Origin of the sequence: Actinomadura rayongensis (assembly GCF_009831215.1) — a bacterium.
Lineage (GTDB): Bacteria > Actinomycetota > Actinomycetes > Streptosporangiales > Streptosporangiaceae > Spirillospora > Spirillospora rayongensis.
Genome location: NZ_WUTW01000001.1, coordinates 793,124 through 848,314, shown reverse-complemented (window position 1 = coordinate 848,314; position 55,191 = coordinate 793,124). Strand labels below are relative to the sequence as shown.

Here is a 55,191-nt window from a genome sequence, read left to right as displayed (position 1 = left end):
GACGCCGCCACCGCGTACAGCGCTAGGGCCAGTGAGCCGCGCGCGTCGTCCGAGGTCAGCGGGCGGCGGCCCGTCTTGTAGTCCACGACGGCCAGTTCGTCGCCGCGCGCGTCCAGCCGGTCGATGCGGCCCGAGACGGCGATGCGGTCGGTGCGGGTCGCGACCGTCCGCTCCACGCCGAGCGGCTCGGCCGCCGGGTCCAGCCCGGACGCGTACCGCTCCACCATCTCGCGGGCGCGGTCGCGCTGCTGCGCGGACTGCTCGGCGTCGCGGAAGCCGTCGGTCAGCCAGCCGCGCGCGAGCAGCGTCCCGGCGGCGGCCGGGGTCCGCTCGGGGAGCGGCAGCCGCCACCAGCCCGCGAGCGCGTTGTGGACGCTGGCCCCCAGGCTGTTGTGCGCCCACGGCGGCCCCTTGGGCGGCGCCGGACGGTCCAGATACGTCATCCGGTACCGGCGCGGGCAGTCCAGCCAGGTGTTGAGCCGGGACGGCGTGCAGGCGTAGAGCCGGCGCGGCATCCCGTCGAAGCCGAGCTGCTCGGCGCTCACCGTGGACTCAGTCGTCCTCGTCGCTGAGCGCGCCCCAGGTGTCCCAGCGCGCGTCCTCTTCGCCGACCGTCGTCTCCTCGCCCTGGCCGGGCAGGACGCGCAGGTCCTTCGGCAGCGGGGTGAGCAGCGCGCCGATCGAGTTGAGCTGCTTGCGCAGGTCGTCGAAGACGCCGCCGACCGAGCCCGGACGGCCCCGGTGCAGCGTGTCGCCGGAGAACAGCACGCCGAGCTGCTCGCTGATCACGCTGACGCTGCCGGGCGTGTGGCCGGGCGTGTGCACGATCTCCAGCTGGACGTCGGCGATCTCGAAGACGCCGCCGTCCTCCAGCCAGATGTCGGGCTCGACGGACCGCAGCGCCTTGGCGTCGTCCTCGTCCTCCTCGGACTTGGCGAGGCGGCCGAAGTAGTCGCGCCACAGCAGCCGGTCGGAGCGGTGCAGGGCGATGGGCGCCCAGTCGTCCTCGTCCTCCTCGCCGGCGGCGGCGACCTCCAGCGCGGTGGCGAGGTGGTGCTCGTTGCCGTCGGTGAGGATGACGGCCATGACCTCGCGGTCGCCCACCTGCTTGAGGACCGCCTCGGCGTCGAAGCCCGGGTCGATCACGATGACCTCGTCGTCGTCGCCGACGAGGTAGGTGTTGTTCTCGACGTCGTGTTCGGTGTCGTCGAGGGCGGTCGTCCCCGACGTCACGACCTGATCAATGCGCGCGTCCACGTCCCGCACCCTACCGCGCGGCGGTGACGGGCGTTACAGCGCCGGACGTCGCGGCGACGAGCGCGGCGTAGGCGGCGGGGTCGGTGGTCTCCGCGCCGAGCCGGTCGCCGGTCATCGCGCCGTGGTCGTCGCTGGAGCCGGTGACGACGAGCCCGAGCGCGCGGGCCTGCGCGCGGAGCGGCTCGCGTTCGGCGGCGTCCTGCTCGGGGTGGTCCACCTCGACGCCGGTCAGGCCCGCCTCGGCCAGTTCCTCGATCAGCTCGTCGCGGTAGTCGTAGCCGTAGCGGCGGGCGCGGGGGTGGGCGAGGACGGTCGCGCCGCCCGCGCCCCGGACGAGCCGGACGGCCGCCGCCGGGTCCAGCGCGTACCGGTCGACGTGGGCGCGGCCCCCCTCGCCGATCCAGTCGGGGGTGAACGCCTCGTCCACGGTGGCGACGGCGCCCGCCGCGACGAGCGCCCGCGCGATGTGCGGCCGTCCGATCGCGGCGCCGCCGGCCTGGGCGAGGACGTCCTCGAACGTCAGGTCCGCGCCGAGGTCGACGAGTTTGTCGACCATTTTCTGGGCCCGGACGATCCGGTCGTCCCGGACGCGGTCCAGCTCGGCGGTGAGCGCGGCGTCGGCCGGGTCGAAGAGGTAGGCGAGCAGGTGGACGACGCGTCCGTCCCGGTGGCACGACAGCTCGGCGCCGCGCACGAGCGTGAGGCCGGGCGGCAGGGCGGCGACCGCCGCGTCCCAGCCGGCGGTCGTGTCGTGGTCGGTGAGCGCGAGGACGTCCAGTCCGGCGGCGGCGGCCCGCGCCACCACCTCGGCGGGCGGGCGGGTGCCGTCGGAGACGTCGCTGTGGCTGTGGAGGTCGATGCGCCGGGGATTCGCCATGCCCCAGTTCTAGACGATCAGCGGGCGACGCGGGAGCTGAGCGGGCCGTAGGGCAGGTCGACGGCGAGGCCGGGCTCGCGGAGGTCGAGCAGGCCCGTCGCCTCCATGAGCAGGACGCCCGCCTCGGCGGGCCACAGCACCGCCCACAGCCAGTCGCCGAGCGCCTCGCCGACGAACGCGGCGCGGCCGGGGCCGGACGGGACGGCCCACAGCGGCACCGCGAGCCCGCAGGACGCGCGCGGCCCGGCGACGGCGAGCTTGGCGTGCGGCGCGGCGCTGTCGAATCCGGCGCCGGGGTCGGGGCCGGGCAGCCCTGCGAGGTGGGCGCCGAGCCCGACGCCGGGCTCCTCGGCGACGAGGACGAGGTCGGCGCGTCCGCGCAGCAGGCCGGGGGCCGACAGGGCGACGGCGACGGCGCGCGTCCCGGAGCCGGCGTCGCCGACGGACGCGAAGCCGGTCACGAGCCAGCCGGCGGGCAGCGGCCACGGCACCCAGACGGGCACACGCGTGTCGAGCAGGACGGCGGCCAGCTCGTCCGGGCCGGGGACGTTCGCGGGCCGCCACGGGAGCACGGCGCCGTGGGTCGCGCAGGTCCGGTCGGCGCGCAGCGCCCCGAAGCAGCGTGGGCATGCCTCCATGACTCCTCACCCTGCGTCGGGGCCGCGCGGACGTCAACGCGTCGACCTGCAAAAACCTGGTCATCGTTGCGCCACAATGAGGTCCATGCGCGTGCGGTGCGTGGGGGCGGTCGTCCGGGACGACGCGGGGCGGATCCTGCTGGTGCGGCGCGGCCGTCCGCCGTCGGCCGGGTCGTGGTCGGTGCCGGGCGGGCGCGTCGAGCCCGGCGAGGACGACGCGGCGGCCGTCGTGCGCGAGCTGCGCGAGGAGACCGGCCTGGATGTCGTGCCGGGCGCGCTGCTCGGCACCGTGGACCGTCCGGGGCCGGGATGCGTCTACGAGATCCACGACTACGCCGCAACCGTCGCGGGCGGGGTGCTGCGGGCGGGGGACGACGCGGACGATGTCCGGTTCGTCCCCATCGCCGAGCTGGCCGGGCTGCCGCTCGTGCCGGGGCTGGTGGCGGCGCTCACGTCCTGGGACGTCCTCTAGGATCTTCGCCGCCCCTCCCCCTGGAGTTCCCCGTGCTGCACGACCTGATCGGCCCGCTGCTGCGGCCCGCGTTCCATCTCGGGACCGTCCCGACGAGCTGGGCGGAGCTGCTCGGCTTCGCGACCGGCGCGGTGAACGTGTGGCTCGTGGTGCGGCAGAACATCGCGAACTGGCCGGTGGGGGCGGCGAACGTGGTCCTGCTCGGCCTGGTGTTCCTGGACGGCGGCCTGTACGCGGACGCCGGACTCCAGGCCGTGTACCTCGTGCTGCAGTTCTACGGCTGGTACGTCTGGCTGTACGCGGGGGACGGACGGGACGCGCTGCCCGTCCGGCGGACGACCCCGATGGAATGGGCGTCGCTCGGTGCGGCGACCGTCGTTGCCACCGGGCTGCTGACGTGGATGCTCGCGCGGTGGACGGACTCGACCGTCCCGTTCTGGGACGCGTTCACCACCGCGCTGTCCCTGGCCGCGACGTACGGGCAGTCCCGCAAGCTGCTGGAGTCGTGGTGGCTGTGGATAACCGCCGACCTGATCTACATCCCGCTCTACTTCTACAAGGACCTCAAGCTGACGTCCGGCCTGTACGTGCTGTTCCTCGCGCTGTGCGTCGCCGGCCTGCTGGCCTGGTCGCGGGACCGGCGGGCGGCGGTCGCCGCGTGAGCCGGTACGCGCACGGGCTCGTCATCGGCAAGTTCTATCCGCCGCACGCGGGCCACCATCACCTCGTCGACCGAGCGGCGGAGCAATGTGCGCGGGTCTCCGTGCTGGTGTGCGCGTCCACGGCGGAGAGCGTCCCCCTTGCGTTGCGGACGGCGTGGTTGCGCGAGCAGCATCCGCAACCGCATGTGGACGTCGTCCCGGTGATGGACGACGTCGAGGTGGATTACGCGTCCGACGCGATCTGGTCGGCGCACGTGGACGCCTTCCGGAGCGGATTGGCAGCGCTCAGCGGCCCGGGCGCGCCGCGTCCGCCGGTGGACGCGGTGTTCAGTTCCGAGGAGTACGGGCCCGAGCTGGCCCGCCGGTTCGGCGCGGCGCACGTGCCCGTCGACCCGCCGCGCGCCCGGTTCCCCGTCAGCGGGACGGCCGTGCGCCGCGACCCGGTGGCGGCGTGGGAGTGGCTGGCGCCGCCCGTCCGGGCGTACCTGGCGCGGCGCGTCGTGGTCGTCGGCGCGGAGTCCACCGGCTCGACCACGCTGGCGCGGGCGCTCGCCGCGCACTACGCCGCGCGCGGGGGGCCGTGGGCCGCGACGCGGTGGGTGCCCGAGTACGGCCGGACGTTCACCGAGGAGAAGCTGGCGGCGGCGCGCCGCGCGTCCGGGAACCCCGGCCTGTGGCTGGACGACCTGGTGTGGGAGTCGGCGGAGTTCACCACGATCGCCGAACGGCACCTGGCGCTGGAGGACGCGGCGGCCCGCGCGGGCTCGCCGCTGCTGGTCTGCGACACCGACGCGTTCGCGACCGCGCTGTGGCACGAGCGCTACCTCGGCGCGCCCGCCCCGGACGTCGAGCGGCTGCACGCCCGCGCCCCGCACCATCTGTGGATCCTGACGTCCGCCGCCGGGGTGCCGTTCGAGCAGGACGGCTGGCGGGACGGCGCCGACGTCCGGCTGTGGATGGACGGCCGGTTCCGGGAGGAGCTGGCGCGGCGCGGGATGCGGCACGTCGTCGTCACCGGCGCGCCGGACGACCGTCTCGCCGCCGCCGTCGCCGCCGTGGACGCGCTGCTCGCCGAAGGTTGGACGTTCAGCCCGCCGCTGTGACCCGCGCGATCTTGAACCGGCGGGCGAGGAGGACGATGAGCCCGGCGTAGATCAGCATCGACGCGACGTCGGCGGCGACGTACGCGCCGGGCACCGCGCCCTGCTCCAGGTTCAGCGTGCCGAGCGCCGCCGGGACGAGGAACGCCATCAGGTTGTTGCAGACGTGCATCGCGATGCCCGCCTCCAGCCCGCCCGTGCGGACGGTCAGCCAGGCGGCGACGGCCCCGAACAGGAAGATGTCGAGGACGCCCCAGCCGGTGTAGCCGTGCGCGGACGCGAACAGCGCCGCGCCGACGACGATGCCGGGCCACGGCGTCCGCAGCACGCGGCTGAAGGCGCGGGCGACGCGCCCGGTGCGGCTCTCCAGCGTCCACGCGCCGACGCTCTGGAGGACCCAGCCCCGGAAGGTGAACTCCTCGGCCGCCGACTGGAGCGGCGCGAACAGCAGGATCACGATCGCGGGGCCGACGAAGCTCCCCCAGCCGACCCACGCGCCGTCGTCGCTCGCGTCGGCGGGGACGACGGTGTCGGCGGCGAGCCCGAGCCCGTACGAAACGGCGCAGAACAGCACGGCCGCGCCGCCGCAGATCGCGAGCCAGCGCCAGCGCAGCCGTCCGGCGACGGACGCGACCGTCCCCGGCCGCCGCCGCTGGAACGCCCACGCCGCGAGCAGCACGACGGGGAGCAGCAGCGCGATGGACAGCAGGTTGAACGCCAGGTCGGTCGTCGGGTCGCCGAAGAACTCGGTGTCGTCGCCGGACATGTCGGGCGTCCCGCCGGTCACGACCGCGTACCCGATGAGGAACGCGATCATCAGCGCGACGGCGAGCAGCAGATAGGCGGCGGCGCCCGCGAACGTCCCGGCGATCGGCCGCCACCAACGGTGCACCGCCGTCCGCGCCATCCGGTGGTAGGGCGTCCCCGGCTCCGGCGCGACGCTCCACACCCGGCGCGGCGGCGGCTGCCCGTACGCGTACCCCGCCGGCCCCGGCGGCCCGTAAACCCCCGGCGGCCCGTACCCGCCCGGCTGACCGTAGCCGCCGGGCGCGCCCTGCGGCCCGTAGCCGCCCGGCTGACCGTACGCGCCGGGCGGGCCGTAACCGCCCGGCTGGCCGTAGCTGCCTGGCTGACCCGGAGGGCCGTAACCGCCCGGGTGGCCGTACGCGCCCGGAGCGCCCGGAGCCCCGGGACCGCCAGGCCAGGCAGGGGCGCCCGGGGCGCCGGGCTGGTCGGGCGAGCCGTTCGCGCCCGGGGCGTCGGGGACGCCCGGGGTGCCTGGGGTGTTGGGCGGGGCGTATTCCTGGGGCCACTGCCAGCCTGGCTGGGGCGGGGCGCCGAAGACGGGCGGTGCGGGGGCGGGGTCGGGGTCGGGGCCCGTCCAGCCGTCCGCGTCGAAGGGCGGGGTGGGACGGGGGCCGTCGGGGTACGCCGCGTCGGGCGGTACCCAGCCGTCGTCCGAAGGTCGCGTCACCGTCTGCCTCCCCGTGCCCCGAACCCGTCGCTACGCAGCGTACGCGGATCCGCCGGCGCTGCGCGTCACGCCGGGGGCGCGAACGTCCGGGTGCGGCGCAGCCCGGCCGCGCGGCCCTTCGCCGCGACGACCAGCGCCATCTTGCGGGACGCCTCGTCGATCATCTCGTCGCCGAGCGTCGCCGCGCCGCGCCCCTCGACCTCGGTGGCGTACGCGTAGGCGTCGAGGATCAGCTCGGCGTGGTCGTAGTCGTCCTGGGACGGCGAGAACACCTCGTTCCCCGCCTCGATCTGCGCCGGGTGCAGCACCCACTTGCCGTCGAACCCGAGCGCCGCCGACCGGCCCGCGACGCGCCGGAACGCGTCCACGTCGCGAATGTTGAAGTACGGCCCGTCCACCGCCTGGAGGTCGTGGGCGCGCGCGGCGAGCAGGATCCGCATGAGGATGTAGTGGTACGCGTCGCCCTCGGTGTAACCGGGCGGCTGCTCCCCCACGGTCAGCGTCCGCATGTTGATGGACGCCATGAAGTCGCCAGGACCGAACACCAGGCTCTCCAGCCGGGGCGAGGACGCGGCGATGGCGTCGATCGCGGTCATGCCCCGGGCGTCCTCGATCTGGGCCTCGATGCCGATCCGGCCGCGCTCCAGGCCGGTCGCCAGCTCGATCTGGGTGAGCAGCCGGTCCAGCCACTGGACGTGCGAGGCGTCCTGCGCCTTCGGCAGGATCAGGCAGTCGAGATGAGCGCCGGCGCCCTCCACGACGTCGATGACGTCCCGGTACGCCCACGGCGTCGCGAGGTCGTTGATCCGGACGGCGCGGACCTTGCCCGTCCAGTCGCCCTCGTTGAGCGCCGCCACGACCAGCTTGCGCGCCTCGGCCTTCGCGGACGGCGCGACCGCGTCCTCCAGGTCCAGGAAGATCTCGTCGGCGGGCAGCCCCTGCGCCTTTTCGACGAACCGGGGATTGCTGCCGGGGACCGCGAGGATCGTGCGCCGTGATCTCATGCGCCGGATCGTAGCGGCGGGTGTGAGACCCTGACGGGCATGGGTGAGGACAACAGCGCGCTGGTGGAGGAGGCGGCCAAGAAGTCGGGCCTGCTGTGGCTGGACCTGCCCGGCCTCCCGCAGCCCCGCGCCGCCTGGCACCTGTGGCACGACGGATCGGCGTACGTCCTGACGGGCGGCGACGGCGAGCAGCCGCTGCCCGGGCTGCCCGAGGCGCCGAGCGTCCGGGTGATCCTCCGCAGCAAGGACAAGGGCGGACGGCTCGTCACGTTCACCGCCCGCGCCGAGACCGTCGAGCCCGGCACCGAGCTGTGGGACGAGGTCGTCCCGCAGCTCGCCAAGGACCGGCTCAACGCCGCGTCCCACGACGGCCAGACCGAGCGCTGGGCGGCCGAGTCGTACGTGATCCGCCTCACCCCGGACGGTCCCGCGGAGGGCCCCGGCGAGCACGACGACGCGTACGCGGCCGTCCGCCCGATCCCGACCCCGGCCGCCACCGCCGGCCCCCCGCCGCGCCTGGTCGGCGGAAAGCGCCGCCGCGCCGACCGCTAGGACCCCACCGGCCGCCGGATGGGCGCAGGTCCCGTGGGTACGCTCGTGCGCATGAGCGGATCTTCGACGCGGGTGTTCATCGCCCGCCTGGCCGGGATCGCGGTGTTCGATCCGGTCGGCGACCAGGTCGGACGGGTCCGCGACGTCGTCGTCTCGCTCCGCCTCGGCCGCCGGATGCCGCGCGTCCTCGGCCTCGTGGTGGAGGTGTCGCCGCGCCGTCCGGTGTTCCTGCCGATCACGCGGGTCACCGTCATCGAGCCGGACGCCGTGGTGTTCGACGGACGGCTCAACATCCGCCGCTTCCGCCAGCACGAGTCCGAGACGCTGGTGCTCGCCGAGATGCTGGACCGGACCGTCCGGCTCCGCTCCGACGGCGAGCGCGTCACCGTCGTGGACGTCGCGATGGAGCCCACCCGCACCCGCGACTGGGTGATCGCGAAGGTCGCCGTGCGCCCGCCGCGCCCGGCAAGGCCGCGCGGGCTGCGCCGCCGGGGCGAGAGCCGCGTCGTGGACTGGGACGACGTCGAAGGCTTCTCGATCGTCGAGTACGGGCAGGGCGCGGCCGGGCTGCTCGCCGCGTTCGAGCGGATGAAGGCCGCCGACCTCGCCAACGTCGTCCACGAGCTGCCCGAGAAGCGGCGCGGCGAGGTCGCCGCCGCGCTGGACGACGAGCGCCTCGCCGACGTCCTGGAGGAGCTGCCCGAGGACGACCGGGTCGAGATCCTCGGCAAGCTGGAGGTGGAGCGGGCCGCCGACGTCCTGGAGGCGATGGGCCCCGACGACGCCACCGACCTGCTGCGCGACCTGCCCGCCGAGCAGCGCGAGAACCTGCTGCTGCTGATGGAGCCGCACGAGGCCGCGCCGCTGCGCCGCCTGCTCACCTACGAGGACGACACGGCGGGCGGCCTGATGACCACCGACCCGGTCGTCCTCGCCCCCGACACGACGGTCGCCGAAGCCCTCGCTCACATTCGCAACCCCGACCTCAACCCCGCCCTCGCCGCCCAGGTGTACGTGTGCCGTCCCCCGGTCGAGACCCCCACCGGGCGCTATCTCGGCACGGTCCACTTCCAGCGGCTGCTGCGCGAACCGCCGCCCACCCTCGTCAGCGGGATCGCCGACACCGAGCTGGAGCCGCTGCGTCCCCGCGAAAGGCTCCAGGACGTCGCGATGTACCTCGCCACCTACAACCTGGTCGCCGGTCCGGTCGTGGACGAGGACGGGCACCTGCTCGGCGCGGTCACGATCGACGACGTCCTCGACAACCTCCTGCCCGCGAACTGGCGCGAGAGCGTGATGGACGCGTCCGCGTTGGAGGGCGCCGACCCCGAGGAGGAGGCGCTGCGCCGCGCCGCCGACGACGAACGCACCGGCCCGACGGAGGACCCATGACGTCGCCACGGCTCGACCAGCCGCGCGAGATCCGCCGCACGCTCGTCCCCCGGCCGCACTACGACCCGGAGTCGTTCGGGCAGGTGTCCGAGCGCATCGCCCGGTTCCTCGGGACGGCCCGGTTCATCGTCTACATGACGGTGTTCATCGCCGTGTGGGGGGCGTGGAACGCTCTCGCGCCGCCGTCCCTGCGCTGGGACCCCTACCCGTTCATCTTCCTGACGCTGATCCTGTCGCTCCAGGCGTCCTACGCGGCCCCGCTGATCCTGCTGGCCCAGAACCGGCAGGACGACCGGGACCGCGTCCAGTACGAGCAGGACCGGGCCCGCAACGAGCGCAGCATCGCCGACACCGAGTACCTGACCCGGGAGATCGCCGGGCTGCGGCTGGCGCTGAACGAGGTCGCGACGCGGGACTTCGTGCGGTCCGAGCTGCAGGCCCTGATCAAGGAGCTGGACAACCGGGACCCGCGGCCCTAGCACCTTCGCGGAGTCCATACCATGGGGTACATGGCCTCCCAGCTAACGACGGAGCAGGTGACCGCGGCGCTCGCGACCGTGAACGACCCTGAGATCCGCAAGCCCATCACCGAGCTCGACATGGTGAAGAGCGTCGACATCGCGCCGGACGGCACGGTCAGCGTCGGCATCTTCCTCACCGTGGCGGGCTGTCCGATGAAGGACACCCTGACCCGCAACGTCACGGAGGCCGTGAGTCGTCTGGACGGCGTGACCTCGGTCGCCGTCGAGCTGGACGTCATGAACGAGGAGCAGCGCAAGGCGCTCCAGACCAAGCTGCGCGGCGGGGAGCCCGCCAAGGAGATCCCGTTCGCCAAGCCGAACTCGCTGACCAAGGTCTACGCGGTCGCGAGCGGCAAGGGCGGCGTCGGCAAGTCGTCGGTCACGGTGAACCTGGCGGCGGCGCTGGCCGCGCAGGGCCGCAAGGTGGGCGTCGTGGACGCCGACATCTACGGCCACTCGGTGCCGCGCATGCTCGGCGTCGAGCACGCGCCCACCAAGGTCGAGGACATGATCATGCCCCCGACCGCGCACGACGTGAAGGTCATCTCGGTCGGGATGTTCACCGCCGGGAACCAGCCGGTCGTGTGGCGCGGGCCGATGCTGCACCGCGCGCTCCAGCAGTTCCTCGCGGACGTGTACTGGGGCGACCTGGACATCCTGCTCATGGACCTGCCGCCCGGCACCGGCGACATCGCGATCTCGGTGGCGCAGCTCCTGCCGTCCGCCGAGATCCTGGTCGTGACGACGCCGCAGCAGGCCGCCGCCGAGGTCGCCGAGCGCGCCGGGGCCATCGCCGCGCAGACGCACCAGCAGGTCGTCGGCGTGATCGAGAACATGTCGTACCTGACCTGCGCGCACTGCGGCGAGCGGCAGGAGATCTTCGGCTCGGGCGGCGGGCAGGCGGTCGCGGACGCGCTCGCCACGACGCTCGGCACCCGCGTCCCGCTGCTCGGGCAGGTCCCGATCGACGCGCGGCTGCGCGAGGGCGGCGACAGCGGCACCCCGCTCGTCCTCGGCGACCCCGACGCCGAGGCCGCCAAGGAGCTGCGCAAGATCGCCGACACGCTCGGCGGCCGGTCGCGCGGGCTGGCCGGCATGTCCCTGGGGATCTCGCCCAAGGGTCGCTGACCCACCGCGAAGGCCCCGGTCCCCGGACCGGGGCCTTCGGCGTTCCCGGGGTCAGCCGGCGGTGATCGTCCTCAGCTCGGCGAACGCTTCCCGGATCCCGGCGGCCAGGGGCTCCTCGTCCGGCCCGTGGATCCAGCGGTCGTAGGCGACCCTGAACGCGGCGAGGCCCGCCTCGGCGGCGAGCGCGGCGGCGAGGCCGGGGACGCCCCGGTCGCGCAGCGCCCCGGCCAGCGCGTCGCCGAGGGCCGCCAGCTTGATCAGTTCACGTTCCCGCAGCTCGGGATGGGCGTCGATGACGGCCTGCCGCTGCCGCGCCGCCGCCCGCCGCTCCTCCAGGAGCCGGCCGACGGCCTCGACCGCCGCCGACGTCGCCGTGATCGGCGCGGCGGACGCGGGGGTTTCGGCGGCCGTGCGCACGAGCAGGTCTTTGAGTGGTTCGGTGCCACCGAACAGCACCTCGCGCTTGTCGGCGAAGTGCCGGAAGAAGGTGCGCTCGGTGAGCCCGGCGCGGGCGGCGATCTCGGCGACGGTCGTCCGCTCGAAGCCGCGCTCGGCGTACAGCTCCAGCGCCGCCCGTTCCAGCCGGCCGCGCGCGTCCGGCACCCATCGCCCCATGCCGGGCATCGTAGTCGATGACAGCCACTGACATGCGCGTGGTAGCGTCGAAGACAGTGACTGACATCAACTCCATCGAGAAGGGTCACACCATGCGCGTTCTCGTCACCGGCGCGACCGGCTGGATCGGTTCCGCCCTCGTCCCCGAACTGCTCGGCGCGGGCCATCAGGTCGTCGGCCTGGCCCGCTCGGACGCCTCCGCCGCCGCGCTCGCCGAGGCGGGGGCCGAGGTCCGCCGCGGCTCGCTGGACGACCTCGACGTCCTCGGCGAGGCCGCGGCCGACTCCGACGGCGTCGTCCACCTCGCGTTCAAGCACGACGTCGCCTTCGCCCAGGGCGACTTCCTCGCCGCCACCGCGGCGGACCGCCGCGCCGTCGAGACGATCGGCGCGGCGCTGGCGGGCTCGGACCGGCCGTTCGCCATCGCGTCCGGCACGACCGGCGTCGCCGCGCCCGGCCGGGTCGCCACCGAGGCGGACGGCCTCGGAACGTTCCCCCTGGTGCCCGAGGGCCCGCGCGCCCGCCAGGCCACCGCGCTCTACACGCTGTCGCTGGCGGGGACGGGCGTGCGGTCGTCCGTCGTCCGGCTCGCCCCGACGACGCACGGCGACGGCGACCACGGCTTCCTGGCGACGCTGATCGCCGTCGCCCGGGAGAAGGGCTTCGCCGGCTACGTCGGCGACGGCGCCAACCGCTGGCCCGCCGGCCACCGCCTGGACGCGGCGCGCCTGTTCCGGCTGGCGCTGGAGAAGGCCCCGGCGGGCTCGGTGCTGCACGCGAACGCCGACGAGGGCGTGCCGCTCCGGGAGATCGCCGAGGTCATCGGCCGCCACCTCGGCGTCCCTGCCCGGTCGGTGTCACCCGAGGACGCGCCCGCGCACTTCGGCTGGCTGGCCGCGTTCGTCGGGTCGGACGTCCCGGCGTCCAGCGCGGCGACCCGGAAGCTCCTCGGCTGGGAGCCGACCCAGCCCGGCCTGCTGGAGGACCTGGACAAGGGCCACTACTTCGGCGCCTGACCGTCCGGCTCAGGTGGCCTCGGGGTCGAAGGGCGGGCGCTCGCCGTTCTCCAGGCCGCCGTGCGCGACGGGGTCCTCGAAGGGGGCCTCGTCGCGCAGGAAGTCCAGCGGGTCGTCCTCGAAGAGGTGCTTGCGGACGAACGTCTTCGGGTTCAGGTCCGCGACGTCGAAGTCCTTGAACTCCGGGCCGAGGCCCTTCTGCAGCTCGGCCTTGGCGTTGTCGGCCATCATGCGGAACTGGCGGAGCGTCCGGCCGAGCTGCTGGGCGGCGCCCGGCAGCTTGTCCCCGAAGATCACCAGGGCCAGGACGACGAGCACCACCATCTCGCCGAGTCCGACGTCGAACACCCCGACCTCCCCACACTGAGCAGCCCCGGCGCGGCCGGGGTCACCTCAGCGTAGCCGCCGTCCCGAGCGCGCCGGACCGGCCCCCGGCGCCCCGTCCGGCACACGGCGGGCACCGAACGTGAACGTTCGTCGGAAGTTTCCCTTCGCGTCGCCCGGGGGCCGGTGGCTCGGACGATATGGATCGTTTCAATGCTTTTTGCGGCGATCCAGCCGCTGTGGACGAGTTTTCCAAAGGTGATCGTCTTGGCTTCTTCGTTTTCCCGTCGTGACGTGCTGCGCTCCGGCGCGGCCGGAGGCATCGGCATCGCCGTCGCCGGCAGCCTGGCGGCCCTCGCCGACCCCGCGATGGCGCAGGTCACGCGGCACACGGCGGGCTACGGCCCCGTCGTCCCGGACCCGAAGGGTCTGCTGGCGCTCCCGAAGGGCTTCTCCTACAAGGTCGTCGCCGAGGCGGGCGTGACGAAGCTGGAGTCCGGCCAGGCCACGCCGAGCGACGCCGACGGCACCGCGTTCTTCGCCCACGGCCACCGCTACGCGCTCGTCAACAACCACGAGATCAGCGGCGGCGAGCCGTTCAAGGTCCCGGCGCTGGACGGCCTGACCTACGACCCGGGCGCGGGCGGGGGCACCACCACGATCGACGTCGCCAAGGACGGCTCGCGCGTCCGCGAGTACGTCTCGCTGGCCGGGACGCACAACAACTGCGCCGGCGGCCGTACCCCGTGGGGCACCTGGCTGACCTGCGAGGAGACCGAGCAGCGCGCGGGCGGCGCGTTCGCCAAGGACCACGGCTACGTCTTCGAGGTCGACCCGTTCGACCGGGACGCCAACCAGAGCCCCGTCCCGCTGAAGTTCCTCGGCCGCTACTCGCACGAGGCCGTCGCCGTCGACCCGCGCACCGGCGCGATCTTCCTCACCGAGGACGCGGGCGGCCCCAACGGCCTCTACTACCGCTGGACCCCGCCGCGCGGCTACCGCGCCGGCAAGGGCGCGCTGCGCAAGCTGGCGCTCGGCCAGGGCGGCGACACCGCGGGCCGTCTCCAGGCGATGAGCTGCTTCAAGGGCACCACGCACATCACGGACCTCGCGCAGGCCACGCAGCCCGGCACCCGCTACCGCGTGACGTGGGTGGACGTCCCCGACCGCGACGCGAAGACCACGTCGGTCCGCAAGCAGTTCACCGACGACCAGATCACCCGCAGCCGCAAGCTGGAGGGCGCCTACTGGGGCGACGGCGGCGCGTACTTCGTCGCCAGCTTCGCGCGCCACAGCGACGGCAGCGTCAACGAGCACGACGGCCAGGTGTGGTTCTACGACCCGCGCACCGAGACCGTCACGCTCAAGACGATCTTCGGCGTGAACCCCGACCCCGACCGGGACGCCGGCAACTACGACGGCCCCGACAACATCACCGTCTCCCCGCACGGCGGCCTGATCCTCGCCGAGGACGGCGAGGGCGTCAGCCACCTGTTCGGCGTGACGGACGGCGGCACGGCGTACACGGTGGCCCGCAACGACCTCAACGACAGCGAGTTCACCGGCCCGACGTTCAGCCTGGACGGCCGCATCCTGTTCGCCAACATCCAGACGCCCGGCATCGTCCTCGCCATCACCGGCCCCTGGGGACACCAGCGCCGCTGACCAGCCCCCCGCCCCACGACGACGGGCGCGGATCCCCAGGTGGGTGGGGATCCGCGCCCGTCAGACGTTCGCGCGGGTCAGCCGGCGGCCAGGGTCAGTTCGACCGTGTTCTCCTTGCCGTTCCGGACGTAGGTGACCTTGATCTTGTCGCCCGGGGCCTTGCTGCGGATCAGGGCGATGAGGTCGGACGCGTCCTCGATCGGCTGGGAGTCGACCTTGGTGATCACGTCGCCGGGCTTGAGGCCCGCCTTGTCCGCCGGGCCGCCCGGGGTGATCGGCTGCTGGCCCTGGACCGGCTGCTCCATGATCTTGGCGCCGTCCTGCGAGCGCGGGTCCGGCAGGACGCCCATCTTCGCCTGCTTGACGCTGCCGTTGTTGATGATCTCCTGGGCGACGCGCCGCGCCTGGTTGATCGGGATCGCGAAGCCGAGGCCGATGCTGCCGCTCTGGCTCTGGCCCTGGAGCGACTGGCTGCCGAGCGTCGCGATCGCCGTGTTCATCCCGATCACGCGGCCCTTGGTGTCGACCAGCGGGCCGCCCGAGTTGCCGGGGTTGATCGCCGCGTCGGTCTGGATCGCGTTGAGGTAGGTCGCGTCGCCGCCGTTCTCGCTCTGCGTCGGGACGGCGCGGTTCAGCGAGCTGACGATCCCGGTCGTCACCGAGCCCTGGAGGCCGAGCGGGGACCCGATCGCGATCACCGGGTCGCCGACCGCGATCTGGTCGGAGTTGCCGAGCGCGAGCGCGGGCAGGTCGTGCTGGCCCTCGGGCTTGAGGACGGCGACGTCCGAACTCGGGTCGGTGCCCTTGACGGTCGCGGGCAGCGTCTTCTTGTCGTTGAAGACGATCTGGATCTGGCCGCCCTGCCCGGCGCCCGCCGCCACGTGGTTGTTGGTGACGATGTAGCCGCCGTTGACGATGAAGCCCGTCCCGGCGCCCTCTTCGGTGGCGCTCTTGACGCGGATCATGACGACGCTCGGCAGCACGCGCCGCGCGATGCCCGCGACCGAGTCCGGCGGGCGGCTGACCGCGCCGCCGCCCCCGCCGCCGTCACCGCCGAGGCTGACGGTGCCCTGGTCGTCGTCGGAGGCCAGCACCGCGACACCGGCGCCGACGCCCGCCGACACCAGCGCCACGACCGCCACGATGATCGCGATCAGGCCGAGGCCGGGACCGCGCAGCGCGGACGGCGGGGGCGGCGGCACCGGCGCCCAGTTCGGGCCGGTGCCGGGCGGCGGCGGCTGCTGGCCGTATCCGGCCATCGGACGCGGGCCGAGCGGCGGCTGCCCGTTCAGCGGCGGCTGCGGCGGGACCTGCTGCTGCGGGCCGCCGTGCCAGCCGTAGGGGTTGGCGGGCGCGTCGTGCGGGACGAACCCGGGCCGCTGCCGCGGGTGCGGCGGCGCGTCCGGGCCGGCCGGGGAGCCCCACGGGCGGGGCTGCTCGGGCGGCGGGCCCGCCGGCATCGCGACCGGAGCGTCGGCCGGGCCGTCCGGCGGCGTGAAGCCGCCCGCGACGTGCCGGTCGCCGGGCTCGGGAGCGGCGGGGGGCTCCTCGGGGTCGTCCACCGGGACGGGCTGCTCCTGGTCGATCATCGTGGCGCGGGGAGCCTCCGGCCGCGCGGCGGGTGCCTCGTCGTCCTGGCGCGCCGCTCCGGCCCCGGCGACGGGGCTCTCGTCGTCCGACGGCGACCGGTTCTCTTCCGTCATCCCCAACTCTCCTACCGAGCACCGTTTCTGATCAGTTGCCCCCATCGTGGCGACGAAGGCATGTGACGGGCGTAAAACCCGTCAGTCGAGCGGATCGAGCCATGAGCCTAGCCTGCGCGCACCCCGGTTCAGCCGGGTGCCGACCGCGTCCCCGCGGGGCCGCAGCCCGGCCGCGACGGAGACGGCGGTGGACGCCGGGGCCTCCGTCACGACGGTGAGGACATACCCAGCACCGGACGTGATCGCCCAATGATGCAGGAGATCGTCATCACGGACGAACAGCCTTTGGCCGAAGCGATGCCATCCCGAGAGGGAACCGGGCGCGAGGCGGCCCGGCTGGACGAACACCGACAGCGCCGCGAGGCCGTCGGAGAACCCGAGATGGACGGCCCCGTCGGCGGCGCGGCGGGCGTCGAACAGCCAGAACCTACCGGGCAGCGTCTCGGGCAGCGGCCAGCCCCGGTCGCGGAGCGCGGCGCGGGCGGCGGGGCCGAGCCGGTCCGGCCAGACGCCGGTGGGGAGGCGCGCGGCGAGCTGCGGGCCCTGCGACCCGATCGTCAGGCGGCTGAACCCGGACTCCACGACGCGGCGGCCGTGGACGTCGAACAGGTCGCGGCGCAGGAGCAGGCCGGTGGCGGCGTCGAGCCAGAACCGTCCGGCGACCCGGCCGCTTTCGCGGTGCGCCTCGACCAGGTGGGCGGCGCGGCCGAGCAGGCGCGTGCCGGTGCCGCAGCGGACGGTGTAGTTGCGCAGCAGCGCGGCCAGCACGGGCCCGGACGGCGGGTCGGCGGCGACCCCGTCCGGGCTGAGGACGGACCCGTAGGCGGTGCCCGTGCCGGGCGTGTGGACGACGTTGGACATCGCGCGCGCGGTCCCGACCGTCAGGTAGCGGCGGCCCCGGTAGGGCACGCGGCGGGCGGCGTCGGCGGCGGCGCGCAGCAGCCGGACGGCCCCGGCGTCGTCGGCCGGGGCGCGGCTCTCGGGGCGCTCCCCGAACGGCCCGCCGGTCAGCGCGACGGCGGCGGCGAGGCCGCCCGCGAGCAGGGCGCAGCCGCGTCCGTACGGCGCGCGCAGCCGCGCGCGCCTCACGGCCTGGTCGGGAGGGGTACGGCCGTCTGGAGCGTGCTCGGGTCGGTCAGGGGGTCGGAGACGGGCGACTCGCCCGACAGCAGCGAGTGCTCGACCGCGAACCGGTCGAAGGCGGGGCTGACCTGCGGGGCGTTCTGCCGTCCGCCCGCGATGTAGGCGCCGCCGCCGAGCCCGAGGAACAGGGTGGCCGCGCCGACGGCGACGACGGTGCGCCGCGTGTTCCGCCGGTCGGCGGGGGTTCCGGGCCGTCCGCCGGGCCGTCCGTCGCCGCGCCTGTTGTCACTGCGCCTGTTGTCACGGGGGCGGGTGTCGCGGGGCCGGACCGGACGCGCGGGGCGCGGGGCGCGGACGGGTCCGCACGCGGGCGCCGGTTCGGCCAGCCCGTTGAGCCGGGCCAGGAAGTCCCCGGACGGAGCGTCCCCCGCGTCCGGCGCCGCGAGGCCGCGCAGCCGGTTCTTCAGGCCGCGCAGCACCTCGGCCTCGGCGCGGCAGTCCGCGCAGCGGGCGAGGTGCGCGTGGGCGCGCTCGCGCTCCTCGGCGTCCAGTTCACCGTCGACCAGCGCGGTCAGACGTTCCCCCAGACAGCTCACGTGGCTCCTAGTCGATCGGGCAGGCGGATCGGGCAGATCGGTCGGGGCGCGGGTCAGTGCGCGGCGGCCTCGATGTCCGGCGCGGTGGCCGATGCGGTGGCCGGTACGGCAGCCGGTGCGGCACGGCGCGGCGCGCGGTGCTCCAGCGCGGCGCGGAGCTGCGCCCGCCCGCGGTGGATGCGGCTGCGCACGGTGCCGAGCTTGACGCCGAGCGTCGCGGAGATCTCCTCGTAGGAGAGCCCCTCGATGTCGCACAGGACGACGGCGGCCCGGTACTCGGGCGCGAGCGCGTCCAGCGCGGCCTGCACGTCGGCGTCGAAGTTGCTGTCGTCGAACGCCTGCGCCGGGGTCGGCTCGCGGCCCTGGAGGCGCTCGGCGGCGTCCTCGGCGAGGCCCTCGAAGCGGATCCGCTGCCGACGGCGCGCGCCGTCGAGGAACAGGTTCGTCGTGATGCGGTGCAGCCAGCCCTCGAACGTGCCGGGCGTGTAGTTCGACAGCGACCGGAATACGCGGACGAAGACCTCCTGCGTGAGGTCCTCGGCGTCGTGCTGGTTGCCGGTGAGGCGGTAGGCCAGCCGGTACACCCGCGCCGAGTGCTCGCGGACGACCTCGTCCCAGGACGGCGGCGCCCACTCGGCCTCGGGGGCGTTCTCGCGGGCGGACTGCCGGGGGGCCACGCCCACGGCGCCCTTGAAACTCAGTGCTGCCACTCCCATGATGCCGGGTGTTCCTCTCTGATGACCAACACCGTCGTCTGGAACGACACGGTCGCGCCTGGGCTGGGGCGTTTCCTGCTGTCGCACCGCCGGGCGTCTGGAAGATCGTCCGGCGACGTCATCACCCGCTCCAACGCGCGGTACCGGCGTTTGGTTCCCGGTCAGCGATATGGTCTTTCCAGCATGAGCCAGGCGGGGTCCCGCGAGGAGGCAGCCATCGACGCCCTTTCCGCCACGCTGGCCTACGTGGAGGACTTCCCGGCCGAGGACGAGGCGCTGCTCGCCGCCCGCCGCCGCGGCGCGGAGGTCGGCGCGGTCCCGATCGGCCCCGCCGGGGGCGCCGCGCTGCGGTTCCTGGCCGCGCTGATCGGCGCCCGGACGGTCGTCGAGGTCGGTTCCGGCTGCGGCGTCTCGGGGATCTGGCTGCTGCGCGGCATGGCCAAGGACGCCGTCCTGACCAGCGTCGACGTCGACCACGAGCACCAGCGGCTCGCCAAGCTGGCCTACCGGGAGGCGGGGCTCGGCACGGCCCGCACCCGGATGATCGTCGGACGGGCGCTGGACGTCCTGCCCCGGCTCACCGACAACGCCTACGACATGGTCTTCTGCGACGCCGTCAAGCAGGAGTACCCCGAGTACCTGGAGGCGGCGCTGCGGCTGCTGCGTCCGGGCGGGGTGGTGGCGTTCGACAACGCGCTGTGGCACCACCGTGTGGCGGACCCCACGTGCCGCGACAGCGACACCCGCGCGATACGCGAGGTGGTCCAGGCCGTCCGGGAGGACGAACGCCTGGTGCCGCTGCTGCTCCCGGTCGGCGACGGGCTGCTCTGCGCGGTCAAGAGGCGCTAGGGAGGTCGGTCGGGGTTGGTTGGTCGGGGGTGAGCCCGGGAGGTCGGTCGGGGTTGGTTGGTCGGGGGTGAGCACAGCATGGAGCCGTTCGCCGTACGGGCGCGGCCGACGTGGCGGGCCGCCGCGCAGGCGGTGTCCTGCCTGATCCTGCTGCTGGCGTCGGCGGGGTTCATCACCGGCGGGGTGCTGCGCGGGTTCGGGCTCGGCGGCGCGGTGTTCGCGGTCCTCGGCGCGCTCGGCATCGTGCTGTTCGGCGCGGGGCTGGCGGTGGCGCTCGGGCGGATGCTGTCGCGCCGTCCGGTCCTCGTGGTGGACGACGCGGGCGTGCGTCGTCCGGCGCGCTGGCCGCTGCCCGCCGCGCGCGGCGCGACGCTGGAATGGTCGCGGGTCCAGGCCGTCGGGGCGCTGCGGCGCGGCGTGGACGGCACCCGCAAGGGACGGCAGGACTTCCTCGTGTTCCTGCCGACGGAGGCCATGGTGGACATGGTCCGCACGGCCGAGCGCAACCGGCTGGTCGTGCTGACGCTCCCGGACGTCCCGGCCGACCGGCTCCCCGACGGCGCCGCCGAGGCGCTGCGCTGGTGCGTGCCCGTCGGCCCGCGCTGGGACGCGACGCTCCCCGACGTCGTCAAGGAGATCCGCCGCCGCCACGCGGTGCCCGTCGTGGACCGCCGGACGAAGTAGCTCAGCCCGTCCAGTGAGCCGTGAAGATCTCCGGTCCGGCGGGCTCGGCGGACCCGTCCATCGGCTCGACGGTGACGCCGATGCCGGTGGCGCGGCCGAGGCCGTGGATCATCGCGGGCTTGTCGGCGACGCGCATCCGCCCGGCCGGACGGGGCGCGCCGTCGCCCATGAGCCACACGGCGTAGGTGCGTCCGGCGGGGGCCTTGTCCAGGCCGCTGAGCATGACGACGGCCGCGTCCCGGTCGCGGGACACCACGACCATGCCGTGCCCGCCCGTCGTGACCGATCCGGCGACCGTCCGGGCGTCCGGCGCGGACATCATGTCGGCCATCATGTGCGAACTGGCCTCGGCGTGCTCCGCGCGCCGGTCGGCCTGGTACCAGCCGACGCCGAGCCCGGTCGCGAGGACGAGGCACGCCGCCGCCGCGAGCGCCGGGACGATCCGCCGCAGCCGCCGCGCGCGGGCGGCGGGCAGGCGCGGCGGGGCCTGCCGGGTGCGGGCGGCCTCGGCGAGGACGCGGTCGCGCAGCGCGGGGGGCGCCGGACGCGCGGCGGCGGCGCCGAGCCGCGCGGCGGTCGCCGCCAGCTCCCCGACCTCGGCGGCGCACACGGCGCACCCGTCGAGGTGGCGTTCGAAGTCGCGGCGCTCGTCGGGTCCGAGCGCGTCCAGAGCGTACGGGCCGGCGAGCCCGTGGACGGCGTCGGTCATGATCCCGCTCCCAGGCAGTCGCGCAGCCGGATCAGGCCGTCGCGCATTCTCGTCTTCACGGTACCGAGGGACGTCCCGAGCAGTTCGGCGACCTCGCGGTACGTATGCCCGCCGTAGTAGGCGAGCGTGACGGACTCGCGCTGGATCTCGGTGAGCCCGTCCAGGCAGCGGCGGACGCGTTCGCGCTCCAGCCGTCCTTCGACCTCCTCGCTGACGGCGTCGAACGCGGGGCCGTCCGCGCGGTGGGCGCGTTCCTCCCGGTCGGCGGCGGCCTGCGCGGAGCGGACGCGGTCCACGGCGCGGCGGTGCGCCAGCGTCATGATCCACGCCAGGGCGCCGCCCCGCTCGGCGTCGTAGCGGGCGGCGGTGCGCCACACCTCGACCAGCACCTCCTGCGCGACCTCCTCGGCCTGCGCGGGGTCGCGCACGACCCGCAGGACGAGCCCGTAGACCGGCCCGGAGACGAGGTCGTAGAGCTGCGCGAAGGCGTCCTCGTCCCCGCGCGCGGTGCGCGCGAGGAGCGCGGCCGGGTCCCCCGCGCCGCCGGGGCGGCGCGGGGACGCGGCGGGCGACGGTCTCACTTGCCGCCGGGCTCCATGCTGTGGCCCTCCATCGGCTCGTGGCTCTTCATCGGGTCCCCGCTCTTCATGGGCTCGTGGCTCTTCATGGGGTCACCGCTCTTCATCGGGGTCATCGAGTGGTCCGTCATCGGCGAATGGCTCATCGACGGGCTGCCCGAAGGGCTCACGGTGCCGCCCGTCTTCGCGTCGCCGTCGTCGCTGCCGCAGGCCGTGAGGCTGACGGACAGGCCGAGGACCAGCGCGACGATGCCGTACTTCATTGTGTCTCCTAGTTTCGGTGAACGGTGACGGTGGTCTGGTGCCAGCCCGTCGCCCCGTTGGGGAACGGGTCGGCGTTATCTCCGGACTGGACGGCTCCGGTGCCGTCCACGGCGCGGGCCTCGATGCGGTGCCGTCCGGGGACGGCGTCCCATTCGAGGACCCACTGCCGCCAGGTATCGGTGTTCGGGACGGGCGCGAGCTGCGCCGTCCGCCAGGGGCCGTCGTCCACGCGGACCTGGACGGCCGAGATCCCCCGGTGCTGCGCCCACGCGACGCCCGCGACGACGATCCGGCCCGCCTTCACGTCGGCGGACGGACGCGGCAGGTCGATCCGCGCCATCGTCCGGACGGTCCCGTGGTCGGCCCAGCCGCGCTCGGTCCAGTACGCCCGGTCGTCGGTGAACCGGGACACCTTGAGGTCCACGACCCACTTGGTCGCCGAGACGTAGCCGTACAGGCCGGGGACGACCATGCGGGCGGGGAAGCCGTGCCCGACGGGCAGCGGCGCGCCGTTCATCGCGACGGCGAGCAGCGCGTCCCGGCCGTCCATGAGCGCGTCGAGCGGGGTGCTGACGGTGAACCCGTCGGCGGACCGGCTGAACACCTGGTCCGCGCCGGACCTCACCCGCGCCTCGCGCAGCAGGTCGGCCAGGGACGCGCCGAGCCAGCGCGCGTTGCCCGCGTACTCGCCGCCGACCTCGTTGGAGACGCAGGTCAGCGTGACGTCCGCTTCGAGCAGCGGGCGCCGCAGCAGCTCGTCGAAGGTGATCTCCAGCGGACGGTCCACGAGGCCGTGGACCCGCAGTTTCCAGTCGGCCGGGTCGACCTGCGGCACGACGAGCGCGGTGTCCACGCGGTAGAAGTCCCGGTTCGGGGTGGTGAACGGGGTGAGCCCGCGGATCCGCAGGTCGGCGGCCTTGGGCAGCGGCGGCGCGGGCCGGGCGGGGGCGGGCAGCCGGGTCGCGGCGCGCGCCTTGGCGACGCTCTTGCGGCCCGCGAGCGACCGTCCGAGCAGCGTGCTCCCGGCCGCGAGCGCGGCGGCGCCGCCCGCGAGCGCGAGGAAGGACCGGCGGTCCCCCGGCGCCGCGCGCGCGGCGGCCGGGAGCAGGACGGCGACGACTCCGGCGGCCGTCGCCGCGCCGAGCAGGACCGGCAGCGCGTCCACCGGCCCGGCGTCCGGCCGCGTCAGCGCGGCGGCGGCCCCCGCGACCGCCAGCGTGCCGAGCAGCGCGCCGGCGAGCCGGGGACGCGTCCGCGCGAGCAGCCCGAGCAGCGCCGCGACGATCCCGGCGCCGACGAGCATCGAGCCGAGCAGCACCTGCTTGTCGTGCGTCCCGAACTGCCGGATGGCCCAGTGCTTGAGCCATTCGGGCGTCCGGTCGATCCCGGCGCCGCCGAGCGCGATGAGCGGCGCGGACTGCGGCCGGACGAACGCGGCGGCGAGCTGCGCGGCGCCGAGCCCGGCGGCCCCGGCGACGAGTCCCGCCGTCAGCGCGGCGACGCGGCTTCCCTGGTGGGTCATGCAGGGGATTCGGAGCCGCGCGGCTCCCGGATTGGTCGGCTCCGCGTCACGTTTCGGTCACGTTAGAATCCGGCGGCGGACGAGGGGAGCACGGATGGCACGGCGGCGCGGCGGCACCGGCACGCGGCCTCGCGGCGGCGGGAAGGCCGCGGGCGGCATCTTCGGGAAGATGGCCGAGCGGTCGTTCCGCGCGCCGAAGGGCGCGAAGCGGGGCGGCGGCGGACCGGGCCGGCCGAAGCGCAAGGGCGGGCAGGAGACGCCGCAGCGGCGGCGGCAGGGCGGCCGGGAGACGGCGCGCGACCGGCAGAGCCGGACGACGACGAAGGACCCGATCGACGTCGTCACCGGCGAGGTCCTGTTCACGCAGACCGACGTGACGCTGCCCGGAGCGCTCCCGTTCGAGGTGGAACGCTCCCACCTGTCCCGGTACCGCGACGGCGGGCTGTTCGGCGTCTCGTGGGCGTCCACGCTGGACCAGCGGCTCGAACCGGACGCCGACGGCGTGACGTTCCTGGCCGCCGATGGAATGATCCTGCGTTATCCGCAGGCGCTGCTGCCGAACATCGAGTTCCGCCCGGCGGAGGGCCCGCAGTGGCCGCTGACGCTCACGTCGTCCGGCGGATACACGCTGACCGATCCGCGCACGGGCCGCACGCTGCACTTCCCCGCGCCGGGCGCGGAGCACGGCTGGTCGGCGCTGCCGCTGACGGCCGTCACCGACCGCAACGGCAACCGGGTGGACCTGGTCCGCGCGGACGGCGTCCTCACCGAGATCCGGCACTCGGGCGGCTATGCCATCGCCGTCGATACCGCGCCGGTGGACGCCGACCGTCCGGACGACCGGCGCATCACCGCGCTGCGCCTGATCTGCGGGCCGGAGGAGATCACGCTCGCCCGCTACCGCTACGACGCGGCCGGGCTGCTCGCCGAGGTGATCGACGAGTCCGGCCTGCCGCTGCGGTTCGCCTACGACGACGAGCACCGCCTCACCCGCTGGGACGACCGCCTCGGCCACCACTACCGCTACGAGTACGACGGCGACCGCGCGGTCGCCGCGTCCGGCACGGGCGGGTTCCTGGACGTCCGGCTGGCCTACTCCCCCGGCGAGACCGTCGTCACCGACGCGCTCGGGCACGCCACGACGTACCGGTACGACGAGGCGCTGCGCGTCGTCGCCGAGACGGGCCCGCGCGGCGGGACGATCCGGTCGGAGTGGGACGGCCTGGACCGCCTCACCGCGCGCACCGACGCGCTCGGCCGCACGACCCGGTTCGGCTACGACGACCGCGGCAACCTCACGTCGGTGACCCGGCCGGACGGCGCGACGATGACCGCCGTCTACAACGACCTGAACCTGCCGGTCGAGGTGACCGAACCGGGCGGCGCGGTGTGGCGGCGCGCGTACGACGAGCGCGGCAATGTCGTCGCGGTGACCGATCCGGCCGGTGCCACGACGCGGGCCGAACGTGACGAGCGCGGCAATGTGGCGCGCCTGACCGATCCGCTGGGCAACGTGACGCTCGTCCGCTGCGACGCGGCGGGCCTGCCCGTCGCGGTGACCGGCCCGGACGGCGCCGAACGCCGCACGTCCTACGACCCGCTCGGCCGCCCGGAGACCGAGACCGACCCGCTCGGCCGCGAGACCCGCTACGGCTGGACGCGGGCGCACGGCGCGGCGTGGCGGCGCGGCCCGGACGGCGCGACCGAGCGGTGGACGTACGACGCCGAGGGCAATGTCACCGGCTACACCGACGCCGAGGGCCGCACGACCGTCACCGAGTACGGCCCGTTCGGCACACCGGTCGCGCAGACCGACCCGTCCGGGGCGCGCACGACGTTCGCCTACGACGCCGAGCTGCGGATCACCGAGGTCACCGCGCCGGACGGCCGGACCTGGCGGTACACGCGCGACGCGGCGGGCGACATCGTGGCCGAGACGGACTTCAACGGCCGCACGGTCACGTCCGAGTACGACGTCGCCGGTCAGCTCACGGCCCGGACGAACGCGCTCGGGGAGACGATCCGGTTCGTCCGGAACGCGCTCGGCGACGTGGTCGAGGAGCACGCGCCCGAGGGCGTCGCGACGTTCGCCTACGACCCGGCGGGCTACCTCGTCCGCGCGGCGAACGCCGACGCCGACGTCCGGTTCGAGCGGGACGCGCTCGGCCGCGTGGTGGCCGAGACCTGCGACGGGCACGCCGTCCGCAGCGCCTACGACCCGGCCGGACGGCGGATCGCGCGGCAGCTGCCGGGCGGGTCGCGCAGCGCGTGGACGTTCGACGCGGCGGGCCGTCCCGTCCGGCTCGACGCGGCGGGCGGCGCGCTGCGCTTCCACTACGACGCGGCGGGCCGCGAGGTGCGCCGCGACCTCGGCGCGGGCGCGATCCTCACCCAGCAGTGGGACGACGGCGGCTGGCTCGCCGCGCAGACGCTCTGGGGCGCCAACGGCCCGGCCGAACCGCGCCTGCTCCAGCACCGGGCCTACACGCGGCGGCCCACGGGCACGGTCGGCGCCGTCCACGACCGCCTCACCGGCGACCGGAGCTTCGCGCTCGACGCGCTGGACCGCGTCACGGCCGTCCAGGGCCGCGCCGGAACCGAGCGCTACGCCTACGACGGCCTCGGCAACATCGCCCGCGCCGAGATCCCCGGCGGCGACGGCGGCGAGCGCGAGCACGCCGGGACGCTGCTGCGCCGCGCCGGGAGCGTCCGCTACGAGCACGACGCGCACGGCCGCGTCACGCTCCGCCAGCGCGCCCGCCTCTCCGGCAAGCCGCTGACCTGGCGGTTCACCTGGGACTCCGCCGACCGGCTCACCGGCGTCACCACCCCGGACGGCCGCCGCTGGCGCTACCGCTACGACGCGCTCGGCCGCCGCGTCCGCAAGGAGCGCCTCACCCCGGACGGGGCCGGCGTCGAGGAGCGCACCGACTTCGTCTGGGACGGCCTGGTCGTCGCCGAGCAGGTCCGCCAGGTCTGGTCGCCCGAGCACGGGGCCTATCTGCGCTCCGGGACGGTCTGGGAGCACGACCCGGCGAGCTTCGCGCCGCTCGCCCAGACCGACCGGAGCCCGGCCCGCGACGCGCCGCAGCAGTGGGTGGACAAGCGGTTCCGCGCGATCGTCGCCGACGCCGTCGGGACGCCCGCCGAACTCGTCGACCCCGCCGGGGCCGTCGCCGGGGCGCCGCGCACGACGCTGTGGGGCGCGGGCGCGTCCGGCGGCGACGACTGCCCGCTCCGCTTCCCCGGCCAGTACCACGACGCCGAGAGCGGGCTGAACTACAACCACCACCGCTACTACGACCCCGAGGGCGGGAACTACCTCAGCGCCGACCCGCTCGGCCTCGCCGCCGCGCTGAACCCGCACGCCTACGTCCCGAACCCGCTGACCTGGCTCGACCCGCTCGGCCTCAAGGGCGGGCAGGACGGCGGCGAGGAGAAGGTCACGGTGTACCACTACACCGACAAGAAGGGGTACAACGGCATCAGCAGCTCGGACCCGTACCACGTGCGCGAGGGCGCGTCCAAGCACGGCCCCGGGCCGTTCTGGACGACCAAGAGCCCGGCCGACCTCACCGAGCCCGGCGCGTTCAAGAGCAAGCTCGGCATCACGAGGGAGAAGTCGGAGTACGTGATGGAGGCGCAGGTGCCGAAGTCCGCGCTGGTGCCCATCGAGGGCGGGCGCGGCGCGCACATCTTCAAGACGCCGGGCGGCATCCACGTCCCCCGGTCCGACTCCCGCTACTTCGGCCCGACCTCGGGATGGACGCCCGCATGATCACCGGACACGACACCGTGCTGTTCGTCCCCGGGCCGGTCGCCGAGCGCGTCCGCGCGTTCGCGGCCGGGCTCGCCGCCCGCTGGCCGGACCTGCGGGTCGCCGTGGAGGAGGTCGCGGCCGACGGCACCGAGCTGGGCGTCGGGCCGTTCCGCCCCCTGCGCGACGCCGACCCGCTGCCGGAGAGCGCCGGGAACGTCCTGTTCGCCCGGGACGAGGCCATGATCGCCGCCTGGGACGAGGACGGCTACGCCCCCGGCCCGGACGGCGAGGGCCCGCTGATGGTCATGTACCAGCCGTGCCCCGCGCCGTCCCTGCGCGTCACCGCCCTGGACGACCCCTACGCGCGCGGCTTCCGCTTCGTCCCGCACGACGCCGTCCTGGTCGGCGCCGGGCTGACGCTCGTCACGCTGGTCGCGCCGGACGGCCCGTTCGGCGCGGCGCTGCTGGACGAGCTGACCGCCCGGCTCGCTAGATCTTCTTGACGTACTCGCCGACCCACGCCACCTGCCGGTAGCCCATCGCCTCGTTGACCGCGATCATGTGCCGGTTCGCGGCGGCGTTGTAGGTGATGATCGCGCGGCGTCCCGCGAGGTCGTCGGCGGCGGCGTGCATGTTCGCGAGCTTCATCGCCAGCCCGAGGCCGTGGCCCCGGTGCTCGCGCAGCACGAGCGTGTCCCACTGGAACGCGTCGGCCGAGCCCTCGGGCAGCACGAGGTCGGTGTGCCCGGCGAGCGTCCCGTCCGGCGCGACCGCGACGGTGATCCAGAAGTCGCGGCCCTGCCGCTCCCGCCGGTCCTGCTCGGACCGCACCCGCTCGGCGTCCCAGAACTGGTCCTCCAGCCCGGCGTCGCCCTGCGGGGCCTCCGAGACGATCAGCCGCCGCAGCGCCGCGTACTGCTCCAGCCGGTCGTCCGGGACGCGGCCGTGCCAGCTCTCCAGCCGGTACGCCGGGTCGCCCGACGGCGCGGGCAGCTCGGCGGGCAGCGGCAGCTCCCGGACGGCGTCGCGCATGTCGAAGATGTAGCCGCGCTTCTCCAGGAACGCGACCGGCGCCGGGTGGTCGTCGTCCAGCGGCGAGGTGGCCTCCATGAACACGGTCGAGCGGCCGGCACGGCGGGCGATGTCCTCCAGCGCGTCCAGCACGGCCGTCGCGTGGCCCTCGCGGCGGCGGCCCGGGACCGTCCACACCTCCGCGTAGGCGAACTCCCGGTTGTCGCGCTGGGGCAGGGTGACGCTGCCGCCGCCGACGGGCCGTCCGTCGTCGTCGCGGGCGAACAGCGCCGTATACGGTTCGTAGGGATCGGGTTGGAGATGGACGCGTTTCTCCCGTGCCGTCCACAGCGGGACGAGCGTCCCCGCGTAGGCGGCGGCGTAGGCCGCGTAGAACTCCGCGTACTGCCGGTCGTCGGACGGGTCCACCGTTTCTAGCCTGGTCATGGCGGCTCACCCTAAGAAACCCGGTGCCCGGAACGCACCAGGTTTTCCGGTCAGGCGGCCAGGTAGGACAGCAGCAGCCGCACCGCGTAACCGGTCGCGCCCTTGCTGATCTCCCCGTCGTCGGAGCCGGACCGTCCGGGCCCCGCGACGTCCAGGTGCGCCCAGGTCCGGCCGCCGGTGAACTCGCGCAGGAACAGCGCGGCCGTGGTCGCGCCCGCGCCGTAGCCGGGACGGCCGATGTTGGCGACGTCGGCGACGTCGGACTCGATCGCGGGCCGGTACTCCTCGTCCAGCGGCAGCCGCCACAGCGGCTCGCCCGCCGCGTCCCCGGCCGCGACCAGGGCGTCCGCCAGCGCGTCGTCGCTGGCGAACAGAGCCCCGTACTTCAGGCCGAGCGCGACCTTCGCCGCGCCGGTGAGCGTCGCGACGTCGATCAGGGCGTCCGGGTCCAGCTCGGCGTCGGCGTAGGCGAGCGCGTCGGCGAGGACGAGCCGTCCCTCGGCGTCGGTGTTCAGCACCTCCGACGTCGTCCCGCCGAAGTGCGTGATCACGTCGCTCGGGCGCATCGCCGACCCGGACGGCATGTTCTCGGCGATCGCGAGCAGGCCCGTCACGCGCGTCCGGACGCCGAGGTCGCGCAGCGCGCTCAGCACGCCCAGCACGACCGCGCTGCCCGCCATGTCCGTCTTCATCGTGGTCATCGCCGGGCCGGGCTTGAGCGACAGCCCGCCGGTGTCGAACGTGATGCCCTTGCCGACGAGCACGACGTGCCGGTCGGCGTCGCCCGGGTCGTAGGTCAGCTCGACCAGGCGCGGCGGGCGCGCCGAGCCCCCGCCGACCGCGAGCAGGCCACCGAAACCGCCTTCGGCCAGCTCCTTCTCGTCCCGGACCCGGACCGTCAGGCCGGACTCGGCGCCGATCTCGGTCGCGCGGGCCGCCAGCCACGACGGCCCCTTCTCGCCCGACGGCGTGTTCGCGAGGTCGCGGGCGAGGGCCGTCGCGCGGGCGCGGACGGTGCCGAGCGCGATCGCGTCCGCCGCCGCCTCCGGACCCGCCTCGGTCAGCACGAAGATCGTCCCGGCGGCGGGCCGGGACGGCGGCTTGCCGATCGAGAACCCGTACGAGGCCAGCAGCGCGCCCTCGACGAACGCCGCCAGATCGCCCGCCGGGACCCCGGCCGCCAGCGACGCCCGGCCCCGCGCGCGGCGGGCCAGCGCCGCGCCCGCCCGGCGCAGGTCCGCGGGGGTCGCCGCGCCGACGCCGTAGAGCAGCAGTTCACGGACGCGGTCGCCGATCCGGACGGGCGTCGCGACGATCTCGCCCGGCTCGCCCTTGGCCTGGTGCAGCGTCAGCAGCTCGTCCAGCGTGAACGGCAGGGACGCGGCGATCTCGGCGTCCGGCGCGGCGGCCCCGGCCGGGACGGGCACGGCGAACAGGTCCGCGTCGGCCTGCGACAGCAGCCCGCCCCGGGCCTCGACCCGCGTCTCGATGGGCATCGGTGAACTCCCTGTGCTGGAAGGTGGAGCCGGACATGACGAGGGCCCCGGCCGGAACACGCCGCCGGGGCCGTCACCGCGCGCTGTGCCGGGCCGTCAGCCCACGACCTGCGCGAGCGCCTCGCCCAGGTCCTTGGCCTCGTCGGCGGAGAGCTCGACGACGAGGCGCCCGCCGCCCTCCAGGGGGACGCGCATGACGATCCCGCGGCCCTCCTTGGTCACTTCGAGCGGACCGTCTCCCGTCCGCGGCTTCATCGCCGCCATGCGTGCATCCCCTTCCTGCCTAGGGCCGCGGGTCCTCGGGGCACCGTAGGCCGCGTGGCCGCCTGTCTCGCATCCGCGTCTTCAGTAAGCCCATTATCTCGTCTTCCGGGCGCGAAGTGGTAACGATCAGCCGCCAGATAGGAAGACTGCCCACATGCGGGGGCCTTCGCCGCTGTTCGTTCAGTGCGGCGATCATCTTCACCGGCATGCCGGAACCCGCACGGTTTCGGGAAAAGGCGGCGCGGAATCGCCGCGCGCCCGCGCGAAAGGGCCGCGCGGCCGTATCGCCGCCCGGCCGGGCCGGGTTCCGCCCCGTCCGGATGCGCCGGGCCGCGGTGACCGAAACCCGCCGCCCTGGCGGGCCGACCGCAGGTGGGACGCACCGCGGGCGCCGCCCGAGCCCTGATCTCCGCCGTCCCGCCGGCCTCTCCCCTGTCTCCGTGCACACCCGAACCCCCGCGCGAACGTCCGGCGCGGACGGCCGCCGACGGGCGCGGGCGGGTCGGCGGCCGGGCGCCGGGGCGGGGCCGGTCCGGCGGGAACGGACGGCCGGACGGGCTCGTCCGTCCGGACGCCGGGGCGCGCGGCGGGACGGCCGGACGAAGCGGCGCGTGTCGCATGAGCCTCCCGAGGTTCCCGTGGCGGTCTCCCCCTGCCCGGCCGGCGCCGCCGGGAACCGTCGCTCAGCGGTACGCGCCGCGCCGGTGGCAACCGGTCAGGTGGTCGTCGACCAGCCCGCACGCCTGCATCAGCGCGTAGGCGGTCGTCGGGCCGACGAACCGGAACCCGTTCTTCTTCAGCTCCTTGGCCATGGCCGTGGACGCCGGAGTGATCGCCGGGACGTCCGCCGTGGTCTTCGGCGCGGGCGCGTCCGGGTCGGCGAAGCGCCACAGGAACGCGCCGAGCCCGCCGGGCAGGTCCAGCGCGGCGCGGGCGTTGGCGATCGTCGCCTGGATCTTGGCGCGGTTCCGGACGATCCCCGCGTCCGCCATCAGCCGGGCCTCGTCGGCGGGCCCGAACGCGGCCACCCGCTCGGGATCGAACCCCGCGAAAGCGGCCCGGAAACCCGCGCGCTTGCGGAGAATCGTCAACCAGGAAAGCCCGGACTGGAAAGCCTCCAGGCACATCCGCTCGTACAATCCCCGGTCGTCGCGAACCGGCCGACCCCACTCCTCATCGTGGTATGCCACATAATCCGGCGCGGACAATCCCCACGGACACCGCGCCAACCCGTCCAGACCCACGACCGCGATACTCACCGCCCCGTTCTACCGCACGCCCCCGACAGAACCGGCCCGGCGCGGCGCGGCGGGGCCGTCGCCGCGCCGCGCCGGGCCGTCAGGGATCGGGGATTTCAGGGGGATCGAGCAGGTCGGGCGGCGCGGTCACCGCTCCAGGACGGACGTCACGACGATCGGGTGGTCGCCGTCGTGGCGTTCGGCGACCCGCCAGCCGAGGCTCGTGTAGGCGTCGCGGTACTCCTCGTCCCGCCAGATCCGCACGCCGGTCAGCTCGTGGTAGATCTCGAAGGTCGGCGCGAACCAGGGCTGCTCGTGCCAGCCCTCGCCGGACGACAGCATGACGTCGCCGACGACGAGGCGGCGCAGGTTCGGGAACCAGTCCGTCCACGCGCCGAGGACGGCCGCGATGCCGCCGCCGTCGCTGGCGAGCTGGTGGAGCAGGAAGAACGTCATCGCGGTGGTGACGTTCTCCCGCAGGTCGTCGTCCAGCCAGGGCGGCGGGCCGTCGCCGGGCTGGACGGACCCGGCGAGCAGCCGGAACCGCCCGGCGAGGTCCCCGGCCGCCAGGCGGGCGCGGGCGTCGGCGATGACGCCCGCCTCGATGTCCACCCCGGCCAGCCGCTCGTCCGGGGCGAGCGCGCCGATGGCCTGGAGCCGTCCGCCGTCGGCACAGCCGAGGTCCAGCGTGGTGCCGGGCACGGGGTCGGCGGCGATGCGCGCGGCGATGGCGGCGATCGTGGCGGGGCTGCGCCGCGCGATGTCGGTGCAGCCGCGCGCGACGGCCGCCGGATCGGTGCGGGCGGGGATGACGTCGTCGGTGGCGGCCCGCTCGCCGAGGACGCGGAACGTCGGCTCCCAGCCGCGGACCGCGACGCGCACGAAGCCCCGGTTGAAGGCGATCTCGACGCCGTCGGGGGTCAGCCGGAAGCTGCCGTCCGGGGCGGCGGCGAGCCAGCCGACGCGCTCCAGCGCGCGGGCCAGGGACCGCTGGAGCCGGGTCGCGGGGACGACGGAGCCCGCGCCGTTCAGCAGCCGCGCCCACCAGCCGAGGTCGTCGGCGGCGACGACGAGCTGCGCGGCGGTCGGGCCCTCCAGCAGGTCGGGCAGGCGCAGCCGGGCTCCGGTGGTGGACTGGGTCGTGGTCTCGGTGGTCATGTCGCGTTCCTTCCGTTGTCGTGCGGGAGTGCGGCGAGCGCCTGCAGCTCGATGAGGAGCCCGGCGACGGGGAGTCCGCAGACGAGCGTCGTGCGGGCCGGGGCGCGCGCCCCGAAATGCGCGGCGAAGCAGTCGTTCCAGGCGGCGAACAGGGACCGGTCGGCGAGGAAGCACTCGACGCGGAGCAGGTCCCCTGCCCCCGCCTCGGCGAGGACCGCGTCCAGGCGGGCGAGCGTCCAGCGCGCCTGCCCGGCGAAGTCGTCGTGCAGGGGACGCAGGGTCGCGGGGTCGAGCGCGGCGATCCCGGCGGTGGCGACGACGCCGCCGCCCGTCGTGTACGCGGCGAAGCGGGGCGCGGTCACCGGTCGCACCGCGCCACCAGGTCCGGGGTGAACGACGCGACGTCCGGCACCCCGGCGAGGATCATCAGCGTGCGCAGTTCCTCGGCGAGCAGTTCGAACACGCGGCGGACGCCGGTCTCGCCGCCGGCGGCCAGCCCGTAGGCGGCGAGCCGGCCGATGACGACGGCGTCCGCGCCGAGCGCGAGCGCGACGAACACGTCCGCGCCGGACCGGACCCCGCTGTCGAACAGGACCGGCACGCGTCCGCCGACCTCCGCGACGACCTCGGGCAGCGCGTCCAGCGCGGCGGGCGCGGGGTCGGTCTGTCGGCCGCCGTGGTTGGAGACCACCAGCGCGGACGCGCCCGCCGCCAGCGCGTGCCCGGCCGCCTCGGCGGTGAGGACGCCCTTGGCGATCCACGGCAGCCCGCACCGGCCGGTGGCGGCGGCGAGCCAGTCCCAGTCCCAGGCGGGGCTGTCGTGGCTGACGAGCCGGCCGAACATCTCGGCGACGTCCGGCGTGCCCTCGCCGACGAGGTTCCCGGCGAAGTACGTCAGGTCGGGCGCGAACCGGTTGACGCGGTTGCGCACCCGGAACCCCGCCGTCGGGCAGTCAACGGTGACGCACAGCGCCGCGTATCCGGCGTCGCGGATGCGCTCGGCCACCACGTCGAAGTGGTCGAACGGGTGGATCTGCGCGATGCGGGCGGCGTCCGGCGCGGTCTCGGCGACCCGCTCGTAGGAGAACGTGCCCGCCTCCGGGACGATCGCGACCGCCCCGGAGGCGGCGGCGGCGCGAGCGACGGCGAGGTGCCCCTGCTCGTGGAACAGCGCGTCGCCGCCGAACGGGGCGGTGAGCACGGGCAGCTCCAGCGGCAGGCCGAGGAGCGTGGTCGCGGTGCTCGGCGCGCTGACCCCGCTCATCGGCCGGGGCCGCACGCCCCAGCGTCCGAACGCCGTCCGGTTGGCGCGCAGCGTGACCTCCTCGCCCGCGCCGCCCTCCAGGAAGTCGGCGACGTCGGGCGCGAGGGCCTGGAGGGCGGCGTCGCGGATCTCGGAGATCACCGCGAACTCCACGTCCTGCGGGTACATCGCGGCGAGCGGTTCCATGTCGGCCAGGTCGGACATTCAGGCCTCACTTCCGGCGGGGGCGGGTTCGGCGGGCGGCCGGACGACGGCGGGGACGGCGAGCCGGGAGCGGCGGCGTCCGTAGGCGGCGTACACGACGACGCCCGCGACGAGCCACACCGCGAAGCGGAGCCAGGTGAGCCCCGCGAGGGTGGTGGCGAGCAGGACGCACCCGGCGAGGGCGAGCACCGGCACGACCGGGACGAACGGCGTCCGGAACGGCCGCTCGCGCCCGGGATCGACGACCCGCAGCAGCAGCACCCCGGCGCTGACGACCGCGAACGCGAACAGCCCGCCGATGTTGACCAGCTCGGCGACGATGTCGATCGGGACGAACCCGGCGATCAACGCGGCGACGACGCCGAGCAGCACCGTGATCCGCAGCGGCGCGCCCGTCCGCGTGGTGCGGGCCAGCGCGGGCGGCAGCAGCCGGTCCCGGCAGATGGCGAACACCAGCCGCGACTGCCCGTAGACGATCATCAGCAGGCCCTTGGTCAGCGCGACCGCCGACCCGGCGAGCACGACGTCCCCGATCCAGCCCGCGTCGAACGCCTTGAACGCCGTCGCGACCGGGGCCGGGTCGTTCAGCGACGCGTACGGCGCGACGCCGGTCAGGACGGCGGCGACCAGCACGTACAGCACGGTCGCGATGCCGACCGTCGCGATGATCGCGAACGGCAGGTCGCGGCGCGGGCGGCGGCTCTCCTCCGCCGAGGTCGCGACGACGTCGAACCCGAGGAAGGCGAAGAACGCCAGCGCCGCGCCGGACACGATCCCGTGCGCGCCGAACGGGGTGAACGGCGTCCAGTTGCCGGGATGGACGTGCGCGCCGCCCACGACGACGACCGTGGCGAGGACCCCGAGGGTCACCAGGACGAGGACCGTGGTGACCTGGGCCGTCAGCCGGACGCCGCCGACCAGCACGGCGACGACCGCCGCGATGACGAGGACGGCGGGCAGGTCCACGACGCCGCCCGCCTGGGGCGCGGCGCTGATCGCCGTGGGCAGCGTCACGCCGAACAGCGAGTCCAGCAGCGCCCGGACGGTCCCCGACCAGCCGATCGACACGGCCGCCCCGGCGACGACGAGTTCCAGCAGCAGGTTCCAGCCGACGAGGAACGCGGGCAGTTCCCCCACCGTCGCGTAGGTGTAGGTGTAGGCGCTGCCCGACACCGGCACCATCGCGGCCAGCTCGCTGTAGCAGAGCGCGACGAGCAGGCAGATCACGCCGGCCAGCAGGAACGACAGCGTGATCGCGGGACCGGCCTTGGTCGCGGCGGCGACGCCGGTCATGACGAAGATGCCCGACCCGACGATCGTCGCGACGCCCATCGCGGTGAGGTCGCGGCGGCCGAGGCGGCGGTGCAGCCCGCCCCGCTCGCCCGCGGCGACGGCGGCCTCGGCGGGCAGCACCCGCCGGCGCTCCGGCGCTCTCACCGGCCCGCCCCATCCATGCGGAACGGCAGGGCCGCGTCGGCGCGCGCGGCGAACAGGACGCGGTGCATGGGCGCGTCCAGCAGGGCGACGCGGCGCAGCCCGGCCCCGGCGAGCCACAGGTCGTAGTCGGCGAGCGCGTGCGCCCCGCCGCCGCCCGTCGCGAGCATCGACGCGGCGAACAGCAGCGCGAACCGGTCCTGCGGGCTGTCGAGCGGCCCTTCGCGATCCACGATGTGGTCGACGACGCACAGCACGCCGTCGGGGGCGAGCGCGGCGGCGGAGCGGGCCAGCAGCCGCCGGGCGGCGGCGGGGTGCTGGAGGTGGAAGATGTTGACGAACAGCGCGAGGTCCACGCCGGACGGCCAGGGGTCGGACATGAAGTCGCAGGCGGTCGCGGTGAACCGGTCGGCCACGCCGAGCAGGCCGGCCTGCCGGTCCGCGATCGGGACGATCCGCGCGGCCTCCAGCCCCGTGCTCGTCGCGCCGGGGAACGCCTGGAGCAGCAGGTGGCTGTAGATGCCGGTGCCGCAGCCGACGTCCAGGACCGTCCGGCCCGGCCGCGCGTCCCAGCCGGCGTCGCGCAGCCATCCGGCGAGCAGTTCGGCGATCGGCGGGGCCCAGAAGTTGATCCCGCCGGTGAGCTGTTCGTAGTCGACGTCGGAGATCTGGTTGGCCTGGTCGTCGCCGTGCGCGTCGACCGGGCCGCGCCGGACGGCGTCGGCGAGGCCGCGCCAGGCGTCCCACGCGACGGTCCGGTCGTAGAAGATCTTGCCGGCGAGGCTGTAGAGGCCGTCGGCGAGCAGGCAGGCGGCGATGTCGGCGGGCATGGCGAACCGGCCGTGGTCGCCGCGCTCCAGCACGCCGTAGACGACGAGCGCGTCGCACAGCACGCGGGTCGCGCGCGGGTCGGCGCCGAGGTCGGCGGCCAGCTCGGGGACGGTGGCGGGCCCGGTGGCGAGGCGCTCGAACAGGCCGAGGTCGTGCCCGGCCTCGATGACGCCGGTGGACCACATCGCGATCAGCGCCTCGTAGACGCGGTGGGCGGTGGCGGACTGCCGGGCGGCGGGCGTCCCGGTCGCGAACGGACGGGGGTCGACGAGCGGGGCGGGCCGGGTGGAGAGCGGGGTCAGGGGCTGGGTCATGGCGGGACGTCCTCTCATCGGGAGGACCCGGCCGCGGCGGGCGGAGCGGGTCCGGCGATCGGGAAGGAACGACATGGGAAGAACTTCCCAAGTTGCGCACGATCATCGGCAGCGCCCTGGAACGGGTCAAGACGAGAGGTGAGAACTTATTCTCGTTGTAACAGTGAATGTGAGAAGTTATTCTCTGCGTAACACCGTCCGAGGGGGCTCATGATCACCGCACCGCTGCGCCGCGACACCGCCCGCACGCGGGACCGCCTCCTGGACGCGGCGGGCGAACTGCTCGCCGACCGCGGCACCGCGTTCAGCCTCCCCGACCTCGCGCGGGCGAGCGGCGTCGCGACGGCCACGGTGTACCGGCACTTCGCGTCCGTCCACGACGTGCACCGCGAGTTCCACACCCGCCTCATCGGCGAGCTGGTCGCCGAGCTGAACGACGTCTCCGACCGCCACCACGGGCTGGACCGGCTGCGCCTGATCGGCGAGCGCTGGGTGCGCCTCGCCGTCCAGTGGGGCCGCGCGTCCACCCGCATCCGGCGGCCCGAGGGGTTCCTGGAGCGCGTCGCGGCCGGGGACCCGCCGACGTCGGCGCTGCACGCCGGGCTCGCCCCGGTCGTGCGGGAGCTGGTGGACGCCGGGACGATCCCCGCCCAGGACCTCGACTACGCGATCCTGCTGTGGATCACCGTGTTCGACGAGCGCGTCATCGCCGACCTCACCGCGGGCCCCGGCTGGACGCCCGAGCGCATCGCGACCACGCTCACCGCGTCCCTGCTCGGAGCCTGGCAGAACGCCGGTTAGCCCGCCGGTTCGGGCGCGGTCCCGCCCGCCGGCCCGGGGAACAGCCGCCGCGCCACGACGGCCAACAGCACCGCGCCGGCCGCGAACAGCACGGCGGCCCAGCGGAACGCGTCGTCCAGCCCGATCCGGCCGACGAGCAGGCCCATCCCGAGCGCCGTCACCGCCGCCCCGAGATAGGCGCCCGCGTTGTACCGGGACGCCGCGACACCGTGCCGCGCCGGGGCCGACAGCGTCAGCGCGACCGCGAAGCCGCCCCGGAACGCCAGGCCCTGCCCGGCCCCGGTGAGCAGCGCGCCCACGACGAGCACGGCCGTCGAGCGCCACGGACCCGACAGCGCCGTCAGCGCGAGCCCCGCCGCCATCAGCGCGGGCGCGACGGTGAACTCGGTGCGCGGCGGACGGCGGCCCGCGGCGACCGAGCCGAAGCACGCCGCGACGAGGAACACCACGACCGGCGACGCGACCACCACGAGGTTCGTGGCGTGCAGCAGCAGGACGGCGTAGCTCGGCACCAGCGCGACGACGAGCCCCGCCGTCACCCACGCGGCGACGCCCGCCGCGCATGCCGACCAGAACCGGGCCAGCTCGCCGGGCCGGACGACGGCGCCGCCCGCCGACCGTCCGGCGTCGGCGCGCCGCGGCTCCCCGAGCGCCCGCACGGCCGACAGCGCGGCGGCGCAGGCCAGCGCGAGGACGGCGTGCGCGACGTAGGCCAGCGTCCGGGGCCACGGGAGGTACTGCGCGAGGACGGCCGTGAACGCCGTCCCCGCCGCCGAGCCGAGCAGCGCGCACAGCGCGGGCAGCGACCCGTTCCGCAGGGTGCCGTGCTCGCGGAGCAGCACCGCGACCGCGCCCGTCGCGACGCCGACCGCGACGCCGTGCAGCACCCGTCCGGCCGCGAGCGCGGCGACCGACGGCGGGACGGCGAGGAACGCGTCCCCGGCCGCCGCGAGCACCAGGCCGCCCGCGACCAGCGCGCGCGGCGAGAACCGGCGCGCGAACCACACGGCCGACAGCAGGACGGCGACCAGCGCGACGAGGTACACGCCGACGAGCGCGGTCAGGCCGAAGGCGCTGAGCCCGAGCGCCGTCCGGTAGTACGGGAACAGCGGGGTCGGCAGATTGGGCCCCGCCATGACGATCGTGAACGCCGCGATGACCAGGACGACCCGAACGCGCACGCGCACCCCCGATGCGAGAAGTTCCTCTCATCTTGGTCCGTGCACCGCGAAGCGGACAAGCGAAATCGAGAAGGACTTCTCGTCTCGGCGGGGTCAGTCGTCCAGCGCGTAGGGCGGATCGTCGTCCCGCAGGCGCGTCCGCAGCTCGGTCACCTGGCCCTGGAGCGACGCCAGCCGCGCGTCCCGCTCCGACAGCGCCGCCGCGTACCGGTCGAGGGCCTGCTCGGTCGCGGCCGGGTGGTAGCCGAACACCGAGCGCGGCAGCCGGGTCGCGGCGACCTCGGCGCCGGTGACCGGGTAGTCCTCCGGGTAGGGCAGCCGGGCGTAGTCGGGCTGCGGCGGCGCCAGCTCCCCGCCCCGCCCGGCGGCGAGCACGACGACCGCTCCCAGCACGACCGCGCAGGCCAGGACGATGACCACGATCACTGCGACGCTCCGATCTGTCGGCTCCTGCACCGACGATCGTGCCACACGCCGCCGGCCGCCCTGTGCGACGATCGAGGGCATGGAACCGCACGACGACCGCCTGCTCCCGTCCGGGGCGCCGGCGCCCGCGGGCGCGGCGGACGCGGGCGAGCGCCCGCCCGCCGGGCTCGTCCGGGAACTCGTGGCGGCGGGCGCGCCCGTCGTCGTCACGCCAGCGCCGGACGGGCCCGAACTGCTCGCCGAGGTCGCGGTGTACGCCTGGCTCGGCGTCCGGTACTTCCGGGTGCCCGATCCGGGGGCGCAGGACGTCCGGGACGTCCTGGACATGGTCGCGTCCGTGCGCGGCACCCGGCCGCCCGCCTACACCGTGCGCGGCCTGGCCTGACCGATCAGGGCTCGGCCTCGGCGTAGTCCTCGGGGGTCGGCTCGATCCGGACGGGCGACCGCTCCAGCAGGTCGAACGCCTCGTCCAGCGACGCCGTCCAGCCGATCGCGTCGAAGATCTTCGGCCGGGCGAAACCCTCGTCGGTGAGCCGGACCATCAGCTCGCGCAGCGGGTCGTAGACGCCGGTCGGGTCGAGGATGACGAGCTGCTTCTCGTGCATCCCGAGCGTGCGGGCCGTCCAGATCTCGAACAGCTCCTCCAGCGTCCCGATGCCGCCGGGCAGGACGAGGAACGCGTCGCTGCGCCGGTCCATCTCGCCCTTGCGGCTGCGCATGTCCGGCGTGACGATCAGCTCCTCGCTGGCCTGGTCGGCGATCTCGTACGCCAGCAGGCCCTCGGGGATGACGCCGACCGTCCGCGCGCCGCCGTCGCGGGCGCCGCGCGCGACCGCGCCCATGCACGAGACGGTGCCGCCGCCGCTGACGAGGCTGTGCCCGCGCCGCGCGATCTCGGCCCCGACCTGCGCGGCCAGCTCCACATGCCGCGGATCGATCTTGCTGCTGGACGCGCAGAACACGCAGATCGCAAGCCCCATCGAGTCCCCTTCCTCTCGCCCCCTGAAATATCACGCGGCACGAATCCGGGCCAGCGACCGGACTTTTGGACACGGGCGGTGAAGGCGCTCTCACTCAGAGGTGACCGAAGTACTCCTGGACCGGGCGGGCCGCCCCTGGTTAATTAGTTGTCTGTGTCATACACGTTTATGCTAGAAAAGGCCGTCTCGCCGCACGCCCCCGACCGGCCCCGGACCCCCTGACCGTCCGGCCGTCCGGGCCGCCGTGCGCGGCTCCCTCCCCGCTCGACCCATCCGCCCTGCCCGCCGGTCCCGGCGGCGCATCGAGAGGACCCGACCATGACGACCGACACCGCCCCGCCGGCGGAACCCGTCCAACCCGGCATCGGCGCGGCGCCGACCGCGCCCGAGCGCACCGGGTACTCCCACCGCCAGATCCTCGTGATCCTGTCCGGGCTGCTGCTCGGCATGTTCCTCGCCGCCCTGGACCAGACCGTCGTGTCCACGGCGATCTACCGCATCGGCGAGAGCCTGGACGGCCTCACCGCGCAGGCGTGGGTGACGACGGCGTTCCTCATCACGTCCACGATCGCGACGCCGCTCTACGGCAAGCTGTCCGACCAGTACGGACGCAAGCCGTTCTTCCTCTTCGCGATCTCGGTGTTCATCCTCGGGTCGGCGCTCTGCACGCTCTCGACCTCGATGTACATGCTCGCGGCGTTCCGCGCGTTCCAGGGCATCGGCGCGGGCGGCCTGATGTCGCTCGCCCTGGCGATCACCGGCGACATCATCCCGCCGCGCCAGCGCGCCAAGTACCAGGGCTACTTCATGGCGGTGTTCGGCACGTCCAGCGTGCTCGGCCCCGTCGTCGGCGGCGCGCTCGCCGGCCAGGACCAGCTGCTCGGCGTCGCGGGCTGGCGCTGGATCTTCCTGCTGAACGTCCCGGTCGGGATCGCCGCGCTCATCGTCGTCGCCAAGGTCCTGCACCTGGAGCACGCGGCGCGGGCGCACCGGATCGACTACGCGGGCGCGGCGTCGCTGATCGTCGCGCTGGTCCCGCTGCTGCTGGTCGCCGAGCGCGGCCGGGAGTGGGGCTGGGCGGCCACCGGCTCGCTCGTCTGCTACGGCCTCGGCGTCGCCGGGATCGTCGCGTTCCTGCTCGCCGAGCACCGCGCGGGCGACGACGCGCTGCTCCCGTTCCGGCTGTTCCGGAACCGGACGTTCGCGCTCGGCGTCACGCAGTCGGCGATCCTCGGCATCGGGATGTTCGGCGGCATCACGCTGATCCCGCTCTACCTCCAGCTCGTCAAGGGCTACTCCCCCACCAAGGCGGGGCTGCTCACGCTGCCGCTGATGCTCGGGATCATCGTCCTGTCGATGACGGCGGGCCAGATCACCGCGCGGACGGGCCGGTACAAGATCTTCCCGGTCATCGGGTCGGCGCTGTTCGTCGTCGGGATGCTGCTGCTGTCGCGGCTGGAGGCCGACACCGGCATGGCGTACGTGAACGTCGGGATGTTCGTCGTCGGCGCGGGCCTCGGGCTGAACATGCAGACGATCGTCCTCGCGATGCAGAACTCCGTCGCGCCGCGCGACATCGGGGTGGCGACGTCGTCCACGACGTTCTTCCGGCAGATGGGCGGCACGCTCGGCGTCGCGGTGTTCCTGTCGATCGTCTACTCGACGGTCGCCGACCGCATCTCGACGGCGTTCGCCGACGCGCGGGGCACGGCCGCGTTCCAGGCCGCCGCCCGCGCCCACCCGGACCAGGCGGCGACGCTGAAGGCCGCCACGTCCGGGAACTCCGGCGTCTTCAACGACATGTCGTTCCTCGGCCGCCTGGACCCCGCGCTCGCCCACCCGTTCCGGGTCGGGTTCACCGGCGCGCTGACCGTGGCGTTCCTCGTCGGCGCGATCGTGCTGGTGCTGGCGCTCGTCCTGTCGGTCCTCGTCAAGGAGACGCCGCTGCGCACCACCGGCGCGGCGTTCGCCAAGGACAAGGACGCCTGACGCGGCGGCGGGCCGGGAGCGGGCGGCTCCCGGCCCACCGCGTCGTTCAGGCCCCGATGGGCTGGAGGCGTTCCGGCTCGTCCGCGCCGGACGGCCCCTCCACCGAGACGCGCGGCAGGATCCGGTCCAGCCAGCCCGGCAGCCACCAGTTCGCGCGGCCGAACAGGTGCATCACGGCCGGGACGAGCACCGTCCGTAGGATGAACGCGTCCAGCGCGACGGCCGCCGCGAGCCCGATCCCGAACTCGCCGATGACGCGCTGCCCGCCGAACGCGAACGCGGTGAACACCGCGATCATGATCGTGGCGGCGGCGGTGATGACGCGTCCGGTCTCGGCCTGGCCGACCGCGATGGCCCGCCGGTTGTCGCGCGTGTGGACCCATTCCTCGTGCATCCGGCTGACGAGGAACACCTGGTAGTCCATCGACAGGCCGAACAGGATCGACAGCATGATCACCGGCAGGAACGCCTCGACCGGCCCGGCCGCGCCGAGCCCGAGCGGGTCCGATCCCCAGCCGTACTGGAAGAACGCGACGACCACCCCGAACGACGCCGCCGCCGCGATGACGTTCATGACGGCGGCCGTGAGCGGCACGAGCACGCTGCGGAACGCGACGAGCAGCAGCACGAACCCGAGCGCGACGATCACGCCGAGGAACAGCGGCAGCTTGCCGGTGATCACCTCGGCGAAGTCGTCGAAGATCGCGGTCGGGCCGCCGACGTAGACCTGGAGCGTCGTCCCGCGCTCGGCGGCGGGGATCTCGTGGTCGCGCAGATGGCCGATGAGGTCGGCGGTCTCCTTGGACTGCGGCGACGTCTTCGGCACCACCTGGACGATCCCGAGCGCCGCGCCCGGCCGGGCGGGCAGCACGTTCACCGCCGCGACGTGCGCGTTCCCCTCCAGCTTGGCCGCGAGGCCCTCCAGCGCGGTCCGGTCGGACGGCGCCGGGGTCTCCGCGACGAGCTGGAGCGGTCCGTTGAAGCCGGGGCCGAACCCGTCGGCGAGCATGTCGTACGCCTTGCGGGTGGTGGACGACGCCGGGTCGTTGCCCGCGTCCGACGAACCCAGCCGCAGCGACAGCACCGGCAACGACAGCACGGCGATGAGCGCGACCGCGAGGACCGACAGCACGACCGGCCGCCGCTCCACGACCCCGGCCCAGCGCGCCCACACACCGCGTCCGGTCGCGTGCCCGGCCGGACGGCGCCGCTCGCGGCGGCTCAGCACCCGCCGTCCGAGCAGGCCGAGCAGCGCGGGCAGCAGCGTCACCGACGCGAGGACCGTGCACACGACCGTCGTCGCCGACGCCACCGCCATGCCGTTGAGGAAGCTCATCCCGAGCACGAACAGCCCGAGCAGCGCGATCACGACGGTGCCGCCCGCGAACAGCACGGCCCGTCCTGACGTCTCGACGGCGTTGACGACGGACGCCCGCACGTCCATGCCCGCCTTGAGGTTCGCGCGGTGCCGCGTGACGATGAACAGCGCGTAGTCGATGCCGACGCCGAGCCCGATGAGCGCGCCGAGGATCGGCCCGATCTCGCCGATGTCCAGCACGTGCGTGAGCAGCGTGACGGTCATCAGCCCGGTGCCGACGCCCGCGATCGCGATCCCGATCGGCAGCAGCATCGCCATCAGCGACCCGAACGCGATGAACAGCACGACGGCGGCGGCGACGATGCCGACGATCTCGCTGCTGCCCGGCGAGCCGCGCTCGACCGCGCTGACGGCGTTGCCGCCCGCCTCGACGCGCAGGCCGTCGGCGCGCGCGGCCCGCGCGGCGTCCACGAACTTCTGGACGGCCTCCTTGTCGAGGTTTTGCTCCTGCCGCGTGAACGTGAAGGACGCGTAGGCGACGTGCCCGTCCGCGCTGATCTGGCGGGCGCCCTGCCGGGTGTAGGGGCTGGTCATGGTCGCGACGCCGTCCATCCGGGCGAGGCCGGCGAGCGCGGTCTTCATGTGGTTCGCGACGGCGGGCGCGCGGACGTCGCCGTCCGCCTGCCACACGACGGAGGCCGACGCGCCCGACTGCGCGGGCATCGACCGCAGCAGCAGGTTCATGGCCTTGGTGGACTCGGTGCCGGGGAGCGAGAAGCTGTCGTTGGTCTTGGTACCGGCCAGTTGGGAGGCGGTGCCGAGGCCCACGAGCGCCGCGACCCACAGCAGCACCACGAGGACCCGGTGCCGGAGGCACCAGCGGGCGAGGGCGGACACGAAGGCGTCTCCTTTGTCAGGACATGCGGGAGTTCCCTTCCAGCTTCGGGGGACGTACAGGGGCGAACGGTCCACCTGACGCACGGTCTTCGCACTACCGCGAGCGCGGTAGCCGCCTACGCCGGAGGGACGGAACCGGGCCGGACGAGCCCCGTCTCGTAGGCGATCATCACGAGCTGCGCCCGGTCGTGCGCGCCGAGCTTGGTCTGCGTCCGGTTGACGTGGGTCTTGGCGGTGGCCGGGCTGATCCCGAGCCGTCCGGCGATGTCGTCGTTGGACAGGCCCGCCGCGACGAGCACGAGGATCTCCCGCTCCCGGTCGGTGAGCGCGCCGAGCCGCTTTCCGGCCGCCGCGCCGTCCTCGGCCGGGCCGCGCAGGAACCGGCCGATCAGCGCGCGGGTCGCGGCCGGGGACAGCAGCGAGTCGCCGCGCGCCACCAGCCGGATCGCCTGCTGGAGCTCGACGGGCTCGACGCCCTTGCCGAGGAACCCGCTGGCGCCCGAGCGCAGCGCGGCGAACACGTACTCGTCGATCTCGAAGGTCGTGAGGACCAGGACGCGGACGCGGGGGAACGCGGTCGTGATGCGGCGGGTCGCGGTGATGCCGTCGGCGCCGGGCATGCGGACGTCCATCAGCACGACGTCGGCGTCCCGGGCGAGGTCGACGGCCGCCAGCCCGTCCGCCGCCTCCCCGACGACCTCCAGGTCCGGCGCGGAGTCCACGAGGACGCGGAAGCCCGCCCGGACGAGCGCCTGGTCGTCGGCCAGCAGGACGCGGACGGTCACCGGCCGCTCCCGGGGTGCGGCAGCGTCGCGGCGACCCGGAACCGGCCCGCCGCGCGCCCGGCGGAGAACGTCCCGCCGAGGGCGTGGGCGCGCTCGCGCATCCCGACCATGCCGTGGCCCGGCTCGCCCGGTTCTCCCGGCTCGGACGGGCTGGTGACGGTGAGGCGGAGTTCGTCCGTCCGGTAGTCGAGCCGCAGGTCCGCGTACGGCCGGGCGGCGTGCTTGCCCACGTTCGTCAGCGCCTCCTGGACGATCCGGAACGCCGTCAGGTCCACCGCCGACGGCAGGTCGGCGGGCACGCCGGTGACGCTCTGGTCCACGACCATCCCGGCGGCGGTGAAGCTCGCGACGAGGTCGGGCAGCCGCGCGAGGCCGGGCGACGGCTCCTCGGGCGCGTCCGGGGCCTCGGCGGTGTCGGGCTGGCGGAGCAGGCCGATCGTGGCGCGGACCTCGTCCAGCGACGCGCGCGCGGCCCGCCGGATGTGCGCCAGCGACTCGCGGGCCTGCGCCGGGTCGCTCTCCAGGACGTGCGCGGCGACCCCGGCCTGCACGTTGATCAGCGACACGTGGTGGGCGAGGACGTCGTGCAGCTCGCGGGCGATGCGCAGCCGCTCGTCGATGACCCGCCGCCGCGCCTCCTCCTCGCGCGTCTCCTCCGCGCGCCGCGCCCGCTCCTTGATCGCGCCGACGTACGCGCGGCCGTGCCGGACGGCGTCGCCGATCGCGGCGGCCAGCGCGCTCTGGGCGAGCAGCGCGAGGATCTCCGGGCCGAGCCACCACGGGTTGCCGAAGATCGCGCTCGTCCCGGCGAGCACGGCGGACACGGCCGCCGCCGCGATGCACCCGGCCCGCCGTCCCCGGTAGAGCGCGATCGTGTAGAGCGCGATCATCGTCGTGACCATGAGCGGGCTCTTGAGGCCGCCGTTGGCCAGGTAGCAGGCCATGCCGGACGTCGTGACGGCGAGCGTCAGCACCGGCCACACGCGCCGCACGACCAGCGCCGCGCAGATCACCGTGCCGAGCAGCACGCCGTGCACGGTCAGCCTGCCCGCCTCGGGCATGACGAGGGGCCGGACGAGCGTCAGCGCGAGGACCGCCCCGGCGAGCAGCGCGTCGGCCGCCAGCGGACGCGCCCGCAGCGCCGCCTTCAGCCGGAGCAGCCCGGACGGCTCCACCACCCCAGGCACGGACATACTGGAAAGGTACCCGCGAGCCCCCCGTACCGGAGACCGGACGAGGGGCTCGCGCGCCGTCACGCCCGGGGTGTCACCTCCTTGACGAGCCGCGATGTCCACGGGCACCAGAAGGCGCCGGGCAGGAACGCGCCGCCCGCCTCGTCCAGGTGGTCCTCGACGTAGGGCATCGGGGCGTCGCAGACCTCGATCGCCACGTTGAAGAACCGGACCGTCGCCGGGTCGTAGTGGAAGCTCCAGCGCGGGTTGTACGGCGTGGACCGCTTGACGATCCGTCCCATGAGGTGCGGCTGGTCGGTCGTCTCCCCCGCCAGCAGGGCGCGGGCGTGGGCGATCTGTCCGGGGTCGGTCAGCTCGACGACTCCCGTCTCCCGCGTGTGGTCGGTGAACTCGAAGTACGCGACGCCCTCCGCGCGGTGCTGCGCGGCCTGCGCGGCGGGCGCCCCCGTCACGGCGAGCGCGGCCAGCGCCCCGAGGGCCCCGAGCTTGGTGATCATGTGTCGCATGCTGTGCCTCCCCGTTCGTCCGACGGTCGTGATCACGACCGCCTGAGACGCACTGTAATCACACGACCACAGATTGCTCTGGGTAACCCCATGTATCTGACAGGCTCGCAACCCGTAACCGGCCCCATCGGCCCGGTTCTGTCACCGGCGCCTCGTAGAGTGCGGGACATGGACGAGAGCGACGTCTTCGCGACCCTCCGCGACATCTGCCTGGCCCTGCCCGAGGCGGAGGAGAAGCCCTTCGGCGGCCACACCGCGCCGTCCTTCCGCGTGCGCGACAAACTCTTCGCGATGACCAGCGAGGACGGCACCCGCCTCACCCTGAAGGCGGGCCCCGGCGTCCAGCAGGCCCTGGTGAACGAGGACCCGACCCGCTTCCACGTCCCGCCCTACGTCGGCCCGAAGGGCTGGATCGGCGTCGCCCTGGACGTCCCGCAGGACTGGGACGAACTGGCCGAACTCATCGAGGACAGCTACCGCCTGGTGGCCCCCAAGCGCCTCTCCGCCCGGCTGGACGCCTGACGGTCAGTCGACCTTGTCGATGAGGGACTGGCACGCCGTCACGCACTTGCGGCAGACGTCGGCGCAGACGCGGCAGTGCTCGTGCATCGCGGCGTGCTGGTCGCACTCGTCGCGGGCCGCGATGCACGCCTGGACGCATGCCATGAGCTGCACGCGCGTGACGTTGGAGTCGTAGCCGGTGTTCCGCGACAGGATGCGCGCGGTGACCTCGCAGATGTCCGCGCAGTCCAGGTTGGAGCGGATGCACACCGTCAGGTCCAGGACGCTGTCCTCGGCCAGGCAGGCGTCCGCGCACGCCGTGCACGCCTGGGCGCACTCGCCCAGCAGTTCCACCGTCGCGGCGAGCGCCGCGCGGTCGATGTGGACGGCGGCCGGGTAGTCGTCGATCATCTCGCGAACCGGCATGGTCTCCTCCTCAAGGTCCGTGCCGGACAGGATCGCGCGGCCCCTACCCGGCCGCGCGCGGACTAACGGCGACCCGTCCCGACCCTGGACGATCTTTGAACCGGCATTCGGTTGACGGCCTCTGAGCTGGGCATTCACCCCTCGAACGGCCCGCATCGGCCAGTCGGCGCGTTTCGGTGCACAGCAGCGGGTGAGACGTCCCCGGGGCCAGGGAGGGAGACCGGAATGCCCGCAGGCGTTCCCCGCGCGGTGGCGCGGCGGTGAGCGGCGGATGGCTGGCGGCCGGCACGGCGCGGGCGCTGGACGACCGCCTCGGCGCGGCCCGCTTCGCCGCGACCAACCTCCGCAAGGTCTTCCCCAAGCACTGGTCGTTCCTGCTCGGCGAGATCGCCCTGTACGCGTTCGTGGTCCTGCTGCTGACCGGGACGTTCCTCACCTTCTTCTTCCGGCCGACGAACGCCGAGGTCGTCTACGACGGCTCGTACACGGCGCTGCGCGGCATCACGATGAGCGAGGCGTACGCGTCCACGCTGCACGTCTCGTTCGACGTGCGCGGCGGCCTGCTGATGCGCCAGATCCACCACTGGGCGGCGGTGGTGTTCGTCGCGGCGATCTGCGCGCACCTGCTGCGGATCTTCTTCACCGGCGCGTTCCGCAAGCCGCGCGAGATCAACTGGCTGATCGGCGTCACGCTGTTCACGCTGGCGCTCGCGGAGGGCTTCGCGGGCTACTCGCTGCCCGACGACCTGCTGTCGGGGACGGGCCTGCGGACGATGGACGGCATCGTCCTGTCCATCCCGGTCGTCGGGACGTACCTGGCGTTCTTCGTCTTCGGCGGCCAGTTCCCCGGCGAGGACATCATCCCGCGTCTGTTCGCGCTGCACATCCAGCTCGTCCCCGGCCTGATCCTCGCGCTGGTCACCGCGCACCTGATGATCCTGTGGCACCAGACCCACACGCAGTGGCCGGGCAAGGGCCGCGTCGAGGGCAAGGTGGACGGCGAGCCGACGTTCCCGCACTTCGCCGCGCAGAGCGCCGCCTACTTCCTGTTCACGTTCGGCGTCCTCGCGCTGCTCGCGACGCTGTTCCAGATCAACCCGGTGTGGCTGTACGGGCCGTACGACCCGAGCCAGGACTCCACCGCCGCGCAGCCCGACTGGTACGTCGGGTTCCTGGAGGGCGCGCTGCGCATCACCCCGCGCCTCAGCACGACGCTGTGGGGTCACACGATCTCGTGGAACATTTTCGTCCCGGCCGTCGTGCTGCCCGGCGTGTTCCTGACGCTCATCGCGCTCTACCCGTTCTTCGAGCGCTGGGCCACCGGCGACGCCCGCTACCACCACCTGCTGGACCGTCCGCGCAACGCCGCGACCCGGACGGCCATCGGCGCGGCCGTCATCGCCTGGTACGGCAACCTGTGGGCGGCGGGCGGCAACGACGTCCTCGCGTACACGTTCGGGATCCCGCTGGAGGACACGACGTGGTTCTTCCGCTGCGGCTTCTTCGTGTTCCCCGCGCTCGCGTTCGTCGTCACGCGGCGGATCTGCCTGAGCCTCCAGCGCCGGGACGCCGAGATCGCGCGGTCGGGCGTCGAGAGCGGACGCGTCTGGGTCAGCCCGCGCGGCGGCTACCACGAGGAACATGAACCGGCGTCGCCCGATGAGCGGGCACTGACGGGCGTCCGGCAGCCGCGCGAGCTGGTCGCCGAGCGCCCGCACCACCTCGTCCCGCTGCCGACGCCCGGACGGATCAAGGCGCAGCTCCGCACCCGCGCGAACCGCTTCTACCTGGACTACAACAGCGAGGTCGCCGGCGGCGGCCAGGGCGACCACGACGGGCGGACGGACGGCTCATGACCGCGATCGACGACCCGAGGCCCGACACCACCGCCGAGGACGCCCTCGCCCGCCACCGCATGGGCACGCGGATCGGCGACATTCTCGCCACGACCGACCACAAGGTCGTCGGCTACCTGTACCTGACGACGTCGTTCACCATGTTCCTCATCGCCGGCGTGATGGCGATGTTCATGCGCGCGGAACTGCTGAAGCCCGGGCTGCAAATCGTCTCGAACCAGGAGTACAACCAGCTTTTCACGATGCACGGCACGATCATGCTGCTGCTGTTCGCGACGCCGCTGTTCTCCGGTTTCGCGAACGTCATCGTCCCGCTCCAGATCGGCGCGCCGGACGTGGCGTTCCCGCGTCTCAACGCCGTCAGCTATTACCTGTACCTGTTCGGCGCGCTGATGGTGCTCGGCGGCTTCTTCACCCCGGACGGCCCGGCCGCGTTCGGCTGGTTCGCCTACACGCCCCTTTCGGACGTGACGTATTCGCCCGGCCACGGCGGCGACCTGTGGGCGATGGGACTGGTGCTCTCGGGCCTCAGCACGACGCTCACGGCCGTCAACCTCACGACCACGATCGCCGTGATGCGCGCCCCCGGCATGACGATGTTCCGGATGCCGATCTTCACCTGGAACGCGCTGCTCACCAGCCTGATGGCGATGATCGCGTTCCCGGTGCTGACGGCCGCGCTGCTCGCGCTGGAGGGCGACCGGCGGCTCGGGATGCACGTCTACGACGCGAGCCACGGCGGGGCGCTGATGTGGCAGCACCTGTTCTGGTTCTTCGGCCATCCCGAGGTCTACATCGTCGCGCTGCCGTTCTTCGGGATCGTCACCGAGATCATCCCGGTGTTCTCCAGGAAACCGCTGTTCGGCTATATCGGGATGGTGATGGCGACGATCTCCATCACCGGGCTGTCGATGACGGTCTGGGCGCACCACATGTTCGCCACCGGACGCGTCGTGCTGCCGTTCTTCTCGTTCATGTCGTTCCTCATCGCGATCCCGACCGGCATCAAGTTCTTCAACTGGGTCGGGACGATGTGGCGGGGCCAGCTCACGTTCGAGCCGCCGATGCTGTTCGCCGTCGGGTTCCTCGTGACGTTCCTGTTCGGCGGGCTGACCGGCGTGATCCTCGCCTCTCCCCCGCTGGACTTCCAGGTCACCGACTCCTACTTCGTCGTCGCGCACTTCCACTACGTCCTGTTCGGGACGGTCGTGTTCGCGATGTTCGGCGGCTTCTACTTCTGGTGGCCGAAGATGACCGGGAAGAAGCTGAACAACACCTGGGGACGCATCCACTTCTGGACGCTGTTCGCGGGCTTCCACACGACGTTCCTCGTCCAGCACTGGCTGGGCGCCGAGGGGATGCCGCGCCGGTACGCGGACTACGCCGACCAGTTCACGACGCTGAACTTCATCTCGTCCGTCGGGTCGTTCGTGCTCGGCGCCTCCACGTTCGCGTTCCTGTGGAACGTCCTCAGCACCCACCGCCGGGCCGGAAAGGTCGCCGTGGACGACCCGTGGGGCACCGGGGGCTCCCTGGAATGGGCGACGACGTGCCCGCCGCCCCGGCACAACTTCACCGAACTGCCGCGGATCCGCTCGGTCCGTCCGGCGTTCGACCTCCACTGGCCCCAGTACGCGCCGGACGAGAAAGGTCACTGAATGGGTGTGCGCACATGGATCCGGGACTGGCCGGTCTACCGGCAGATCACCGGTGACGACCCGCTCGGCCGGGGCGCCGCCGCGATGTCCCCGACCACGAAGAACCTGAAACCGCGGACCGACACGGCCGACAAGGTCGTGAAGTCCGTCTGCCCCTATTGCGCGGTCGGCTGCGCGCAGAACGTCTATGTGAAGGACGACCGCGTCGTTCAGATCGAGGGCGATCCCGACTCCCCGGTGAGCCGGGGCCGGCTGTGCCCGAAAGGCTCGGCGTCGCTGCAGTTGACGACCGGCGACGCCCGCCGCCACGAGGTCCTCTACCGCCGTCCGCACGGCACGGAATGGGAGCGGCTGGACCTGGACACGGCGCTGGACATGGTCGTGGACCGCGTCCTGAAAACGCGCCGCGAAGGATGGCAGGACGAGGTCGACGGCACGGCCGTGAACCGCACGCTCGGCATCGCCAGCCTCGGCGGCGCGACGCTGGACAACGAAGAGAACTACCTCATCAAGAAGCTGTTCACCGCGCTCGGGATCGTCCAGATCGAGAACCAGGCGCGGGTGTGCCACAGCTCGACGGTCGCGGGGCTCGGCACGTCCTTCGGGCGCGGCGGCGCGACGACGTTCATGCAGGATCTCCAGAACTCCGACTGCATCGTCATCGAGGGATCGAATTTCGCCGAGTGCCATCCGGTCGGCTTCCAGTGGGTCATGGAGGCCAAGGCGCGCGGGGCGGAGGTCATCCACGTCGACCCCCGGTTCACGCGGACGAGCGCCCTCGCCGACCTGCACGTTCCCCTGCGCGCGGGCACCGACATCGCGTTCCTCGGCGGCCTCATCAACCACGTCCTCCAGAACGGCGCGGACTTCCGCGACTACGTCCTGGAGTACACCAACGCCAGCACGATCGTCGGCGAGGACTTCCGCGACACCGAGGATCTCGACGGCGTCTTCTCCGGCCTGGACGAGGAGAAACGCCATTACGACGTGACGACCTGGCAGTACGAGGGCGGCCAGGTGCAGGCCGCGTCCGGGGAGCGCGACGAGCTGTACCGGGAACGCGTCAAACGCGGCGGCCCCGCCGCCCCGGCGGGCAGCGCGGAATCGCACGGCTCGGGCGGCGCGGCGATCACCGGGGAACCGCGCCGCGACCCGACGCTGGAGCACCCGCGCTGCGTCTTCCAGGTCCTCAAGCGCCATTACGCCCGGTACACGCCGGAGATGGTGGAGAAGACCTGCGGAATCCCGCGCGACACGTTCCTGGAAGTGTGCCGGGCGCTGGTCGAGAACTCCGGACGCGACCGGACGAGCGCGTTCGTCTACGCCGTCGGCTGGACGCAGCACAGCACCGGCGCGCAGTTCATCCGGGCGGCGTCCGTGCTGCAGCTCCTGCTCGGCAACATCGGCCGTCCGGGCGGCGGGATCCAGGCGCTGCGGGGGCACGCCTCGATCCAGGGGTCCAGCGACATCCCGACGCTGTTCAACCTGCTGCCCGGCTACATCCCGATGCCGCACGCCCATTCCCACGAGACGCTGGACGATTTCGTCCAGGCCACCAAGACCGAGCACGGCTACTGGTCGAACATGCGCGCCTACGTGGTGAGCCTGCTCAAGGCGTATTTCGGGGAGAACGCCACCGAGGAGAACGACTACCTCTTCGGCCACATCCCGCGCCTGACCGGCTCGCACAGCACGTACGAGACCGTCATGGCGCAGCTGGACGGCGTCTGCAAGGGCTATTTCCTGCTCGGCGAGAACCCGGCGGTCGGGTCGGCGAACGGGCGGATGCAGCGCCTCGCGATGGCGAACCTCGACTGGCTCGTCGTGCGGGACTTCTCGCTCATCGAGTCCGCGACGTGGTGGAAGGACGGCCCCGAGATCGAGACCGGGGAACTGCGCACCGAGGACATCGCGACCGAGGTGTTCTTCTTCCCCGCCGCCGCCCACACCGAGAAGGCGGGCTCGTTCACCAACACCAACCGCTGGCTCCAGTGGCATTTCCAGGCCGTCGAGCCGAAGGGCGACGCGCGCAGCGACCTGTGGTTCATGTACCACCTCGGGAAAAGGCTGCGCGAGCGCGTCGCGACGTCCACCGACCGGCGGGACAGGCCGCTCCAGGACCTCACCTGGGACTACCCGACCGAAGGGACGATCGCGGAACCGAACGCCGAGGCCGTCCTCGCCGAGATCAGCGGCAGGCACGTGGGCGGCCGTCCGCTGTCGGGCTACCTGGAGCTGAAGGACGACGGCTCGACCGCCTGCGGCTGCTGGATCTACAGCGGCGTCTACGCCGACGGCGTCAACCAGGCCGCGCGCCGCACGCCGCACACCGAGCAGGACTGGACGGCGCACGAGTGGGCGTGGGCGTGGCCGCTGAACCGCCGCATCCTGTACAACCGCGCGTCCGCCGCGCCGGACGGCGAGCCGTGGAGCGACCGCAAGGCCCTGATCTGGTGGGACGCCGGGAAGAAGAAATGGACGGGCCACGACGTTCCCGACTTCGTCCCCGACCGGGACCCGTCCTACCGTCCGCCGAAGGACGCGCAGGGCGTCGACGCGATCTCCGGGGTCGACCCGTTCATCATGCAGGCCGACGGGAAGGGCTGGCTCTACGTCCCCGCGGGCCTGGTGGACGGCCCGATGCCGACGCACTACGAACCGCAGGACTCGCCGATCCCCAACCCGCTGTACCCGAACCAGCAGCGCAGCCCGGTCCGGCAGGTGTTCTCCCGGCCGGACAACCGCTACCACCCGAGCGGCGACGAGCCGGGCGCGGACGTGTTCCCGTACGTCATGACGACCTACCGCCTCACCGAGCACTTCACGGCGGGCGGGATGTCGCGCTGGTCCCCGTATCTGGCCGAACTCCAGCCCGCGTTCTTCTGCGAGGTCTCCCCCGAGCTGGCCGAAGAACGCGGCCTCGCCCACAACGGATGGGCGCACCTGGTCACGGCGCGCGGCGTCGTGGAGGCCAAGGTGCTCGTCACCGAACGGATGACGCCGCTGCGGATCGGGGACAAGGTCGTGCACCAGATCGGCGTCCCGTATCACTGGGGTCCGAACGGTTATACGACGGGCGACTCGGCCAACGACCTGTCATCCATCGCGCTGGATCCCAACGTTCACATCCAAGAGGTGAAGGCATTGAGCGCCGACATCCGTCCGGGACGCCGCCCGCGCGGCCCGGCCGTCCCGCGCTTCCTCGCCGACTACCGCGAGCGCGCGGGCATCACCGACGAAACGGGCATGGAGGTACGCGGATGACCTCGCTGATCGGACGCAACCTGCTCGCCGGCGCCGAGCCCGACCCGGCCGGGGACGCGGGCCACCGCGACCACCCGCCCCGGATGGGCTTCTTCACCGACACGTCGGTGTGCATCGGCTGCAAGGCGTGCGAGGTGGCCTGCAAGGAGTGGAACGCCGTTCCGGAGGACGGCCTCGAACTCACCGGCATGTCCTACGACAACACGCAGGGCCTCAGCGCGGACACCTGGCGGCACGTCGCGTTCATCGAGCAGCGCAAGCCCGTCGGGAACGCCGAGGCGGGCGAGCGCGGCGACCTGCGCTGGCTGATGGCGTCGGACGTGTGCAAGCACTGCACGCACGCCGCGTGCCTGGACGTCTGCCCGACCGGCGCGCTGTTCCGCACCGAGTTCGGCACGGTGGTCGTGCAGGAGGACGTGTGCAACGGCTGCGGATATTGCGTCCCCGCCTGCCCGTACGGCGTCATCGACCAGCGCAAGGAGGACGGGCGCGTCTGGAAGTGCACGCTCTGTTACGACCGGATCGGTGCGGGCCAGGAACCGGCGTGCGCGAAGGCATGCCCCACCGACTCCATCCAGTACGGCCCGC

54 protein-coding genes (2 of these 54 only partly in view) are annotated in these 55,191 nt (G+C 73.9%); 21 read left to right on the top strand and 33 right to left on the bottom strand.

All coding sequences use genetic code 11. The features are described 5' to 3' along the window. The 4 genes in view from GQ466_RS04080 to GQ466_RS04065 are tightly spaced (at most 17 nt apart) and all read right to left on the bottom strand, a layout consistent with a single transcriptional unit that may run on beyond the window. Window positions 1-545, bottom strand: partial view of a RecB family exonuclease gene (locus GQ466_RS04080; RefSeq protein WP_337193309.1) — the 5' portion only. The gene continues 328 nt to the left of window position 1, outside the view; only the first 545 of its 873 coding nucleotides appear in the window; its start codon is at window positions 543-545; its stop codon lies beyond the left edge, outside the window. Between the two features lie 7 nt (window positions 546-552). Continuing rightward, window positions 553-1,257: an MBL fold metallo-hydrolase gene (locus tag GQ466_RS04075; RefSeq protein WP_161101398.1), complete on the bottom strand. Its 705-nt coding sequence runs from the start codon at window positions 1,255-1,257 to the stop codon at window positions 553-555. 10 nt (window positions 1,258-1,267) lie between these two features. Next, the gene (locus tag GQ466_RS04070; protein WP_161101397.1) at window positions 1,268-2,134 is read right to left on the bottom strand and encodes a PHP domain-containing protein; all 867 of its coding nucleotides are present in this window, start codon (window positions 2,132-2,134) and stop codon (window positions 1,268-1,270) included. Between the two features lie 17 nt (window positions 2,135-2,151). Further along, window positions 2,152-2,772: a DUF6758 family protein gene (locus GQ466_RS04065; RefSeq protein ID WP_161101396.1), complete on the bottom strand. Its 621-nt coding sequence runs from the start codon at window positions 2,770-2,772 to the stop codon at window positions 2,152-2,154. Between the two features lie 85 nt (window positions 2,773-2,857). Between GQ466_RS04065 and GQ466_RS04060 the strand changes: the two genes are divergently transcribed. Genes GQ466_RS04060 through GQ466_RS04050 form a run of 3 tightly spaced genes read left to right on the top strand, consistent with a single transcriptional unit; the run spans window position 2,858 to window position 5,009 of the window. Next, a complete protein-coding gene (locus tag GQ466_RS04060; protein ID WP_161101395.1) occupies window positions 2,858-3,244 on the top strand; it encodes an NUDIX hydrolase in 387 nt (128 codons plus the stop codon). A gap of 32 nt (window positions 3,245-3,276) precedes the next feature. Then, on the top strand, window positions 3,277-3,906 hold the full coding sequence (gene pnuC, locus GQ466_RS04055; RefSeq protein WP_161101394.1) for a nicotinamide riboside transporter PnuC: 630 nt from the start codon (window positions 3,277-3,279) through the stop codon (window positions 3,904-3,906). Beyond that, a complete protein-coding gene (locus GQ466_RS04050; protein WP_161101393.1) occupies window positions 3,903-5,009 on the top strand; it encodes an AAA family ATPase in 1,107 nt (368 codons plus the stop codon). The genes pnuC and GQ466_RS04050 overlap by 4 nt, the downstream gene beginning before the upstream one ends. Here the strand turns inward: GQ466_RS04050 and GQ466_RS32630 are convergent. After that, window positions 4,993-6,480, bottom strand: a complete 1,488-nt coding sequence (locus tag GQ466_RS32630) for a CPBP family glutamic-type intramembrane protease (protein WP_161101392.1) — start codon at window positions 6,478-6,480, stop codon at window positions 4,993-4,995. The genes GQ466_RS04050 and GQ466_RS32630 overlap by 17 nt on opposite strands. Before the next feature lie 65 nt (window positions 6,481-6,545). Beyond that, a complete protein-coding gene (locus tag GQ466_RS04040; protein WP_161101391.1) occupies window positions 6,546-7,484 on the bottom strand; it encodes an HpcH/HpaI aldolase/citrate lyase family protein in 939 nt (312 codons plus the stop codon). Window positions 7,485-7,523: 39 nt separating this feature from the next. Here GQ466_RS04040 and GQ466_RS04035 point away from each other — a divergent pair, with 39 nt between their 5' ends. The 4 genes from GQ466_RS04035 to GQ466_RS04020 are packed head-to-tail and all read left to right on the top strand — an operon-like array spanning window position 7,524 to window position 11,077. After that, window positions 7,524-8,036 carry a hypothetical protein gene (locus GQ466_RS04035; RefSeq protein ID WP_161101390.1) on the top strand — a complete coding sequence of 171 codons (513 nt, stop codon included), beginning with the start codon at window positions 7,524-7,526 and terminating at the stop codon, window positions 8,034-8,036. Window positions 8,037-8,087: 51 nt separating this feature from the next. After that, window positions 8,088-9,428 carry a magnesium transporter MgtE N-terminal domain-containing protein gene (locus tag GQ466_RS04030; protein WP_161101389.1) on the top strand — a complete coding sequence of 447 codons (1,341 nt, stop codon included), beginning with the start codon at window positions 8,088-8,090 and terminating at the stop codon, window positions 9,426-9,428. Continuing rightward, complete coding sequence (locus tag GQ466_RS04025; protein WP_161101388.1) at window positions 9,425-9,907, top strand: DUF1003 domain-containing protein; 483 nt, start codon at window positions 9,425-9,427, stop codon at window positions 9,905-9,907. The genes GQ466_RS04030 and GQ466_RS04025 overlap by 4 nt, the downstream gene beginning before the upstream one ends. A 30-nt stretch (window positions 9,908-9,937) precedes the next feature. Further along, entirely contained in the window at window positions 9,938-11,077 is a 1,140-nt protein-coding gene (locus GQ466_RS04020) for an Mrp/NBP35 family ATP-binding protein (protein WP_161101387.1), read from the top strand. A 51-nt stretch (window positions 11,078-11,128) separates the two neighbouring features. On the opposite strand, the gene GQ466_RS04015 is transcribed toward GQ466_RS04020, so the two are convergent. Next, window positions 11,129-11,692 carry a TetR family transcriptional regulator gene (locus GQ466_RS04015; protein WP_161101386.1) on the bottom strand — a complete coding sequence of 188 codons (564 nt, stop codon included), beginning with the start codon at window positions 11,690-11,692 and terminating at the stop codon, window positions 11,129-11,131. Between the two features lie 56 nt (window positions 11,693-11,748). Between GQ466_RS04015 and GQ466_RS04010 the strand changes: the two genes are divergently transcribed. Next, window positions 11,749-12,708 (top strand): SDR family oxidoreductase, encoded by a 960-nt coding sequence (locus GQ466_RS04010; RefSeq protein ID WP_337193308.1) that lies wholly within the window; start codon window positions 11,749-11,751, stop codon window positions 12,706-12,708. Window positions 12,709-12,717: 9 nt separating this feature from the next. Here GQ466_RS04010 and GQ466_RS04005 read toward each other — a convergent pair whose 3' ends face one another. Further along, entirely contained in the window at window positions 12,718-13,056 is a 339-nt protein-coding gene (locus GQ466_RS04005; protein WP_161101385.1) for a sec-independent translocase, read from the bottom strand. 243 nt (window positions 13,057-13,299) lie between these two features. Between GQ466_RS04005 and GQ466_RS04000 the strand changes: the two genes are divergently transcribed. Continuing rightward, window positions 13,300-14,697, top strand: coding sequence for an alkaline phosphatase PhoX (locus GQ466_RS04000; protein WP_237417590.1), 1,398 nt, complete (start codon window positions 13,300-13,302; stop codon window positions 14,695-14,697). Between the two features lie 77 nt (window positions 14,698-14,774). Here the strand turns inward: GQ466_RS04000 and GQ466_RS03995 are convergent, their stop codons facing one another. The 4 genes from GQ466_RS03995 to sigE form a co-directional block, all read right to left on the bottom strand. Next, the gene (locus GQ466_RS03995; RefSeq protein WP_161101383.1) at window positions 14,775-16,400 is read right to left on the bottom strand and encodes a trypsin-like peptidase domain-containing protein; all 1,626 of its coding nucleotides are present in this window, start codon (window positions 16,398-16,400) and stop codon (window positions 14,775-14,777) included. Window positions 16,401-16,481: 81 nt separating this feature from the next. Beyond that, window positions 16,482-17,489 carry a sigma-E factor regulatory protein RseB domain-containing protein gene (locus tag GQ466_RS03990; RefSeq protein ID WP_161101382.1) on the bottom strand — a complete coding sequence of 336 codons (1,008 nt, stop codon included), beginning with the start codon at window positions 17,487-17,489 and terminating at the stop codon, window positions 16,482-16,484. Next, complete coding sequence (locus GQ466_RS30590; RefSeq protein ID WP_337193307.1) at window positions 17,486-18,079, bottom strand: anti-sigma factor family protein; 594 nt, start codon at window positions 18,077-18,079, stop codon at window positions 17,486-17,488. Before GQ466_RS30590 ends, GQ466_RS03990 begins: the two co-directional genes overlap by 4 nt. A 53-nt stretch (window positions 18,080-18,132) precedes the next feature. Then, a complete protein-coding gene (gene sigE, locus GQ466_RS03980; RefSeq protein ID WP_237417588.1) occupies window positions 18,133-18,795 on the bottom strand; it encodes an RNA polymerase sigma factor SigE in 663 nt (220 codons plus the stop codon). A 183-nt stretch (window positions 18,796-18,978) separates the two neighbouring features. Between sigE and GQ466_RS03975 the strand changes: the two genes are divergently transcribed. Further along, window positions 18,979-19,644 carry an O-methyltransferase gene (locus GQ466_RS03975; RefSeq protein ID WP_161101381.1) on the top strand — a complete coding sequence of 222 codons (666 nt, stop codon included), beginning with the start codon at window positions 18,979-18,981 and terminating at the stop codon, window positions 19,642-19,644. A gap of 78 nt (window positions 19,645-19,722) precedes the next feature. Then, the gene (locus GQ466_RS03970) at window positions 19,723-20,328 is read left to right on the top strand and encodes a hypothetical protein (RefSeq protein WP_161101380.1); all 606 of its coding nucleotides are present in this window, start codon (window positions 19,723-19,725) and stop codon (window positions 20,326-20,328) included. A gap of 1 nt (window position 20,329) precedes the next feature. Here GQ466_RS03970 and GQ466_RS03965 read toward each other — a convergent pair whose 3' ends face one another. Genes GQ466_RS03965 through GQ466_RS03950 form a run of 4 tightly spaced genes read right to left on the bottom strand, consistent with a single transcriptional unit; the run spans window position 20,330 to window position 23,401 of the window. After that, window positions 20,330-21,037, bottom strand: a complete 708-nt coding sequence (locus GQ466_RS03965; protein ID WP_161101379.1) for an anti-sigma factor — start codon at window positions 21,035-21,037, stop codon at window positions 20,330-20,332. Next, window positions 21,034-21,618 carry an ECF RNA polymerase sigma factor SigK gene (locus GQ466_RS03960; protein ID WP_161101378.1) on the bottom strand — a complete coding sequence of 195 codons (585 nt, stop codon included), beginning with the start codon at window positions 21,616-21,618 and terminating at the stop codon, window positions 21,034-21,036. The genes GQ466_RS03965 and GQ466_RS03960 overlap by 4 nt, the downstream gene beginning before the upstream one ends. Continuing rightward, window positions 21,615-21,878 (bottom strand): hypothetical protein, encoded by a 264-nt coding sequence (locus GQ466_RS03955; protein WP_161101377.1) that lies wholly within the window; start codon window positions 21,876-21,878, stop codon window positions 21,615-21,617. The genes GQ466_RS03960 and GQ466_RS03955 overlap by 4 nt, the downstream gene beginning before the upstream one ends. An 8-nt stretch (window positions 21,879-21,886) precedes the next feature. Next, window positions 21,887-23,401 (bottom strand): molybdopterin-dependent oxidoreductase, encoded by a 1,515-nt coding sequence (locus GQ466_RS03950; protein WP_161101376.1) that lies wholly within the window; start codon window positions 23,399-23,401, stop codon window positions 21,887-21,889. A 94-nt stretch (window positions 23,402-23,495) separates the two neighbouring features. Here GQ466_RS03950 and GQ466_RS32210 point away from each other — a divergent pair, with 94 nt between their 5' ends. Then, window positions 23,496-27,179: a DUF6531 domain-containing protein gene (locus tag GQ466_RS32210; RefSeq protein ID WP_161101375.1), complete on the top strand. Its 3,684-nt coding sequence runs from the start codon at window positions 23,496-23,498 to the stop codon at window positions 27,177-27,179. After that, window positions 27,176-27,664 carry a hypothetical protein gene (locus GQ466_RS03940; protein WP_161101374.1) on the top strand — a complete coding sequence of 163 codons (489 nt, stop codon included), beginning with the start codon at window positions 27,176-27,178 and terminating at the stop codon, window positions 27,662-27,664. Before GQ466_RS32210 ends, GQ466_RS03940 begins: the two co-directional genes overlap by 4 nt. On the opposite strand, the gene GQ466_RS03935 is transcribed toward GQ466_RS03940, so the two are convergent. The 9 genes from GQ466_RS03935 to GQ466_RS03895 form a co-directional block, all read right to left on the bottom strand. Beyond that, window positions 27,651-28,619 (bottom strand): GNAT family N-acetyltransferase, encoded by a 969-nt coding sequence (locus GQ466_RS03935; RefSeq protein ID WP_161101373.1) that lies wholly within the window; start codon window positions 28,617-28,619, stop codon window positions 27,651-27,653. The two genes, GQ466_RS03940 and GQ466_RS03935, sit on opposite strands and share 14 nt — an antisense overlap. A gap of 50 nt (window positions 28,620-28,669) precedes the next feature. Then, a complete protein-coding gene (locus GQ466_RS03930) occupies window positions 28,670-30,115 on the bottom strand; it encodes a leucyl aminopeptidase (RefSeq protein WP_161101372.1) in 1,446 nt (481 codons plus the stop codon). A gap of 96 nt (window positions 30,116-30,211) precedes the next feature. Further along, window positions 30,212-30,379 carry a DUF3117 domain-containing protein gene (locus tag GQ466_RS03925; RefSeq protein WP_103563961.1) on the bottom strand — a complete coding sequence of 56 codons (168 nt, stop codon included), beginning with the start codon at window positions 30,377-30,379 and terminating at the stop codon, window positions 30,212-30,214. 683 nt (window positions 30,380-31,062) lie between these two features. Further along, window positions 31,063-31,638, bottom strand: coding sequence for a DNA-3-methyladenine glycosylase I (locus tag GQ466_RS03920; protein ID WP_161101371.1), 576 nt, complete (start codon window positions 31,636-31,638; stop codon window positions 31,063-31,065). A gap of 126 nt (window positions 31,639-31,764) precedes the next feature. Then, window positions 31,765-32,775 carry a class I SAM-dependent methyltransferase gene (locus tag GQ466_RS03915; RefSeq protein WP_161101370.1) on the bottom strand — a complete coding sequence of 337 codons (1,011 nt, stop codon included), beginning with the start codon at window positions 32,773-32,775 and terminating at the stop codon, window positions 31,765-31,767. Beyond that, a complete protein-coding gene (locus GQ466_RS03910; RefSeq protein WP_161101369.1) occupies window positions 32,772-33,137 on the bottom strand; it encodes a Rid family hydrolase in 366 nt (121 codons plus the stop codon). The genes GQ466_RS03915 and GQ466_RS03910 overlap by 4 nt, the downstream gene beginning before the upstream one ends. Next, window positions 33,134-34,243, bottom strand: a complete 1,110-nt coding sequence (locus GQ466_RS03905) for an alpha-hydroxy acid oxidase (RefSeq protein WP_202419958.1) — start codon at window positions 34,241-34,243, stop codon at window positions 33,134-33,136. Before GQ466_RS03905 ends, GQ466_RS03910 begins: the two co-directional genes overlap by 4 nt. After that, window positions 34,244-35,680 (bottom strand): amino acid permease, encoded by a 1,437-nt coding sequence (locus GQ466_RS03900; RefSeq protein ID WP_202419957.1) that lies wholly within the window; start codon window positions 35,678-35,680, stop codon window positions 34,244-34,246. Next, on the bottom strand, window positions 35,677-36,822 hold the full coding sequence (locus GQ466_RS03895) for a class I SAM-dependent methyltransferase (protein WP_161101367.1): 1,146 nt from the start codon (window positions 36,820-36,822) through the stop codon (window positions 35,677-35,679). The genes GQ466_RS03900 and GQ466_RS03895 overlap by 4 nt, the downstream gene beginning before the upstream one ends. A gap of 210 nt (window positions 36,823-37,032) precedes the next feature. Here GQ466_RS03895 and GQ466_RS03890 point away from each other — a divergent pair, with 210 nt between their 5' ends. Continuing rightward, window positions 37,033-37,623, top strand: coding sequence for a TetR/AcrR family transcriptional regulator (locus GQ466_RS03890; RefSeq protein ID WP_161101366.1), 591 nt, complete (start codon window positions 37,033-37,035; stop codon window positions 37,621-37,623). Here the strand turns inward: GQ466_RS03890 and GQ466_RS03885 are convergent. Beyond that, window positions 37,620-38,804, bottom strand: a complete 1,185-nt coding sequence (locus tag GQ466_RS03885) for an MFS transporter (protein WP_161101365.1) — start codon at window positions 38,802-38,804, stop codon at window positions 37,620-37,622. The genes GQ466_RS03890 and GQ466_RS03885 overlap by 4 nt on opposite strands. A 93-nt stretch (window positions 38,805-38,897) precedes the next feature. Continuing rightward, on the bottom strand, window positions 38,898-39,230 hold the full coding sequence (locus GQ466_RS03880) for a DivIVA domain protein (protein ID WP_161101364.1): 333 nt from the start codon (window positions 39,228-39,230) through the stop codon (window positions 38,898-38,900). A gap of 79 nt (window positions 39,231-39,309) precedes the next feature. Between GQ466_RS03880 and GQ466_RS03875 the strand changes: the two genes are divergently transcribed. Next, window positions 39,310-39,615, top strand: a complete 306-nt coding sequence (locus tag GQ466_RS03875) for a hypothetical protein (protein WP_161101363.1) — start codon at window positions 39,310-39,312, stop codon at window positions 39,613-39,615. Window positions 39,616-39,619: 4 nt separating this feature from the next. On the opposite strand, the gene GQ466_RS03870 is transcribed toward GQ466_RS03875, so the two are convergent. After that, complete coding sequence (locus tag GQ466_RS03870) at window positions 39,620-40,210, bottom strand: LOG family protein (protein ID WP_161101362.1); 591 nt, start codon at window positions 40,208-40,210, stop codon at window positions 39,620-39,622. 318 nt (window positions 40,211-40,528) lie between these two features. On the opposite strand from GQ466_RS03870, the gene GQ466_RS03865 reads away from it, so the two are divergent. Further along, window positions 40,529-42,199 (top strand): MDR family MFS transporter, encoded by a 1,671-nt coding sequence (locus GQ466_RS03865; protein WP_161101361.1) that lies wholly within the window; start codon window positions 40,529-40,531, stop codon window positions 42,197-42,199. Between the two features lie 46 nt (window positions 42,200-42,245). Here GQ466_RS03865 and GQ466_RS03860 read toward each other — a convergent pair whose 3' ends face one another. The 4 genes from GQ466_RS03860 to GQ466_RS03845 form a co-directional block, all read right to left on the bottom strand. Then, the gene (locus GQ466_RS03860; protein WP_161101360.1) at window positions 42,246-44,414 is read right to left on the bottom strand and encodes an MMPL family transporter; all 2,169 of its coding nucleotides are present in this window, start codon (window positions 44,412-44,414) and stop codon (window positions 42,246-42,248) included. A 116-nt stretch (window positions 44,415-44,530) separates the two neighbouring features. Then, the gene (locus GQ466_RS03855) at window positions 44,531-45,199 is read right to left on the bottom strand and encodes a response regulator (RefSeq protein ID WP_161101359.1); all 669 of its coding nucleotides are present in this window, start codon (window positions 45,197-45,199) and stop codon (window positions 44,531-44,533) included. Next, window positions 45,196-46,392 carry a sensor histidine kinase gene (locus tag GQ466_RS03850; RefSeq protein ID WP_161101358.1) on the bottom strand — a complete coding sequence of 399 codons (1,197 nt, stop codon included), beginning with the start codon at window positions 46,390-46,392 and terminating at the stop codon, window positions 45,196-45,198. The genes GQ466_RS03855 and GQ466_RS03850 overlap by 4 nt, the downstream gene beginning before the upstream one ends. Window positions 46,393-46,451: 59 nt before the next feature. Further along, window positions 46,452-46,898, bottom strand: coding sequence for a BP74-related protein (locus tag GQ466_RS03845; RefSeq protein WP_161101357.1), 447 nt, complete (start codon window positions 46,896-46,898; stop codon window positions 46,452-46,454). A gap of 168 nt (window positions 46,899-47,066) precedes the next feature. Here GQ466_RS03845 and GQ466_RS03840 point away from each other — a divergent pair, with 168 nt between their 5' ends. Continuing rightward, window positions 47,067-47,420: an MmcQ/YjbR family DNA-binding protein gene (locus GQ466_RS03840; RefSeq protein ID WP_161101356.1), complete on the top strand. Its 354-nt coding sequence runs from the start codon at window positions 47,067-47,069 to the stop codon at window positions 47,418-47,420. Window positions 47,421-47,423: 3 nt separating this feature from the next. On the opposite strand, the gene GQ466_RS03835 is transcribed toward GQ466_RS03840, so the two are convergent. After that, window positions 47,424-47,825: a four-helix bundle copper-binding protein gene (locus GQ466_RS03835; RefSeq protein WP_161101355.1), complete on the bottom strand. Its 402-nt coding sequence runs from the start codon at window positions 47,823-47,825 to the stop codon at window positions 47,424-47,426. A gap of 260 nt (window positions 47,826-48,085) precedes the next feature. Here GQ466_RS03835 and qcrB point away from each other — a divergent pair, with 260 nt between their 5' ends. The 4 genes from qcrB to GQ466_RS03815 form a co-directional block, all read left to right on the top strand. Then, complete coding sequence (gene qcrB / locus GQ466_RS03830; protein ID WP_161101354.1) at window positions 48,086-49,681, top strand: cytochrome bc1 complex cytochrome b subunit; 1,596 nt, start codon at window positions 48,086-48,088, stop codon at window positions 49,679-49,681. A 59-nt stretch (window positions 49,682-49,740) separates the two neighbouring features. Beyond that, window positions 49,741-51,339 carry an aa3-type cytochrome oxidase subunit I gene (gene ctaD, locus GQ466_RS03825; RefSeq protein WP_237417709.1) on the top strand — a complete coding sequence of 533 codons (1,599 nt, stop codon included), beginning with the start codon at window positions 49,741-49,743 and terminating at the stop codon, window positions 51,337-51,339. Then, window positions 51,340-54,603, top strand: a complete 3,264-nt coding sequence (gene fdh / locus GQ466_RS03820; RefSeq protein ID WP_161101352.1) for a formate dehydrogenase — start codon at window positions 51,340-51,342, stop codon at window positions 54,601-54,603. Between the two features lie 83 nt (window positions 54,604-54,686). Next, window positions 54,687-55,191: the 5' portion of a 4Fe-4S dicluster domain-containing protein gene (locus tag GQ466_RS03815; RefSeq protein WP_161102382.1), read on the top strand. 287 nt of this gene lie beyond the right edge of the window; only the first 505 of its 792 coding nucleotides appear in the window; its start codon is at window positions 54,687-54,689; the stop codon falls past the right edge of the window.

Excerpts from the sequence above, each read along its gene's own strand:
- GQ466_RS04070 (WP_161101397.1), bottom strand. The coding sequence starts at position 2,134 with ATGGCGAATCCCCGGCGCATCGACCTCCACAGCCACAGCGACGTCTCC.
- GQ466_RS04065 (WP_161101396.1), bottom strand. The coding sequence starts at position 2,772 with ATGGAGGCATGCCCACGCTGCTTCGGGGCGCTGCGCGCCGACCGGACC.
- GQ466_RS04060 (WP_161101395.1), top strand. The coding sequence starts at position 2,858 with ATGCGCGTGCGGTGCGTGGGGGCGGTCGTCCGGGACGACGCGGGGCGG.
- GQ466_RS04040 (WP_161101391.1), bottom strand. The coding sequence starts at position 7,484 with ATGAGATCACGGCGCACGATCCTCGCGGTCCCCGGCAGCAATCCCCGG.
- GQ466_RS04035 (WP_161101390.1), top strand. The coding sequence starts at position 7,524 with ATGGGTGAGGACAACAGCGCGCTGGTGGAGGAGGCGGCCAAGAAGTCG.
- GQ466_RS04030 (WP_161101389.1), top strand. The coding sequence starts at position 8,088 with ATGAGCGGATCTTCGACGCGGGTGTTCATCGCCCGCCTGGCCGGGATC.
- GQ466_RS04025 (WP_161101388.1), top strand. The coding sequence starts at position 9,425 with ATGACGTCGCCACGGCTCGACCAGCCGCGCGAGATCCGCCGCACGCTC.
- GQ466_RS04020 (WP_161101387.1), top strand. The coding sequence starts at position 9,938 with ATGGCCTCCCAGCTAACGACGGAGCAGGTGACCGCGGCGCTCGCGACC.
- GQ466_RS04015 (WP_161101386.1), bottom strand. The coding sequence starts at position 11,692 with ATGGGGCGATGGGTGCCGGACGCGCGCGGCCGGCTGGAACGGGCGGCG.
- GQ466_RS03995 (WP_161101383.1), bottom strand. The coding sequence starts at position 16,400 with ATGACGGAAGAGAACCGGTCGCCGTCGGACGACGAGAGCCCCGTCGCC.
- sigE (WP_237417588.1), bottom strand. The coding sequence starts at position 18,795 with ATGGGAGTGGCAGCACTGAGTTTCAAGGGCGCCGTGGGCGTGGCCCCC.
- GQ466_RS03975 (WP_161101381.1), top strand. The coding sequence starts at position 18,979 with ATGAGCCAGGCGGGGTCCCGCGAGGAGGCAGCCATCGACGCCCTTTCC.
- GQ466_RS03970 (WP_161101380.1), top strand. The coding sequence starts at position 19,723 with ATGGAGCCGTTCGCCGTACGGGCGCGGCCGACGTGGCGGGCCGCCGCG.
- GQ466_RS03965 (WP_161101379.1), bottom strand. The coding sequence starts at position 21,037 with ATGACCGACGCCGTCCACGGGCTCGCCGGCCCGTACGCTCTGGACGCG.
- GQ466_RS03955 (WP_161101377.1), bottom strand. The coding sequence starts at position 21,878 with ATGAAGTACGGCATCGTCGCGCTGGTCCTCGGCCTGTCCGTCAGCCTC.
- GQ466_RS03950 (WP_161101376.1), bottom strand. The coding sequence starts at position 23,401 with ATGACCCACCAGGGAAGCCGCGTCGCCGCGCTGACGGCGGGACTCGTC.
- GQ466_RS32210 (WP_161101375.1), top strand. The coding sequence starts at position 23,496 with ATGGCACGGCGGCGCGGCGGCACCGGCACGCGGCCTCGCGGCGGCGGG.
- GQ466_RS03940 (WP_161101374.1), top strand. The coding sequence starts at position 27,176 with ATGATCACCGGACACGACACCGTGCTGTTCGTCCCCGGGCCGGTCGCC.
- GQ466_RS03935 (WP_161101373.1), bottom strand. The coding sequence starts at position 28,619 with ATGACCAGGCTAGAAACGGTGGACCCGTCCGACGACCGGCAGTACGCG.
- GQ466_RS03930 (WP_161101372.1), bottom strand. The coding sequence starts at position 30,115 with ATGCCCATCGAGACGCGGGTCGAGGCCCGGGGCGGGCTGCTGTCGCAG.
- GQ466_RS03925 (WP_103563961.1), bottom strand. The coding sequence starts at position 30,379 with ATGGCGGCGATGAAGCCGCGGACGGGAGACGGTCCGCTCGAAGTGACC.
- GQ466_RS03915 (WP_161101370.1), bottom strand. The coding sequence starts at position 32,775 with ATGACCACCGAGACCACGACCCAGTCCACCACCGGAGCCCGGCTGCGC.
- GQ466_RS03905 (WP_202419958.1), bottom strand. The coding sequence starts at position 34,243 with ATGTCCGACCTGGCCGACATGGAACCGCTCGCCGCGATGTACCCGCAG.
- GQ466_RS03895 (WP_161101367.1), bottom strand. The coding sequence starts at position 36,822 with ATGACCCAGCCCCTGACCCCGCTCTCCACCCGGCCCGCCCCGCTCGTC.
- GQ466_RS03890 (WP_161101366.1), top strand. The coding sequence starts at position 37,033 with ATGATCACCGCACCGCTGCGCCGCGACACCGCCCGCACGCGGGACCGC.
- GQ466_RS03875 (WP_161101363.1), top strand. The coding sequence starts at position 39,310 with ATGGAACCGCACGACGACCGCCTGCTCCCGTCCGGGGCGCCGGCGCCC.
- GQ466_RS03870 (WP_161101362.1), bottom strand. The coding sequence starts at position 40,210 with ATGGGGCTTGCGATCTGCGTGTTCTGCGCGTCCAGCAGCAAGATCGAT.
- GQ466_RS03865 (WP_161101361.1), top strand. The coding sequence starts at position 40,529 with ATGACGACCGACACCGCCCCGCCGGCGGAACCCGTCCAACCCGGCATC.
- GQ466_RS03850 (WP_161101358.1), bottom strand. The coding sequence starts at position 46,392 with ATGTCCGTGCCTGGGGTGGTGGAGCCGTCCGGGCTGCTCCGGCTGAAG.
- GQ466_RS03845 (WP_161101357.1), bottom strand. The coding sequence starts at position 46,898 with ATGCGACACATGATCACCAAGCTCGGGGCCCTCGGGGCGCTGGCCGCG.
- GQ466_RS03840 (WP_161101356.1), top strand. The coding sequence starts at position 47,067 with ATGGACGAGAGCGACGTCTTCGCGACCCTCCGCGACATCTGCCTGGCC.
- GQ466_RS03835 (WP_161101355.1), bottom strand. The coding sequence starts at position 47,825 with ATGCCGGTTCGCGAGATGATCGACGACTACCCGGCCGCCGTCCACATC.
- ctaD (WP_237417709.1), top strand. The coding sequence starts at position 49,741 with ATGGGCACGCGGATCGGCGACATTCTCGCCACGACCGACCACAAGGTC.
- fdh (WP_161101352.1), top strand. The coding sequence starts at position 51,340 with ATGGGTGTGCGCACATGGATCCGGGACTGGCCGGTCTACCGGCAGATC.